Origin of the sequence: Flagellimonas eckloniae, assembly GCF_001413955.1 — a bacterium.
In the GTDB taxonomy this organism is placed as follows: domain Bacteria; phylum Bacteroidota; class Bacteroidia; order Flavobacteriales; family Flavobacteriaceae; genus Flagellimonas; species Flagellimonas eckloniae.
This window is the reverse complement of the sequence record NZ_LCTZ01000002.1, coordinates 1,325,052-1,382,722: the sequence shown is the minus strand read 5'-3', so window position 1 is coordinate 1,382,722 and position 57,671 is coordinate 1,325,052. Positions and strand designations below refer to the sequence as shown.

57 protein-coding genes (2 of these 57 cut by a window edge) are annotated in these 57,671 nt (G+C 36.9%); 28 read left to right on the top strand and 29 right to left on the bottom strand.

What is annotated here, in order from left to right; genetic code table 11:
- The 3 genes from AAY42_RS05980 to pgmB all read right to left on the bottom strand — a co-directional run.
- Positions 1-647 carry the 5' end (the start) of a hypothetical protein gene (locus AAY42_RS05980; protein WP_139063663.1) on the bottom strand. Its footprint begins 1,036 nt before the window's first position, so the window shows 647 of its 1,683 coding nt (coding positions 1-647); its start codon is at positions 645-647; its stop codon lies beyond the left edge, outside the window.
- A gap of 229 nt (positions 648-876) precedes the next feature.
- Entirely contained in the window at positions 877-2,721 is a 1,845-nt protein-coding gene (locus AAY42_RS05975; protein WP_055393319.1) for a tetratricopeptide repeat protein, read from the bottom strand.
- 62 nt (positions 2,722-2,783) lie between these two features.
- Positions 2,784-3,446, bottom strand: coding sequence for a beta-phosphoglucomutase (gene pgmB / locus AAY42_RS05970; protein WP_055393317.1), 663 nt, complete (start codon positions 3,444-3,446; stop codon positions 2,784-2,786).
- A gap of 250 nt (positions 3,447-3,696) precedes the next feature.
- Here pgmB and guaA point away from each other — a divergent pair, with 250 nt between their 5' ends.
- From guaA to AAY42_RS05950, 4 genes are read left to right on the top strand one after another with little or no spacing between them, the layout of a single operon-like run.
- Positions 3,697-5,229, top strand: coding sequence for a glutamine-hydrolyzing GMP synthase (guaA, locus tag AAY42_RS05965; protein WP_055393315.1), 1,533 nt, complete (start codon positions 3,697-3,699; stop codon positions 5,227-5,229).
- Positions 5,226-7,361 (top strand): LysM peptidoglycan-binding domain-containing protein, encoded by a 2,136-nt coding sequence (locus AAY42_RS05960; protein ID WP_082433558.1) that lies wholly within the window; start codon positions 5,226-5,228, stop codon positions 7,359-7,361. Before guaA ends, AAY42_RS05960 begins: the two co-directional genes overlap by 4 nt.
- Complete coding sequence (locus tag AAY42_RS05955; RefSeq protein WP_055393311.1) at positions 7,351-7,755, top strand: OsmC family protein; 405 nt, start codon at positions 7,351-7,353, stop codon at positions 7,753-7,755. Before AAY42_RS05960 ends, AAY42_RS05955 begins: the two co-directional genes overlap by 11 nt.
- Positions 7,743-8,270, top strand: coding sequence for a DUF922 domain-containing protein (locus AAY42_RS05950; RefSeq protein WP_082433337.1), 528 nt, complete (start codon positions 7,743-7,745; stop codon positions 8,268-8,270). The genes AAY42_RS05955 and AAY42_RS05950 overlap by 13 nt, the downstream gene beginning before the upstream one ends.
- Positions 8,271-8,321: 51 nt before the next feature.
- On the opposite strand, the gene AAY42_RS05945 is transcribed toward AAY42_RS05950, so the two are convergent.
- From AAY42_RS05945 to AAY42_RS05935, 3 genes are all read right to left on the bottom strand, one after another.
- Positions 8,322-9,827 (bottom strand): serine hydrolase domain-containing protein, encoded by a 1,506-nt coding sequence (locus AAY42_RS05945; protein ID WP_055393309.1) that lies wholly within the window; start codon positions 9,825-9,827, stop codon positions 8,322-8,324.
- Between the two features lie 97 nt (positions 9,828-9,924).
- Complete coding sequence (locus tag AAY42_RS05940; protein ID WP_055393307.1) at positions 9,925-10,761, bottom strand: helix-turn-helix domain-containing protein; 837 nt, start codon at positions 10,759-10,761, stop codon at positions 9,925-9,927.
- Positions 10,762-10,827: 66 nt separating this feature from the next.
- Positions 10,828-11,691 carry a hydroxypyruvate isomerase family protein gene (locus tag AAY42_RS05935; protein ID WP_055393305.1) on the bottom strand — a complete coding sequence of 288 codons (864 nt, stop codon included), beginning with the start codon at positions 11,689-11,691 and terminating at the stop codon, positions 10,828-10,830.
- A 43-nt stretch (positions 11,692-11,734) separates the two neighbouring features.
- Between AAY42_RS05935 and AAY42_RS05930 the strand changes: the two genes are divergently transcribed.
- From AAY42_RS05930 to yidC, 3 genes are all read left to right on the top strand, one after another.
- Complete coding sequence (locus AAY42_RS05930) at positions 11,735-11,968, top strand: DUF3820 family protein (RefSeq protein WP_055393303.1); 234 nt, start codon at positions 11,735-11,737, stop codon at positions 11,966-11,968.
- 57 nt (positions 11,969-12,025) lie between these two features.
- Positions 12,026-13,660: a CTP synthase gene (locus AAY42_RS05925; protein ID WP_055393301.1), complete on the top strand. Its 1,635-nt coding sequence runs from the start codon at positions 12,026-12,028 to the stop codon at positions 13,658-13,660.
- A 67-nt stretch (positions 13,661-13,727) separates the two neighbouring features.
- On the top strand, positions 13,728-15,593 hold the full coding sequence (yidC, locus tag AAY42_RS05920) for a membrane protein insertase YidC (protein WP_055393298.1): 1,866 nt from the start codon (positions 13,728-13,730) through the stop codon (positions 15,591-15,593).
- Between the two features lie 277 nt (positions 15,594-15,870).
- Here the strand turns inward: yidC and AAY42_RS05915 are convergent, their stop codons facing one another.
- Positions 15,871-17,757, bottom strand: coding sequence for a fasciclin domain-containing protein (locus AAY42_RS05915; RefSeq protein ID WP_055393296.1), 1,887 nt, complete (start codon positions 17,755-17,757; stop codon positions 15,871-15,873).
- A gap of 507 nt (positions 17,758-18,264) precedes the next feature.
- Between AAY42_RS05915 and mnmA the strand changes: the two genes are divergently transcribed.
- Genes mnmA through AAY42_RS05900 form a run of 3 tightly spaced genes read left to right on the top strand, consistent with a single transcriptional unit; the run spans position 18,265 to position 20,914 of the window.
- Positions 18,265-19,455, top strand: coding sequence for a tRNA 2-thiouridine(34) synthase MnmA (gene mnmA, locus AAY42_RS05910; protein WP_055393294.1), 1,191 nt, complete (start codon positions 18,265-18,267; stop codon positions 19,453-19,455).
- Positions 19,456-19,457: 2 nt separating this feature from the next.
- Entirely contained in the window at positions 19,458-20,402 is a 945-nt protein-coding gene (locus tag AAY42_RS05905) for an NAD(P)H-dependent flavin oxidoreductase (RefSeq protein ID WP_055393292.1), read from the top strand.
- Positions 20,403-20,434: 32 nt separating this feature from the next.
- Positions 20,435-20,914: a YfiM family lipoprotein gene (locus tag AAY42_RS05900; RefSeq protein WP_175288734.1), complete on the top strand. Its 480-nt coding sequence runs from the start codon at positions 20,435-20,437 to the stop codon at positions 20,912-20,914.
- A 6-nt stretch (positions 20,915-20,920) separates the two neighbouring features.
- On the opposite strand, the gene AAY42_RS05895 is transcribed toward AAY42_RS05900, so the two are convergent.
- The 6 genes from AAY42_RS05895 to AAY42_RS05870 are packed head-to-tail and all read right to left on the bottom strand — an operon-like array spanning position 20,921 to position 27,095.
- Positions 20,921-22,228, bottom strand: coding sequence for a DUF58 domain-containing protein (locus AAY42_RS05895; protein WP_245625596.1), 1,308 nt, complete (start codon positions 22,226-22,228; stop codon positions 20,921-20,923).
- Between the two features lie 40 nt (positions 22,229-22,268).
- Positions 22,269-23,267: an AAA family ATPase gene (locus AAY42_RS05890; RefSeq protein ID WP_055393288.1), complete on the bottom strand. Its 999-nt coding sequence runs from the start codon at positions 23,265-23,267 to the stop codon at positions 22,269-22,271.
- A 4-nt stretch (positions 23,268-23,271) separates the two neighbouring features.
- On the bottom strand, positions 23,272-24,483 hold the full coding sequence (locus AAY42_RS05885) for a DUF4350 domain-containing protein (RefSeq protein ID WP_055393286.1): 1,212 nt from the start codon (positions 24,481-24,483) through the stop codon (positions 23,272-23,274).
- 5 nt (positions 24,484-24,488) lie between these two features.
- Positions 24,489-25,208, bottom strand: coding sequence for a hypothetical protein (locus AAY42_RS05880; RefSeq protein ID WP_139063662.1), 720 nt, complete (start codon positions 25,206-25,208; stop codon positions 24,489-24,491).
- Positions 25,205-26,146: a hypothetical protein gene (locus AAY42_RS05875; RefSeq protein WP_055393282.1), complete on the bottom strand. Its 942-nt coding sequence runs from the start codon at positions 26,144-26,146 to the stop codon at positions 25,205-25,207. The genes AAY42_RS05880 and AAY42_RS05875 overlap by 4 nt, the downstream gene beginning before the upstream one ends.
- On the bottom strand, positions 26,121-27,095 hold the full coding sequence (locus AAY42_RS05870; protein ID WP_055393280.1) for a stage II sporulation protein M: 975 nt from the start codon (positions 27,093-27,095) through the stop codon (positions 26,121-26,123). The genes AAY42_RS05875 and AAY42_RS05870 overlap by 26 nt, the downstream gene beginning before the upstream one ends.
- Before the next feature lie 36 nt (positions 27,096-27,131).
- Between AAY42_RS05870 and AAY42_RS05865 the strand changes: the two genes are divergently transcribed.
- Both AAY42_RS05865 and AAY42_RS05860 read left to right on the top strand, forming a co-directional pair.
- On the top strand, positions 27,132-27,857 hold the full coding sequence (locus AAY42_RS05865; RefSeq protein WP_055393277.1) for an RDD family protein: 726 nt from the start codon (positions 27,132-27,134) through the stop codon (positions 27,855-27,857).
- A 2-nt stretch (positions 27,858-27,859) separates the two neighbouring features.
- Complete coding sequence (locus tag AAY42_RS05860; RefSeq protein ID WP_055393276.1) at positions 27,860-28,471, top strand: trimeric intracellular cation channel family protein; 612 nt, start codon at positions 27,860-27,862, stop codon at positions 28,469-28,471.
- Here the strand turns inward: AAY42_RS05860 and AAY42_RS05855 are convergent, their stop codons facing one another.
- Positions 28,472-29,194, bottom strand: a complete 723-nt coding sequence (locus AAY42_RS05855; protein WP_055393274.1) for a peptidylprolyl isomerase — start codon at positions 29,192-29,194, stop codon at positions 28,472-28,474.
- On the opposite strand from AAY42_RS05855, the gene AAY42_RS05850 reads away from it, so the two are divergent.
- On the top strand, positions 29,193-29,834 hold the full coding sequence (locus AAY42_RS05850; RefSeq protein ID WP_055393272.1) for an NUDIX hydrolase: 642 nt from the start codon (positions 29,193-29,195) through the stop codon (positions 29,832-29,834). The genes AAY42_RS05855 and AAY42_RS05850 overlap by 2 nt on opposite strands.
- A gap of 36 nt (positions 29,835-29,870) precedes the next feature.
- Positions 29,871-30,683, top strand: coding sequence for a lysophospholipid acyltransferase family protein (locus AAY42_RS05845; RefSeq protein WP_055393270.1), 813 nt, complete (start codon positions 29,871-29,873; stop codon positions 30,681-30,683).
- On the opposite strand, the gene AAY42_RS05840 is transcribed toward AAY42_RS05845, so the two are convergent.
- Positions 30,680-31,324 (bottom strand): hypothetical protein, encoded by a 645-nt coding sequence (locus tag AAY42_RS05840; RefSeq protein WP_055393268.1) that lies wholly within the window; start codon positions 31,322-31,324, stop codon positions 30,680-30,682. The two genes, AAY42_RS05845 and AAY42_RS05840, sit on opposite strands and share 4 nt — an antisense overlap.
- Positions 31,325-31,327: 3 nt before the next feature.
- The gene (locus AAY42_RS05835; protein ID WP_055393266.1) at positions 31,328-31,822 is read right to left on the bottom strand and encodes an RNA polymerase sigma factor; all 495 of its coding nucleotides are present in this window, start codon (positions 31,820-31,822) and stop codon (positions 31,328-31,330) included.
- A 144-nt stretch (positions 31,823-31,966) separates the two neighbouring features.
- Between AAY42_RS05835 and AAY42_RS05830 the strand changes: the two genes are divergently transcribed.
- The 4 genes from AAY42_RS05830 (at position 31,967) to AAY42_RS05815 (ending at position 36,368) form a co-directional block, all read left to right on the top strand.
- Positions 31,967-33,250 carry an NAD(P)/FAD-dependent oxidoreductase gene (locus tag AAY42_RS05830; protein ID WP_055393264.1) on the top strand — a complete coding sequence of 428 codons (1,284 nt, stop codon included), beginning with the start codon at positions 31,967-31,969 and terminating at the stop codon, positions 33,248-33,250.
- Positions 33,251-33,380: 130 nt separating this feature from the next.
- Entirely contained in the window at positions 33,381-34,223 is an 843-nt protein-coding gene (locus tag AAY42_RS05825) for a helix-turn-helix domain-containing protein (RefSeq protein ID WP_055393261.1), read from the top strand.
- 90 nt (positions 34,224-34,313) lie between these two features.
- Entirely contained in the window at positions 34,314-34,805 is a 492-nt protein-coding gene (locus AAY42_RS05820) for a nuclear transport factor 2 family protein (RefSeq protein WP_055393260.1), read from the top strand.
- Positions 34,806-35,156: 351 nt separating this feature from the next.
- Positions 35,157-36,368 (top strand): M23 family metallopeptidase, encoded by a 1,212-nt coding sequence (locus AAY42_RS05815; protein WP_055393258.1) that lies wholly within the window; start codon positions 35,157-35,159, stop codon positions 36,366-36,368.
- A 176-nt stretch (positions 36,369-36,544) separates the two neighbouring features.
- Here the strand turns inward: AAY42_RS05815 and AAY42_RS05810 are convergent, their stop codons facing one another.
- Positions 36,545-36,955 (bottom strand): Lrp/AsnC family transcriptional regulator, encoded by a 411-nt coding sequence (locus AAY42_RS05810; RefSeq protein ID WP_055393255.1) that lies wholly within the window; start codon positions 36,953-36,955, stop codon positions 36,545-36,547.
- A gap of 167 nt (positions 36,956-37,122) precedes the next feature.
- On the opposite strand from AAY42_RS05810, the gene AAY42_RS05805 reads away from it, so the two are divergent.
- Positions 37,123-37,359, top strand: a complete 237-nt coding sequence (locus AAY42_RS05805) for a hypothetical protein (protein ID WP_055393253.1) — start codon at positions 37,123-37,125, stop codon at positions 37,357-37,359.
- A complete protein-coding gene (locus AAY42_RS05800) occupies positions 37,352-37,867 on the top strand; it encodes a GNAT family N-acetyltransferase (RefSeq protein WP_055393251.1) in 516 nt (171 codons plus the stop codon). Before AAY42_RS05805 ends, AAY42_RS05800 begins: the two co-directional genes overlap by 8 nt.
- Positions 37,868-38,084: 217 nt before the next feature.
- Here AAY42_RS05800 and AAY42_RS05795 read toward each other — a convergent pair whose 3' ends face one another.
- Both AAY42_RS05795 and xerD read right to left on the bottom strand, forming a co-directional pair.
- A complete protein-coding gene (locus AAY42_RS05795; protein ID WP_055393249.1) occupies positions 38,085-39,773 on the bottom strand; it encodes a glycoside hydrolase family 13 protein in 1,689 nt (562 codons plus the stop codon).
- 25 nt (positions 39,774-39,798) lie between these two features.
- A complete protein-coding gene (gene xerD, locus AAY42_RS05790; protein ID WP_055393247.1) occupies positions 39,799-40,695 on the bottom strand; it encodes a site-specific tyrosine recombinase XerD in 897 nt (298 codons plus the stop codon).
- 242 nt (positions 40,696-40,937) lie between these two features.
- On the opposite strand from xerD, the gene AAY42_RS05785 reads away from it, so the two are divergent.
- The 3 genes from AAY42_RS05785 (at position 40,938) to aroQ (ending at position 42,440) form a co-directional block, all read left to right on the top strand.
- A complete protein-coding gene (locus AAY42_RS05785) occupies positions 40,938-41,441 on the top strand; it encodes a hypothetical protein (protein WP_055393245.1) in 504 nt (167 codons plus the stop codon).
- A gap of 51 nt (positions 41,442-41,492) precedes the next feature.
- A complete protein-coding gene (locus AAY42_RS05780; RefSeq protein WP_055393243.1) occupies positions 41,493-41,954 on the top strand; it encodes a hypothetical protein in 462 nt (153 codons plus the stop codon).
- 72 nt (positions 41,955-42,026) lie between these two features.
- The gene (gene aroQ, locus AAY42_RS05775; RefSeq protein ID WP_055393241.1) at positions 42,027-42,440 is read left to right on the top strand and encodes a type II 3-dehydroquinate dehydratase; all 414 of its coding nucleotides are present in this window, start codon (positions 42,027-42,029) and stop codon (positions 42,438-42,440) included.
- On the opposite strand, the gene AAY42_RS05770 is transcribed toward aroQ, so the two are convergent.
- The 6 genes from AAY42_RS05770 to AAY42_RS05745 form a co-directional block, all read right to left on the bottom strand.
- A complete protein-coding gene (locus tag AAY42_RS05770) occupies positions 42,435-42,713 on the bottom strand; it encodes a DUF3817 domain-containing protein (protein ID WP_055393239.1) in 279 nt (92 codons plus the stop codon). The two genes, aroQ and AAY42_RS05770, sit on opposite strands and share 6 nt — an antisense overlap.
- Complete coding sequence (lpdA, locus tag AAY42_RS05765; protein WP_055393237.1) at positions 42,714-44,105, bottom strand: dihydrolipoyl dehydrogenase; 1,392 nt, start codon at positions 44,103-44,105, stop codon at positions 42,714-42,716.
- 112 nt (positions 44,106-44,217) lie between these two features.
- Positions 44,218-44,742 carry a DUF1572 family protein gene (locus AAY42_RS05760; RefSeq protein ID WP_055393235.1) on the bottom strand — a complete coding sequence of 175 codons (525 nt, stop codon included), beginning with the start codon at positions 44,740-44,742 and terminating at the stop codon, positions 44,218-44,220.
- On the bottom strand, positions 44,739-45,149 hold the full coding sequence (gene msrB / locus AAY42_RS05755; protein ID WP_055393233.1) for a peptide-methionine (R)-S-oxide reductase MsrB: 411 nt from the start codon (positions 45,147-45,149) through the stop codon (positions 44,739-44,741). The genes AAY42_RS05760 and msrB (AAY42_RS05755) overlap by 4 nt, the downstream gene beginning before the upstream one ends.
- Before the next feature lie 27 nt (positions 45,150-45,176).
- Positions 45,177-45,668, bottom strand: a complete 492-nt coding sequence (msrB, locus tag AAY42_RS05750) for a peptide-methionine (R)-S-oxide reductase MsrB (protein ID WP_055393231.1) — start codon at positions 45,666-45,668, stop codon at positions 45,177-45,179.
- Positions 45,669-45,792: 124 nt separating this feature from the next.
- On the bottom strand, positions 45,793-46,365 hold the full coding sequence (locus AAY42_RS05745; RefSeq protein ID WP_055397740.1) for a hypothetical protein: 573 nt from the start codon (positions 46,363-46,365) through the stop codon (positions 45,793-45,795).
- Positions 46,366-46,525: 160 nt separating this feature from the next.
- Between AAY42_RS05745 and glgB the strand changes: the two genes are divergently transcribed.
- The 4 genes from glgB to AAY42_RS05725 all read left to right on the top strand — a co-directional run bounded on the left by glgB (position 46,526) and on the right by AAY42_RS05725 (position 53,192).
- Positions 46,526-48,421 carry a 1,4-alpha-glucan branching protein GlgB gene (glgB, locus tag AAY42_RS05740; RefSeq protein WP_055393229.1) on the top strand — a complete coding sequence of 632 codons (1,896 nt, stop codon included), beginning with the start codon at positions 46,526-46,528 and terminating at the stop codon, positions 48,419-48,421.
- Between the two features lie 95 nt (positions 48,422-48,516).
- Positions 48,517-50,916 carry a glycoside hydrolase family 31 protein gene (locus tag AAY42_RS05735; protein WP_055393227.1) on the top strand — a complete coding sequence of 800 codons (2,400 nt, stop codon included), beginning with the start codon at positions 48,517-48,519 and terminating at the stop codon, positions 50,914-50,916.
- 42 nt (positions 50,917-50,958) lie between these two features.
- Complete coding sequence (locus AAY42_RS05730) at positions 50,959-51,768, top strand: M48 family metallopeptidase (protein ID WP_055393225.1); 810 nt, start codon at positions 50,959-50,961, stop codon at positions 51,766-51,768.
- Positions 51,769-51,866: 98 nt separating this feature from the next.
- A complete protein-coding gene (locus tag AAY42_RS05725) occupies positions 51,867-53,192 on the top strand; it encodes an MFS transporter (protein ID WP_055393224.1) in 1,326 nt (441 codons plus the stop codon).
- 82 nt (positions 53,193-53,274) lie between these two features.
- Here AAY42_RS05725 and AAY42_RS05720 read toward each other — a convergent pair whose 3' ends face one another.
- From AAY42_RS05720 to AAY42_RS05705, 4 genes are read right to left on the bottom strand one after another with little or no spacing between them, the layout of a single operon-like run.
- Positions 53,275-54,000, bottom strand: coding sequence for a head GIN domain-containing protein (locus tag AAY42_RS05720; protein WP_055393222.1), 726 nt, complete (start codon positions 53,998-54,000; stop codon positions 53,275-53,277).
- A gap of 36 nt (positions 54,001-54,036) precedes the next feature.
- Positions 54,037-55,128, bottom strand: coding sequence for a DUF4097 family beta strand repeat-containing protein (locus AAY42_RS05715; protein WP_055393219.1), 1,092 nt, complete (start codon positions 55,126-55,128; stop codon positions 54,037-54,039).
- Entirely contained in the window at positions 55,109-55,669 is a 561-nt protein-coding gene (locus tag AAY42_RS05710; RefSeq protein WP_055393217.1) for a hypothetical protein, read from the bottom strand. The genes AAY42_RS05715 and AAY42_RS05710 overlap by 20 nt, the downstream gene beginning before the upstream one ends.
- A gap of 2 nt (positions 55,670-55,671) precedes the next feature.
- Positions 55,672-56,229, bottom strand: coding sequence for an RNA polymerase sigma factor (locus tag AAY42_RS05705; RefSeq protein ID WP_055393215.1), 558 nt, complete (start codon positions 56,227-56,229; stop codon positions 55,672-55,674).
- A gap of 217 nt (positions 56,230-56,446) precedes the next feature.
- Here AAY42_RS05705 and lon point away from each other — a divergent pair, with 217 nt between their 5' ends.
- A protein-coding gene (gene lon, locus AAY42_RS05700) for an endopeptidase La (protein ID WP_055393213.1) crosses the window boundary here: on the top strand, positions 56,447-57,671 show its start. It continues 1,226 nt past the right edge of the window; only the first 1,225 of its 2,451 coding nucleotides appear in the window; it begins with the start codon at positions 56,447-56,449; the stop codon falls past the right edge of the window.

The window sequence follows — 57,671 nt, the reverse complement described above, 5'->3', positions numbered from 1 at the left end:
TAGTCCAAATCAGTTAATTTATCAATAAAGATGGGTGACCTAACGTTATTGCCACCAGTTGGAAATTGTTTTGAATTTGGTGCCCCAAAAATTTGAGTGTTATTCTCTTCCACCAATTGCACAAAATAGATAATATCCTCCTTAAGATTAACTGTTTTATATAAATCTTCTAAATGATTGGAATTGATTTCTATTTGAGAAGGGTTAGATGTAAAAGATTGTTTCGAAATTTCTTCAGTAGCCAAAACATTACCGTTTTCATCCAAAATATCGATGATTAAAGGGACTCCCTCCCTAAGTTCTGCTTCTGCCTCCTCAGTTAAATCTTCATTTTTGAATGATAAGCTAGCTATGTTGCTAAAAGTTTCAAATTGGACTTCCTGATCATAATCTCCAATGGAAGAGGTCACACTTATTGCAGCGGTAATTGCGGTATGACCCTTTCTGGCCATATCTCTTGAACTGATATTGATCCCTATTTCACCTTCGTCAATAGCAAACTCATCGAGATTTACACCATCCCCAAACTCTAATTCTCGATTATCATTGAAATTGTTATTTCCGTTATCATCTTTGCTACACCCGATATACGTAAAAATCAAGACAAGGATTAAAAGAGCACTTACTAATTTACTAGTTGTTTTCATCACGTTTTGTTTTGTGGTTGAACTTTACAATCTGTTTTGTGCGACCTGCCCAGTAACGGTCTGCAGTACCTAACCGAACAAGACCACAAAACGGTTGTCAGGATCCATATAGAATTTTCTTGACACCACAAACCTAGCGTGTGGATTATGGGAGTAAAAAAAAAGAGGGGAGACAAATGGTATACTTTTTCAAATTTGTCTGGGAACATCAATAATTACGGGGTGTTTGCTAAATACTCAAAACGGCATTTTCCAAGGAATCCGTGGTGGAAAGATTCATTTTTTTGCGCAAACGCTGCCTTGCCTTCTTGACTCCGGGGATGGAAATATTCAGAATATTGGCTATTTCCTTGGAAGAAAGGTTCATTTTAATCAAGGCGATTAAACGAAGTTCATTCGGCGTAATCTCAGGGTGTTTTTTGGCCACCTTGCTATTGAAATCTTTGTGAACTTCCTCAAAATAACGGGCAAAGTTTTCCCAGTTGTTATCATCTTGCAAATCAAAATTAATTGTGTTGATGAGTTGTGAAATGTCCTGCCCATTTTCATCAGACTTAAGTTCTTCAGCTTTTTGTCGTAAACTTTCTAGGGTTTCGTTCTTTTTGGCCAAGTGAAGCGCATGGGTGGTCAGTTCTTTCCTTTTAAAAGCCAGCTCGGTATCTACCTGTGCTTTTTCCAGTTTATTGCGCTTCATTTTTTGGTACAGGGCGTAAAAGCCAATACTGAAAATTAATAACGATAATCCCAGTCCAATACCTAAGAGGAGTTTTTCGAGTTTGTTAATTTTTGCTTGCTGTTCCAAAAAGGCAATTTCTTGTTCTTTTTTTTCCGTTTCATAGATGGTCTTTAGCTCCAATGTCGCCTTTTCGCGGTTCAGAGTGAATATTGAATCACTAATTGATTTGTTTCTCTTGAAATAGGTTAAAGCTTCTTCATGCTTTTGCAAAGCTTCCAGCGCAACTGATTTTTCCAGATATACCTTGCTCAAAACTTCGGGGTCTTTAATTGACTGTGCTAGTTCAATGCTTTCATCAAAGAACTGTATTGCTTTTGAAGCCTCCTTTTGTTTTAGGTAACTACGCCCCAAATAAAAAAGTGTATTGGCCTCATTATTTGGAGAGCCTACTGTTTTCCATATGTCCAAGCTCGACCCAAAATTGTTTATGGCCCTTGTATAGTTTCCAGAATGATACTCAAGAATCCCTTTGTTATGGTAAGTTCTGGCAATGTTGGATGTGTATTCCAATTCCTGTGAGAGTGAAAGCGCATCTTCTAAATCTTTTCTTGCAGAATCAAAGTGCTTTAGTTTGATTTTTGAATCGGCCATATAATTTAAGACCTGGGCAATACTTTGATTACTTTCCACCTTTTTATAGTGTGCAATACTTTCGTTAAAAATATCGACCGCTTTTTTATTTTCGCCAGTACTCTGATAAATTATTCCAATTTGAAGTAGGTCTTCCGCTATTCTAAAGTCATCTTGAAGCTCCCTGTGTATTTTTAGGGCATTGAAGGTCTCTTTCAACGCTATATTGAAGAAACCATCCGAAATGCCAATTTTACCTTTTAGTAAAAAAGCATTTCCCAAATGAAGTGTGTCATTATACTTTTTAAATATTGGAATATTCAAATCCATTATATGTTTAGCACTTTCAGCATTACCTTGATAGTGATCAAGGATGCCAATATTGTGTCGAATGACCGCACCTCTTAGGGTGTCTCCCATAAAAAAAGATTTGTCCACGGAATTTACTAGGTAATGCCTGGCCGAATCTATTTCGCCAAGCCTATAATAATAATTTGCCTTTTGGGCGTAAAGTTTGGCAACTCCTTTGTCATTATTGGTTTTTTTGTAAATAGAGGCAGCCTTTTCTATGTATCCAATGGTTGCCTTCTGGTTATTATACATAGTAAGGTTGGATAACTCCAAATAATTTCCTGCTTTTATGGTGTCAATTGAGGTTTCGTTTATAATCTTAAGGATACTATCAATTTTTTTTTGATTTTCCTGAGCCTGAGTTTTTAAAACGAAGCAACTACATAAAAAAAAGAAAAATAGTGGTAGAGGTTTCATTGAGGTTGAATTTACTCCCTTAAAAGTAGAGAATAAAAAACAACATATTGAAATAGAAATGTTTAACTAAAAAGATTTTTAAAATGTGCCTTAACCTCAAACAAGGTTGCTTCGGCCATACTATCAAATCGTAAATCTGCATGGCCTACCCGTTCTTTTGGGCCAATGCCCACGCTGTAAAAACCACCGGCCTTGGCGGCATCAATGCCACTTTCAGCATCTTCAAAAACGATACATTCTGCAGGTTGGAGGTTTAATTTTTCCGCACCATACAAAAAGATATCCGGTTCGGGTTTACTTTTTGAAACACTATTCCCGTCACCAATTACATCGAAAAAGGCGTTGGCATTTAATTGCTTCAATACTTTTATGGCATTTTTACTAGCACTGCCCAAAGCAACACTAAAACCTTCGGTTCTTAGATGGATTAACAGTTCTTTGGCACCTGGCAGGTAATCTTCAGAGGTCATGTTTTCCAGGCTGGCAACATACAAATCGTTCTTTTTTGCAGCTAGTTCGGCCTTGGCCTCTTCACTCAAAGAGGTAGTATTATGGTCAAGGATAACCTGGATGGAATCCATACGTGATATACCACGAAGTTTATCATTTACCTTGTGGTCAAAATCCCAGCCCATCTCATCTGACATTTTTTTCCATGCCGTATAATGTGATGCCGCTGTATCGGTAATGACCCCGTCTAAATCAAAGATGAATCCTTTTATCATAGCTTAATGGTGTTTAGCAACACAAAGAAATGATGAAAAAAGTTAAGAAAAAAACTATGAAAGGGAATATTACCCATGTTGAGGCTAAGTGTACTTTTTTGGATTAAAAGTATTGGGATCAGAGTGCAAATCCCTTATTTAAATGTGATATGCCATTGAAAATAAAGGGTATACTACGACTGTTAAATAAGTTGTTATAAATATCCTTAAAAGATACTTTTCCAAGTGCGGCAAATTGCTATTTTTGCCCATGCAGAACAACGTACTTATCCTAGATTTTGGTTCCCAGTATACACAGTTGATTGCGCGTCGCGTTCGGGAGCTTAACATTTACTCAGAAATAAAGCCATATAACAATCCACCTAAGGATTTATCCACCTATAAAGCTGTAATTCTTTCTGGTTCACCTTTTTCGGTACGGAGTGAAGATGTTCCGCATCCAGATTTATCGGAAATCAAAGGAAAAAAACCTTTGTTGGGGATTTGTTATGGTGCACAATACCTTTCACATTTTAATGGAGGTAGCGTAGCTCCATCGGCCACTAGGGAGTATGGAAGGGCAAATCTTTCGTACGTAAAGGAAAGCGATAATTTTTTAAAAGGAATTGATGAGGGCAGCCAGGTATGGATGAGCCATAGTGATACCATAAAGGAACTTCCAGATGGTGCAGTTAGATTGGCAAGCACCCATGATGTGGAAAATGCAGCCTTTAGAATAGAAGGGGAAAAAACATTTGGAATACAGTTTCATCCGGAAGTGTATCATACCAAGGATGGGAAAAAGTTATTGGAGAATTTTTTGGTCAATATTGCTGGATTGGAGCAAGATTGGACCCCGGATGCATTTGTAGAAACTACGATTAAAGAACTTCAGGAAAAGATTGGTGATGATAAGGTAATTTTAGGGCTTTCAGGTGGGGTGGACTCCAGTGTGGCCGCCATGCTGTTGCACAAAGCCATCGGAAGTCATTTACATTGCATTTTTGTGAACAATGGACTTTTGCGCAAAAATGAATTTGAAAGTGTCCTGGATCAATACAAGCATATGGGCCTTAATGTGAAAGGTGTTGATGCTTCGGCACGTTTTTTGGACGCTCTGAAAGGAGAATCGGATCCTGAAACAAAAAGAAAGATAATAGGAAGGGTTTTTATTGAAGTGTTTGATAACGAAGCACATCAGGTAGAAAATGCAAAGTGGTTGGCCCAAGGCACCATTTATCCAGACCGAATAGAATCGGTATCAGCTAGTGGCGGACCCTCTGCCGTTATTAAAAGTCATCATAATGTTGGTGGTCTGCCAGATTATATGAAACTGAAAGTTGTTGAGCCCTTACATCTGCTTTTTAAAGATGAGGTGCGCCGAGTTGGAAGAAACTTGGATATGGATTCAACGATTCTTGGTCGTCATCCTTTTCCCGGTCCTGGATTGGGAATTCGTATTTTAGGTGACATTACCGCAGAAAAGGTGTCTATTTTACAAGAGGTTGATGCCATTTTTATTGATGGATTGAAAAAATGGGGTTTATATGATAAGGTTTGGCAGGCCGGAGCCATGCTTTTGCCCGTAAATAGTGTAGGGGTCATGGGAGATGAACGCACGTATGAAAAATGTGTGGCTTTAAGAGCAGTTGAAAGTACGGATGGTATGACGGCTGATTGGGTTAATTTACCCTATGAGTTCTTACAAAAGACCTCTAATGATATAATAAACAAGGTTAAAGGCGTTAATAGAGTAGTGTATGACATTAGTTCTAAGCCACCGGCAACTATAGAATGGGAATGAAAAAGTATATTTTACAAATAAGCATTGTTTTCTTTTTACTGACTTCAATTCAAGTTTCTGCTCAAAATTATACCACACATGCGGTTAAAGAAGGAGAGACTTTGCAGAGCATATCTTCCAAGTATAGGGTAACACCGTACACGATACTTCAATCCAATAAGGAGATTAAGACCGCTTCAGGTATAAAACCGAACACCATTTTAATTATTCCGTTGAATGGTGCTGTGGTAACCCAACAGGAAAAACCACAAGAAAAAGAAATTCAGGAGCAGAAGAAACCTTTAAGCTTTTCTAGACATAGGGTAAGAAAAAGAGAGACCTTATTTGGACTTACACAGCGTTACAAAATCACAGAAGAGCAACTGAAGCGATACAATAGACAGCTGTATGCAGAACCTCTAAAAAAGGGTATGGTGCTCCAAATACCCAAATTCCCAGAGCCAACTGAAGAAGATGAACGTGCCCTCGATTTTGAGACCTATACCGTTCTTCCCAAGGAAACAAGATGGAGTATTGCCCATAAATATGGCATTACGGTGGATAGCTTGGTCACATTAAACCCTGATTTAAGCAAAAGCTCAGACTATTTGGCAGTGGGACAAGAGCTGCAATTACCAAGACCCAAAGGCGATAGCCTTGAAGACCAACAGGTAGATTTGTATACTTCATTTACTGTTCCTGCCAAGCAAACCTTGTATAGCCTGGGAAAAGAATACGGAATACCTTCAGATTCCATCGTAAAACTGAATCCAGAAATTATGCAACTTGGGGGTTTGAAAGAAGGTATGGTTTTGCGCCTTCCCAAGAAAAAAGATACATCTGGAGAAGTGAATACGGAAAACTTTATTTTTTATGAAGTAAAACCAAAACAAAACATTTTTAGGCTTACCCAAAATTTAAAAATCACTAGAGATGAATTGTTTCAGTTGAATCCAGATTTGGAAAATGGTCTCAAAGCTGGAATGGTCTTAAAACTTCCCAAGGAGAAAGCTGAGGGACTTGAAGTTAAAAATGCCTTGGTTCTTGACAAAATCAATCTTATAGATAGTATTAATATTGAAAATAGACCCAAGCTTGTGTTTATGCTTCCTTTTAGGTTGGATCGGGTTGATTTCAACGATAGAAAGAAAACTTTAAGTCAAATAAAGACCCGTAGGGATATAAGCTTAAGTACTGGATTTTATTCTGGCGCGATGGTAGCATTGGATTCCATTAAAAAAATGGGGGTTTCAGTTGATGTAAAAACGTATGATACTGAGCGAAACCAAGATAAAGTAAAGGAAATACTTTTTAGAGAGAATCTGTATGGCGTTAGTGCCATTATTGGACCCATGACCTCCAGTACTCTGAATGAGGTGGCCGTGCAAGCAGCATCCAAAAATATTCCTGTGATTGCTCCCATTGCATCCGATAGCGAATTGAGCCATGGCAACGTATATTTTTCGGTACCAACAGATGAGGTTCTTCGACAAAAAATGCTTTCCTATTTAAAGAAAATCCATACGGATCAGAATGTGGTTATTATTGCCGATTCTACCCATCAGGTTGCCCATGATTCTATTTTAAACAAGTTTCCTGCAGCACAAATTGCAAAAATAATTGACAATAAATCATTGCACCTGGATCAGTTTTTAATCATGCTTTCCGAGGACAAGGAAAATTGGGTTTTTGTAGAAACTGCCCAACCCAATATGGTTTCAAGTGTTAGTTCAATATTAAATTCAGCTATTTCAGAAGAGACAAGGGTACAGATGTTTACTACGAATTTTAATAACGCTTTTGAAAATGATGCCATTTCCAGCACTCATTTATCAAACTTAAAATTTACGTATCCCTCTTTTTATAGGGCGACAGCAAATGATTCTTTTACCAAGGCATACCGTAAGCGATATAAGGGTCTTAATCCTGATCGCTATGCAGTTAGAGGTTTTGATGTGACGTTGGATGTTTTATTGAAACTTGCCCATAAAAACAATCTTTTTGAAACTTCTAAAATTATTGGGCTAACAGAGTATACGGGGAACAGCTTTAATTATTTTAATAATTGGTCTTCCGGATATTACAATACCGCCTGCTATTTAATGGAGTACGATAGTTTACGAATTAAAGAAATAAAGTTAAATGACCTCTAAAGTTACCTATACAGGAGAATTAAGGACCACATGTTTACATTTAAGGTCCAATGACGAATTTATTACGGATGCACCGGTTGATAATAATGGTTTGGGACAAGCGTTTTCGCCAACCGATACTGTTGCCACCGGTCTGGCGAGTTGTATGCTTACCATGATGGGAATCAAGGCAAGGGATTTAGAAGTGGATTTGACCGGTTCCATGGCAGAAGTGACCAAGCATATGGCAGCAAATCCTAGGCGCATTTCCAAAATTGAGGTGAAACTCGAACTGCCGGAAAATACTTCCGAAAAACATAGGAAGATTTTGGAAAATACCGCAAATACATGTCCGGTGCAGCATAGTTTACATCCAGACATTGAAAGAGTAATTGAGTTTTATTGGATAAAATAGTTTTTATAGGGTGCCTTTTAGTTTTTGGTTTCTTCGGATATGCCCAAGAAATTGAAGAAGGTGTTTTATGGGATTCCAACAAAAGACTTACTTGGTCAGATTTTAAGGGGAAGATTCCACCAGCTGCAGTACCTGCGGCAACCACTGCAAGTGGGTTAAGCTATAAATATTCCGCCAATTTAATCCATCACGAAGTGGAACTGGATTTTGAGGTAAATGCATATTTCTACCCGAACGAATCATGGTACAAACCTAAAATCTGTGATGATATAATCCTAAGTCATGAACAGCTTCATTTTGATATTGCTGAGCTTTTTGCACGCAAAATGCGCGCAAAATTGAAGCGAACCTCTTTTTCCGATAATGTTAAAGCAGAGATTCGAAAAATCTACAGGGAGACATTAAAGGAATTAAAGGATTTTCAGGAACTCTACGACTGGGAAACCAATTTTTCCAGAAATACTGAAAAGCAATTAGAGTGGAATAAGAAAATAGCGGAGGCTTTGGCAAAATAATAATTACCACAGTTTGAATTTATACATTGGAGTTTCGTTAACTATACTCTATTAGTCAGATATGGTCATTAGTTGTTTTAAAGCTGGATTATAATTTGCATTTATATGTAAAGCCCTTTCAAAACTTTTTTTCGCTTCAATTTTATTTCCATTCATAAGATAAGCATCCCCTAATAGTGTCCATGCAAACTCATCATTGTATTTTTCTGTGTATAATTTGTATAGTGATACAGCAGACTTATAATCCTTCTTTTTTATTAATTCTTGCCCTATTTCTTCAAAATCCCAATCAATAATTGGAATATAGTCTTCATCACCTTTAAACTGATTGTACTTTTCAACTGCAGATTCAATGCCATTTTTCATGTATTCATTTGCGAATAATCTAGCAAGCTTTTTTTTATCTAGTTGGTATCCTATTTTATTCATAATTCTCATGGGACTTGTGAAAGTATAGAAATCAGTTTCAGTATTATTGGTCAATATAATAATACATTGATCATTTGTGAGGTTACGAATAAAAAAGCTTCGACCTCCTCTAAACCCTCCAGCATGATAAACAACTTTTCCAGTTAAACTATCTTTGGCAATATTCCAAGACAACCCTCTTTGTGATGGATAGTTGGATTTTTCAGATAAAATATACTTTTCATTATTATATGGTTTATATGATTTGTACATTTTTTCTAAGGAAATGAGAGAAATAAGTTTTCCATTTTGTAAAGCTTCATGAAATTTTAGAAGATCTCCTGTGGTTGTGTGAATATCACTTTCACCATAATTATTCTTAAAAGTATTCAGCTCAACAATGTTTTCTTCCAAACCAATAGTATTTTGAAAACCATTCGAAAGCCAATGCGGTTTACGGTAATAAGAAACTAAGTGTTTTTCAAATTCATTGGGCACATTATCTTTTTCAAGAAAAGTACTGTTCATTTTTAATATTTCGAAAAAATTAGTTTTTAAAAAATCTTCAAATGATAGCCCTGAAACTTGTTCAACAATTAGAGCAAGAAATATATAATTGGTATTACTGTATTTATAATTTGTGCCTGGTTTAAAATAGAGGTCAGGTTTTAGTTTAATGAATACATCTAGAATTTGCTGATTGTTATAACCTTTTCCTTCTATTTCTTTCCGAAAAGGTTGACTTTGTATTCTTTGAAGTCCAGAGGAGTGGGTCAAAAGATTTTTGATAGTTATTTTTTTATAAGGGAAATTTGGAAAATAGTTTTCAATTTTATCCCCAAGACCTAACATCCCTTTCTCTTCTAACATCAAGATTGAAACGGCGGTGAAAGTTTTAGACACTGAAGCAATATTAAAAATACTACTTTGGTCAAGACGGACTTCATTCTCATAATGAGCATATCCAAAAGATTTTTTATAAATTACTTTTCCTTTCTCAGATATTAAAATATTACCGTTGAATCTTTCCTCTGTGTGTAATGAAGTAAAGATTTCATCTATTATTTCAATACGGGAGTCCTTTACAGTAGAACAGGAAAGAAGAGAAGAAAGTATAAAAAAATGTAAAATGAATATTCGTGCCCTCATGCTTAATATGTTTAATATCTAAGCATTTAAGTTGCTGCTTAGAATAGTGTAAAGTTGAGGCTAAATACTCTTTAGAAATTGGTTTTTTGGGACATTGTCAATCCAAGTAATTCCAGTATACGTTATGCCCCATCCTTTTCAAACTTTTAAATAGTTGTTTAGGAGTAAGATTGGTCAAAGCTTTAAATTGATTATTAAAATCTGCTTGATCATAGTAGTCATTTTCGTAAGCAAGCTCAATAAGTTTTATATCCTTTTTGGTTAGATATAGATTGAGAGCATTGCGAAATTTTACAATATTGGTATAATCTCTGTATGAAAATCCCAAATGTTTTTTGAATAATCTTAAAATGGTTTTTCTGTGAATATTGAAAGTGTTGGATAACTCCTTAATTTGTATGGCTCCATTCTTATCATGGATTATGTCAATAATCTTAGGCAAGCGTTGTTCTTTAAATACATTGAGGTGATTTAAAAAGAAATTATCCAAAACATCTCTTTTTTTAGTATTATCCTTTGTTTTGTAGACTTTATCAGCAACAGAAATTAAAGAGCTTCCGAAATAGTCCAATTCAACCGCACGGTCTGTAATTAAACTGTTAAATGGACAATTTATAAAGTGGTTAAAGCCAAGGCTATTAAAAACTATCCCTATTTTATTAAACTTTCCAGATAACCTTATGTGTTTGGATTTACCATCACCTTTGGTATAAATTACGCTTAACTCATCATTTTTTTTTGGGACATAAACCCGGCCTTTTTCATTAAATATGATATCAACATTTTTATAAACATTTAGTGTGGAGTGGAAAGAGGGGTAATAGATGAATTCTTTTTTGAAATCTTTTTCATTTGAAAAATGAAAATAGTAATACGCAATATGTTTTTTTAGACTTTCCTGTTTAGGGTTTATACTGAAAAAATAGTCTTGCAACTTCTGATTTTTAAGAATTAAATAGCCAAATCACAAAGAATGAATATAATGAAGGATAATACTGCACTATACATCACACTGTAAAAAAGCATCTTTAAGTGCTGCGATTTTATCATCCCAAGTGGAAATAAACTCTTGGGCAACATACCCTGTATAACCGGTATCCAAAATAGCCTTCATAATGGCGGGATAGTATAATTCTTGGGTTTCATCTATTTCATGGCGGCCAGGTACACCAGCAGTATGATAATGACCAAAATAGGGATGATAATTTTGAATACTACGGATTATATCCCCCTCCTGTATTTGCATATGGTAGATGTCATAAAGCAATTTAAAATTGTCACTGCCCAGATGTTTACAAAGCTCAACTCCCCAGATAGAACTATCACACATATAGTCTGGGTGATTGACCTGGTTGAACAGTTCCATTTGGATTACAACCCCATGTTTTTCGGCCAAAGGCATGATTTTGGAAAGCCCCTCCACACAATTTTGTAGACCAACATAATCGTTCATACCATTACGATTACCACTAAAACAAATGAGGTTGGTATACCCCGCTTCAGCTACTTGTGGGATAATTTCAGAGTAGTTTTTTATAAGCTCTTCATGATACTGAGGGTCGTTCCACCCTTTGGTCAGGCTAATTTCCGCACCATTGCACATGGAACAGTGGATGTCATATTTTTTTAATAGCGGCCAATCTTTTGGACCAATCAAATCAATTGCCTTGATTCCCAAACCATTTAATACTTGAAGAAATTCTTCTAAAGGCAAATGATTAAAGCACCAGTAACACACACTGTGGTTGATGTTGTTTTGCAATTTAAAATCTTTGTGTGTTTCCTGTTCTTTTGCAAAGGCAGAAGTAGTCACAATTCCCGCAGAACCAGCGGCAGCGGCAGCAATGAAATTTCTTCTCTTCATGGTTGGTTTTTATATCTAGAAAGATAGTACTTTAGAAGTATAAATGGAAATTAGACCTGATAAAGAAAAGCTGCTGGAACTTGCCCATTATAAAATGCCATTTGGTAAGTATAAAGGTCGTTATTTGGTGGATCTACCGCTTCCTTATTTAGTTTGGTTCAGACAAAAAGGACTTCCAGACGGAAAATTGGGAGCGCATTTGAATACCATGATAGATGTAAAAGATAATGGTTTGGAACCCATGATAAGAAAAATCCAAAAAGAATTTCCTAGGTGATACCCCTCTTTCCATTGGCAATTTGTAACTTTACACCCCGTAATAGAAATCCCAAATATGTCACAGACCAAGTACATTTTCGTTACGGGGGGCGTTACTTCTTCTTTAGGAAAGGGAATTATCGCTGCATCCTTGGCCAAATTACTACAAGCCAGAGGGTACCGAACTACCATACAAAAGTTAGATCCCTATATTAACGTAGATCCAGGTACGCTAAACCCCTATGAACATGGAGAGTGTTATGTTACGGAAGATGGTGCAGAAACCGATTTGGATTTAGGGCATTATGAGCGTTTTTTAAACGTTCGCACTTCACAAGCAAACAATGTAACCACAGGTAGAATATACCAGAGCGTTATTGAGAAAGAACGTAGAGGAGAGTTTTTGGGTAAAACGGTGCAAGTTGTTCCGCATATTACCAATGAAATAAAACAACGCATTCAGATATTAGGGAACAGTGGGGATTATGATATCGTAATTACCGAGATCGGTGGTACTGTTGGTGATATTGAATCTTTACCATATATAGAATCTGTTAGACAACTTTTATGGGAATTAGGTGATAATAATGGAATGGTAATCCATCTCACCTTGGTTCCGTTTTTGTCCGCGGCAGGTGAATTAAAGACCAAGCCAACACAGCATTCTGTCAAAACTTTGATGGAAAGCGGTATTAAAGCCGATATTCTAGTCTGTAGGACTGAACACGAAATATCTGATGATATCAAGAAAAAATTGGCCCTTTTCTGTAATGTAAAACAAGAAGCGGTAATTCAGTCAATTGACGCATCAACAATATATGACGTTCCTATGCTAATGCAGGAGGAAGGGTTGGATAAGGTAGCTTTGGAAAAATTGGCTTTGTCCAAAGAAGCAAAACCTGACCTTGAATTATGGAAACAATTTTTAAAGAAACACAAGAATCCAAAACATACTGTTACTATTGGGCTTGTTGGAAAATATGTTGAACTTCAGGATTCGTACAAATCCATTTTAGAATCCTTTATACATGCCGGCGCTGCCAATGAGGTTAAGGTGAATGTGAAGTCGATTCATTCCGAACACATTTCTGCCAAAAATGTTGATTCCAAATTAAAGGGACTGGATGGTATTTTGGTTGCTCCTGGTTTTGGTGAACGTGGTATTGAAGGAAAAATTGAGGCTGTACGTTATGCAAGGGAGAACAAGATTCCATTTTTAGGGATTTGTTTGGGAATGCAAATGGCCGTCATAGAATTTGCACGCAATGTCTTGGGGTATGAAAATGCCAACTCTACCGAGATGGACCAACAGACAGCAAATCCTGTCATTAATTTAATGGAAGAGCAGAAGTTAGTAACAAATATGGGAGGAACCATGCGACTTGGAGCTTGGGATTGTGAGTTAAAAGAAGGAAGTCTTGCAAATGAGATTTATGGAAAGACTGAAATATCCGAACGCCACAGACACCGTTTTGAATATAATAATGATTATAGGTCCGAAATGGAGGAAGCTGGTCTAAATGCTTCAGGACTAAACCCAAAGACTGGGTTGGTTGAGGTTATCGAAATCCCTTCCCATCCTTGGTTTGTTGGAGTACAGTATCACCCAGAGTATCAAAGTACAGTTGCAAACCCTCATCCATTGTTTGTTGGTTTTGTAAAGGCGGTTTTAGTTCAAAAACAAGAACAAAGTAATGCCAGTTTGGCATAAACTCCAGTTTTGGACATATATTTGCCACCTGAAAAGCGGAGATAAAGATTTTCACTAAATAACTTTCATGGAAGAAAAGAAACTGGATATCAATTCCATTATTGGTTTTGTATTGATTTTTGGGATACTCATTTTTATGTTCTATACAAATCAACCTACCCCAGAAGAGCTGGAAGCTCAAAAAGTAGAACAAGAAAAAATAGAGGGTGAAACCAATCAGGTTAAGGAAGCTATTTCTTCTGAACCCATAAAGCCAGCACCTATCAACTTATCAGACTCTACCGCAGTGGCAAGCTATAAGAGTTCCGTTGGGGCTTTTGGTTTTACAAATGCCTCGCCCGGCACCACAAAATTAGAGAACGATGTACTGTATTTAGAAGTTGATAATAAAGGTGGTCAAATTGTGGAAGCCAAGATGAAGAATTTTGTAGACCATGATTCTGTTCCTATATATTTGGTCAAAGATGCCAATGCCACATTTGGAATCAATTTTTCTACTTCGGACAATAGGGTTTTAAATACGTTGGATTTATTTTTTGAACCCACATTATCAAATAGTGGTGATAATCAAGTGCTTTCAATGAAAGCCAAAATCTCCAACAATCAATTTTTAGAATATAGATATGAAATGAAGCCAAATGATTATTTGGTGGATTTCACAATTCGTTCCCAAGGGTTGAATGGGGTTATTAATTCAAGTAGGCCTGTAGATTTGAAATGGGATTTAAAAGGAATCAGACATGACAAGAGCGTCCTGTATGAAAATCGCTATACCCGTTTGACCTATAATCATGAGGAAGGTAAAATCAGTAAACTCTCTGAGAGTAGTGATTTTGATGAAGAAACGGAAACGGATATAAAATGGCTATCCTATCGCCAGCATTTTTTTAGTTCAATTTTGGCAACGGACACTCATTTTAAGAGTGCTGATCTAAGTTCTACAAATTTAGTGGAAGAAGAAAGCAAGGAAACATTGTTTACAAAAGCATATTCTACCAAAACTGCCCTTGAATTACAAGGAGGAGAGTTTTCTCAAAACATGCATTGGTATTATGGCCCAACGGATGTAAAAGTTCTTGAAAATTATACAGATTTGGGCTTGGTTGAATCCATACCTTTTGGCTGGGGGATTTTTGGATGGATAAACCGATATGTTTTCACTCCATTTTATACTTTCTTAAGTTCGTTCCTACCTTTTGGTTTAGCCATTGTTGTAATGACCATCATTGTACGTTTGGCACTTTCGCCAGTCACCTATAAGTCGTATTTATCTCAGGCTAAGATGAAAGTATTGAAGCCAGAGATTACGGAAATCAATGAGCGTTTAAAGGACAATGCCATGAAAAAGCAGCAGGAAACCATGAAGCTTTATAACAAAGCGGGGGTTAGTCCAATGAGCGGCTGTATACCTGCATTGTTGCAACTGCCGATTTTTTACTCCTTGTTCATGTTTTTCCCGACTTCTTTTGCTTTGCGCCAAAAGTCATTTTTATGGGCAGAGGATTTATCTTCTTACGATACCATTTTTAATTTACCATTTGCCATTCCTTTTTATGGTGATCACGTGAGTCTTTTTCCAATTTTGGCATCTGTGGCCATCTTTTTCTATATGACTATGACTACGGGACAGAGTATGCAGATGCAGCAACAACCTGGCATGCCCAACATGAAGTTTATCATGTACCTATCACCCTTAATGATGTTGTTCTTCTTTAACAACTATGCGAGTGGCTTGAGTTTGTATTATTTCGTTTCCAATTTGATTACCATCTTTATTATGTTGGCAATCAAAAATTATATTTTGGACGAGGATAAGATACATGCCCAAATTCAAGAAAATAAAAAGAAGCCGAAAAAGGAAAACAAGTTCCAGAAAAAAATGCGCGAGATGATGGAACAAGCGGAAAATCAAAAGAAAACTGGAAAACGCTAAAGCAAACTTCTAAAAAGAAAAAACTCCCCCTTAAACTGGGGGAGCTTTTACCAATGATTAGGTATAGTTTGGAAAGATTTGGGACTTCAAAGATGTGGCTAAATACCTCCTTAAAAAATTATTAGTTGTCAAAGAGGTTGTTTTTGTATGGTAAAGAGACCTCTTTTGATGTGTCATCGATGAACGGTAAAAGTCTCTAAAAAAATAAATCCGATGAACTACAATTCATCGGATTTATTAATAATATTTATCCTACAAAATAAAGATTTTTTAAACCTTAGTTTGTTGTGTCCGGAATTAAAACACCATCCAATACATGGATAACTCCATTTATAGCTTGTACATCTACAGCATCAATTCCAATACCCATATTTCCTGAACCATCGGTAACATCTGCGATATTTTCACCGGTTCCAGGAAGTGTTATTGTGATGTTATCACCTTCTAGGGTAGGAGCTACGGTATTTCCATCAGGAGTTAGGTCTCCAGATCGCGTGTTTCCATTTGCAACATGATGTTGTAATACAGATGTCAATAAACCTTCTTCAATATCGTCCACTGTTGTCCAATCCATATTACTGTCTAACAAGGCTTGGAATGCTGTACTAGTAGGTGCGAAGACTGTGAATGGACCAGCTGCACTTAGAATGTCTACAAAATCAGTACCTGGTGTTGCAGTGGTAAGTGCTTCCACAAGAGGAGCAAATGTAGGGTCTGCCACGGCGAATGTTACAACGGTTGGTAAATCGATAACTGCATCAACCGCATGTATTACGCCGTTGGATGCCACAATATCAGCAATAGCAACCTCACTAACTCCGTTCAATGTAACTTTATCATCATCAGTGTTAATATATAGACTTAAGTTTTCATCAGTATCAAATTCAGCAACTGTTTTTTCGTATGAATTGCTCAACCCACCAGAGAATGCCGCAGCACCAGCAATCACATGATTTGCAAGTATAGCGTTTATGTCATTTGAGTTTGGATTGGTAAATGCATCAAACGCTGTGTTGACTGGAGCAAAAACGGTAAAGTCTTGTTGATCATCTGAAAGAAGATCGGTGAATGTTGTATTGCCACCATCAGTCAAAGCAGCTACCAAAGAAGTAAGGTTTGGATTTGCCACTGCATGGTCTACTATGTTTGGTACGTCGATAACAGCATCGACCACGTGAACCACTCCATTTAAGGCTTTAACATCTGCGGCATCTACTGTTGAAACTCCATTGAGTGTAACGCCATCCATAGCATCAAAATAAATACTTATATTCTGGTCACCAGCTCCAACTGCAAGAGTATTAGCATAACCGGAACCCATCATATTCAAGTCACCTTCATATAACTCTGCACTGATTACATGGTTCAACAGTACGTTTGTAAGTGTTTCAACTGGAATGTCTCCAAGTTCTGCACCATCTAAAAAGGTGGTGAAGGCAGCATCTGTTGGTGCAAATACAGTAAAAGGACCGTCTCCTCTTAATACAGTTGGTAAGTCTCCATTTGCGGCTGTCAACGCAGCTACCAAGCTTTGAAGATTTTCATTACCCAATGCCAAATCTGTGATAGGTAATAAGATTATGTCTGCCAACTCGTCCAAAATTGCTTGAGGAAGCAATACTTTGTTTATAATGTGTACCACACCATTTTCAGTTTCAACATTGGCAGCTGTAACTTCCGCATCCGAACTGGTCGCATCTGAAATAAAGACACCACCGTCTGTAGAAACTTCTACTGTAGATCCTTGCAATGTAGTTAGGGTCTGACCATTTGTAAGGTCAGTTGAAAGAGCTGCTGTTCCAGAAATAACATGGTACTTTAAGATAGTGGCCAGAACATCTTGTAGTGCTTCTGTACTAAAATCGTTCAAGGAACTAAACCCGTCCAACTGGGCGAACAAATCTGCAAAGGCAGCATTGGTAGGTGCGAATACCGTGAAAGGGCCATCTCCGCTTAAAGCACTAACTAAATCATTGTTGGCGCTTTCATCAGCCTTTTGTAATGCACTTACCAAGCTGCTTAGGTCTGCAGTGTCAATAGCGGTTTCTACAATGTTGTCACCTTCTACTGGAGGAATAGGGTCGTTGTCATCATCCGAACAGGATGTAAAAATAAATGCGAAAATCAATAAAGTAATTTTAGATAAGTTAATTAGTGCTTTCATAAGATTGAATTTTTAAGATTTTAATTGTTTAACACAACAAAGATGAAGTTAAACAAAAAAAGTTGCGTTTTGTTTATTATTTTTTATAAAAACTTTAACAAAACGAAAAAATAGCCTAGGTTTTACAAGGATTCCTATCTATTGAAATAGTGGAATAAATGAAGAAAAAACATAAAATCACATTGTTATTTATGTAAAAAATGATTTTTTCAGAAATATATATACTTTTTTGAATTAGTATACTGGTTTTACGTTGGATGTAATTTCAGCTTTGAGGGTATGATTTAGTTTCTGACTAACAATTTATTTTTAATAATATTGTTTAATTTTTTTTTAAAAAACCTAATCAAATAATTTTATTACACTATTTGGAGTTTAGTTATAAATAGTAGGTATGGATTTTTATCAGCACATTTCTTGATACGGTTTTCATATATCTTCCATCGAGGATGACCTTTAGTTTAAATGAGGGTCATTTTGTATTTTTGCAGTGTCAAATTTTGAGTGATGAAAAAAGTTGTCGTTGGACTTTCAGGGGGAGTGGATTCAAGCGTCACAGCCTATCTTTTAAAAGAGCAAGGTTATGAGGTAATTGGTCTTTTCATGAAGAATTGGCACGATGATTCTGTAATTATTTCCGAAGAATGTCCCTGGGTAGAGGATAGTAATGATGCGTTGATTGTGGCTGAAAAACTTGGAATCCCATTTCAAACAGTGGATTTGAGTATTGAATACAAGGAGCGTATCGTGGATTATATGTTTCATGAGTATGAAAGAGGACGCACACCAAACCCTGATGTACTTTGCAACCGGGAAATAAAGTTTGATGTGTTCCTGAAAATTTCATTGCAGTTAGGGGCAGATTATGTTGCCACAGGGCACTATTGTAGAAAGGGCATTATACACAATGATGATGGGACCAAAACGTATCAACTCTTGGCTGGAGTTGATACTAATAAGGACCAATCGTACTTCCTGTGCCAGTTATCACAAGAACAACTTTCAAGGACTTTGTTTCCCATTGGTGAGTTAACTAAGCCAGAGGTAAGAAAAATAGCATCAGATAATGATTTGATTACAGCTGATAAAAAGGATTCGCAAGGATTGTGTTTTATCGGAAAAGTGCATCTTCCAGAATTTTTACAGCAAAAGCTAAAACCTAAAAAGGGTGTTATTGTGGAGGTTCCGCATACAGCATCTCTTTTTACCACTATTGTGCCCAAATTTGAAAACAAGGATGCAGAGTTAGCATTTTATGCCGAAAAACCAACCTATTCTAAAACAGACGGAAAAGTGGTGGGGGAGCATCAAGGAGCGCATTATTTTACCATTGGTCAACGAAAAGGATTGAATGTTGGGGGAACCAAAGAGCCCTTATTTGTAATTGATACTGATGTTGAAAAAAATATTATCTACACGGGTCAAGGGAAATCTCATCCTGGTTTGTTACGCCATACCTTGTTTGTGAATGATAATGAATTACACTGGGTTAGAAAGGACTTAGCCTTAAGGGTCGATGAGACAATGGAAGTTATGGCCAGAATCAGATATAGGCAACCCCTGCAACAGGCTACTTTGTATAAAACAGATAGTGGTCTTTATGTGGACTTTAAAGAAAAACAATCGGCCATTACCGAAGGTCAGTTTGTGGCCTGGTACATCGCCGACGAACTTATTGGCTCAGGAGTCATTTCATAAGCATGGAACAAAACAGAATTACGCAACTTTTTGGAATTAAGTATCCCATTGTTCAAGGTGGTATGATTTGGACCAGTGGTTGGCGCTTGACATCTGCGGTTTCCAATGCTGGTGGCCTTGGACTGCTTGGTGCTGGAAGTATGTATCCCGACGTGCTGAAAGAACATATAGCTAAATGCAAAAAAGCTACTAACAAACCTTTTGGGGTCAATGTTCCAATGTTGTATCCTAATATTGAGGAGTTGATGGACATCATTGTCAGTAGTGGCTTAAAAATTGTTTTTACTTCTGCCGGAAACCCAAAAACATGGACAGCGTTTCTAAAGAAATATGGAGTTACAGTGGTGCATGTGGTCAGTAGCGTAAAATTTGCCTTAAAAGCACAGGATGCTGGAGTTGATGCTGTTGTCGCGGAAGGATTTGAAGCTGGTGGACATAACGGAAGGGATGAAACCACAACCATGGTGTTGATTCCTTCGGTAAAAGAAAAGATTAATATTCCTTTGATTGCTGCAGGAGGAATTGCTACTGGCCAGGCAATGATGGCCGCGATGGTTTTAGGAGCAGATGGCGTTCAGTTGGGTAGTCGTTTTGCCGCAAGTGTTGAAGGCTCATCACATGATTTGTTCAAAGAAGAAATAGTAGCGGCTAAAGAGGGGGACACCCACCTAACTTTAAAAGAATTGGCGCCAGTGCGTTTGCTCAAAAACAAATTTTACGACGATGTTCAACGTGCCTATGCTGCCGGGGCTTCAACAGAAGATTTAAAGATTTTACTGGGTAGGGCAAGAGCCAAGCGCGGTATGTTTGAGGGAGACCTTGTTGAAGGAGAACTAGAGATTGGACAGGTATCCGGGTTAATCAATGAGATTAAACCTGCATCCGAAATCGTAAAAGATTTGATGCAAGAGTTTGGCAAAGCCAAAGAAGCCGTGAAAAGTTTTTAAAACAATCTACTTTCTTTACATTTACCGCGCACATGAAAAAGCTAATCCCCACATTAGTGTTATTTGTAATTGCATCGCAACTCTATGGCCAAATAGAACGTGATAAGGCACTTCATTTTTTGGGTGGAAATCTTTTTGGCCTGGCAGGAGCAGGAATAGCCAAGCAGGCCACTGATGGAAATAGAGTTTGGACGTTTGTTGGAGCCGTAGCAGGAAGTACACTAATTGGCTTGGCTAAAGAAACCGTGGATGCTAGTCAGCGAGAAAATGGCTGGGACAATGATGATTTGGCAGCAACGATTTTGGGAGGTATTACTGTGGGGGTTGTTATTGAGGTCTTTTCAAAAAAACGTAATAAACGACTAAGAGGAAGTTTTACTACAGAGCACATAGAAGATGATTTTCTGGTGAATGTAAAAGATGAGATTCTTTTGATTGAAGGGGATGGACTTCCAAGCTTAACCTCATTCGGATTTTCATCAACCTATTTAAAGAATACCCTCTCTCATTAGGAAAGTTTAGATCAACCCCCTTGCCTTTATTTCCAAGTATTTGTTAATGGTATTTATAGTAAGATTTTCTGGTTTAGTCAAGATGGTTTGTATACCATACTTTCTAAGTTCATTTACAATTAACTTTTTCTCGTAAATAAATTTTTCAGCAATGGTCTGTTCGAAAATTTGATGAACGGTCTCCGCTTTTTTACCGGCGAATGTGGTGAGTTCCGTATTTTCAAAAAAGATGACTACCAGAAGGTGTTGTTTGGCAATAGCCTGTAGATATGGCAATTGTCTGTGAAGAGCATCCAATGTCTCAAAATTTGTGTAGAGCAGTAAAAGACTTCTTTGGTTCAGGTTTCTTTTGACATCAACATACAGTCTACTAAAATCACTTTCTATGAAGTCAGTTTCCAAGTTATAAAGTGTTTCCAGAATCAGGTTCATTTGTGAACTTCTATGTTCTGCAACAACGCGGTTTTCAATTTTGTCACTAAATGAAAACATACCCGCTTTATCCTGTTTTTTTAATGCGATGTTACTAATGACCAATGTCGCATTTATGGCATAATCCAGAAGACTTAGCTCATTGAAGGGCATTTTCATAACTCTTCCTTTATCAATGACGGAGTATATGGGTTGCGATTTTTCATCTTGATATTGGTTCACCATTAATTGGTTCCTTTTGGCCGTTGCTTTCCAATTAATGTTTCTAATATCATCCCCCTGCACATATTCCTTAATTTGCTCAAATTCCATGGTATGGCCAATACGTCTAATTTTTTTTAGGCCGAATTCGTGCAAACGGTTCGTAAAAGCAATCAGGTCATATTTTTGAAGTTGAAGAAAGGAGGGATATACAGGTACTTCTTGGTTTATGTTGAATGCATATTTTCGTGCAAGAAAACCAATAGGGGAGCTAGCAAATAGATTCAAGCTGCCAAAAGAATAGACACCGCGTTCTGTTGGCCTGAGTATATAATCATAGCTCTTGCTTCCACCACTTTGTATTTTGCTGGTCAGGCCAAAATCCCTTTTTTGAAATTGGAATGGGATTTCGTCAATTATCTTAACACTGACCGGAAAAAGGTAACTGTTGGTTAATTCCAGCTGAATTAAGTTCTCATCTCCATTGGAAAGTTTGTCTGGCAAGACGCGTTGCCCCTTTAATTTACCTTTTGAAGCAAATAGCAATACCACATCAACTATAAATAAAAGTGAAAAAACATAAAATAATATCTTAACGGCACCAAACATATCTTCTGCCATATAGGAGAGCAAAAAGGCAAAAACAATGATGGAAATCACTATAAAAAAGCGTTTTTGCAAGTAGATATGTTTAAAGAGTCTTTTCAAGGATGGTATTGTTTTATCTGGGAACCTCTATACTTTCTATTATCTGTTTAACTACCTGTTCCGCTGTCAATCCTTCCATCTCTCTTTCTGGCGTTAATATAATTCTGTGTGCTAGGATTGGTGTTGCAACTTTTTTAATATCATCGGGTGTAATAAAATCGCGTCCATTTATGGCAGCCAACGCTTTAGAAGCATCCATAATTGCAATGGAAGCCCTTGGCGATGCTCCAAGGAAAAGATTGGCATTGGCTCTGGTATTGTCCACGATTGCAGCAATGTATTTTATAAGGTTTTTTTCTGCAATGATCTCTTTTATGGTATTTTGATATTCAGCTATTTGCTTGGCCGATAATACGGAAGTAATCAATTTTTCTATTTGGGCATTCTTCTGTTCATGTTTTCTTTCAAGAATTTCCACCTCTTCTTCAAGGGTGGGGTAGTGCACATTGATTTTGAAAAGAAAACGGTCCAATTGGGCTTCGGGCAATCTGTAAGTACCCTCTTGTTCCACAGGGTTTTGGGTGGCGAAGACCAAAAATGGGGGCTCCATATCATATTGCGTTCCATCAATGGTAATTTGCCTTTCCTCCATGGCTTCAAAAAGTGCGGCCTGGGTTTTGGCAGGAGCACGGTTGATTTCATCAATTAGGATGATATTGGAAAACAGTGGGCCTTTCTTAAATTCAAACTCAGAAGTTTTTACATTAAAAATTGAAGTTCCCAAAATATCACTGGGCATTAAATCTGGTGTAAACTGAATACGACTAAAATCTACATTCATGGTTTTTGCCAACAGTTTTGCAGTAACCGTTTTTGCCACGCCAGGAACACCTTCTATTAGGGAATGACCATTGGAAAGAATTGAAACAATAAGCAGTTCAATCATATTTTGTTGGCCAATGATTACTTTTCCCAATTCCGATTTTATTTGGGCTACGGCCTCTTGCAGTTTGGTTAAATCTACTCTTGAATCAAACTGTAGCGAATCCCCTTGTTGTTCTTTTTCTTCCATACTATTATTGCTTAAAGGCGGTTATTTTTTTATTTAGTTCTATGCTATCCTGTTCGGTATGCGTTGTTTTGTTTTTTAATGTAATGATATAGTTTATCAAACTTTTGGTTTCGTCCATTCCCTTTCCTGATTTGGAGGCTAAAACTTGAATTGTTTTTTCATTCAGTGTTGACGTATCAATATGAAAATTACTTCTTAGGTGCTCTAGAAAATAATTGAGTTTTTTATGGATTAAATCTGTGAAATCTTTATTTTGATTATACAATGAACCCACAGCTTGGGCAAATTCAACAGATGAGTTTTTTAATGGTTCATTCACCGGAATAATTCGTTGCTCTCTTTTACTTTTAAAGAAAACAAAGAGCAGAACTCCCATAACCATTAAATAATAGGCCCATTTAAGTGCTGGTTGGTTTAAAACAAAGCGCATTGGTGAATTGATGACCGCGCGTCCCGCTTTTTTATAATTGTCCCAATAAAAAATGTCCCTGTCCTTTACATATGAAAAGGTGTGGGAAACATAATCTTGATTTCCATTTAGTATATAAAAATTGGAATACGCCTGCGGAGTTGTGTTTAGAATGAAGTGGCCATTTCCAAATTTTGTTTTTATGAAATTAGCTCTTTTATGGCTTTGGGTCGGTTGGTCATCAAGAAAGTCCTCTTTTAGATATGTAATATGCCCAAGAATCGTGGTGTTTGTTGAATCTACACTGGTGAAATGGGTATTGTAAATTCCACGAGAGAGTTCAAATTCTTCAGATTGAAATTCTTTGTGCGTAAGACTTAGTTTAGTTGAACCTTCTTTTAAGTTATAATCGGAGTTTATATTGATGTTTAGCGTATCGGATAAATAGCTGCCAAAACCAGCTGCAGCAATAAAAATCGTATTTCCTTCGCTTACGTAATCCAACATCTGGTTAGTTTCCTGCTTATCAAGGTTAATATATTGGTTGATAAATAGATAGTTGGACTTTATAGATTTATCTCTTTCCACAAGGATGTCATAAACGCTTTCTTCAACTGTAGTGATATCGCTATTATCAAAAATAGTAGCCAATTCAGTATACAGCACATAGCAGCCAAACGGTATTTTGGAAGTTGCTGTATAGGAAGGTCTCCAATTTATTGGTTTGGGTCTAACAATTTCTGCCACAATAATGCCAACAACCACGAGGGAAAAGACAAGCAATACTATTTTAGACTTTCTATCCATAGTAATTATTGCAATATTGTTTTGTTTAATTGGATAAACCTAGAGCTTGCATTTGAGTAAACTGTCTCATCAATGCGTTGCTCACCGTACCAGATATATTCATACAGATAAGAAACCTTTTTAAACTCGTTTCTTAGTTGAGGTTCTCCAATCTCAAGTTCATAATCCATATTGGTCTTATCAAAATGCCATTCAATAATTTCTTTTTTGGATAGTAGTTTTAGGATTTTTAAATATTGATAGCGAATGGCAAGCCGATAGTCTTTGTTTTTTAGGGCGGAACTCATTAAGGCGTCCAAATCTATAGCTTCTATATGATGTTCCGATAGGTCAATATCTACAATGGATGTCACTTTTTTTGAGAATATGGAATTAAATTTTTCATTGATGAGCACCCTTACCAAAAGGTAAATAACCAATAAACCCATTAGGCCATAAATGATATATTCAAGTATTTGAAGAATATTTGGGGGGATATTTATTCCTATGGCATCACCAATGCCTTGAAAAAGCCATTTTAAAAAACGAGCCAGTAGATTTTGGGACTCCCCAGTATTTGTTTCATAATTAAACTCATCTCCAGTATACTTCTCTTTTAAGTCCTCATACATTTTGCGCTCTTGTAGCATTGAGTTTTCATCTATAGGGATAACTATAGAATCATTTTGGGAGAATGCTGTGGATATCCACAACAAAGAAAATAAATAGAAGATGGTTCTTATCACTGGTTAGATTGTCCTATTTGCTCTATTTTACTTCTTGTGTTCAAGTTATAGGTTTTCTCGTGAAGCGTATAAAAAAGAATACCATTCACAATTTGGGAGAGACATTGTCCATAGATGGATAAAATTAGCAATAGGCAAAGTCCAAGTGTATATATAATAGTAGATACTATAGAACTTCCAACATCAACATTATTCTCAACAACATGAAAAGTGTAAACACCCAATATAATAACTGGAATAATTAGTACGATGAAAAGAAGAAGCCCATTTAACAGGCCAAGAATAAAGTTTACCCCAACAGATTTCCAAAAATTTTTGTTCACCAGCTTCCAGCCTTCACCAAAAGCATCCATAACACCTTTATCTTGTTCCAACATACTGAAAAAAGAAACTCCGATCCAAGCAGCAAGGGAAAATTGAAGAATATATTGTGCAAACAAACCTACCAAGGGAATAAAAGCAGTAATCAGTACGATAACAAAAAACACCCCGTAGATGGGAAAGAGGAGTAAGATGAAAACCAAGGTACTGCCTAGTTTACTTTTGGTAAGGTTCCACACCTCTTTTTTATCAAAGTTTAGTCCTTTTGATTTTTCATACTGCACTAAATAGGATGAGCTTAAACTAAAGTTTAGCCCCGCGACTAATATTAAAATCACAAAGAACAAAATGCCACCGGAAACAATATAAATCCAATAAGTGTCTTCATTGCTCTGACCTATACTACTTCCAGAAAATCCACCTTCAGCAGCAATAAGTCCTATAAATCCAGAGACCAATAGGTAGCTTGTAATCAACAAACCAATTAGAAAAATTCCATTATAACTGATAAAGACATTGGTGAACTTCTTTATGTTCTGTTTTAAAAAATCAAAATAGGTGGTGAGGATATCACCAAAATCATGGTTTACCCTAAGTTCTATGTAGTTGTCCTTCATATGATTTGTTTACTAAAATTGGATATAGGATGTAGTAAAAAACTATTAATAAAAAAGAGAGGCCAATTATTGCAAAGGCCAACCAATTTGGCATGCTGGAATAACGTGTAATAAACCCTTCTATAAAACCTGCGATTATAAAAAATGGAATTGTGCTCACCACAACCTTTAATCCATCTTTTGCACCTTTCATAAAGGAAACACGCCTAGAAAATGTTTTAGGAAACAAAATACTGTTCCCCATGATAAGACCGGCACAGCCTGCAATTATGATTACTGATATTTCAATGGTACCGTGCAACCAAATCTGCTTGTTTGCCTCAAAAAAAACACCTTTTGTATAAAAAAATGTAATAAACGCTCCTAACATGACCCCATTGCTAAAAAGAATATAGACAGTTCCGATGCTAGTAATTACGCCAAAAGCAAATGCCAAAAACGCAACTCTAATATTGTTAATGGTTATCCCCAAAAAAGTTCCTATCTCACTTCCACTTTTATAAATTGCCGTTGGCTCACCATTAGCAATGTTGTTTAGGGTTTCATTTACATAACCATCTCCCAGAATCAAGCGTACAAAGGTGGAATCATTCAAAGCGGAAATACATCCAATGGCGGAAGCCAAGGAGAAAATCAAAAAAGCTACACCCAATGTACTATGATATTGTTTAAAGAATAAAGGAAATTCATGTTTCCAGAAGCTTATTATTCTGTTGCCCGATTCCTTTTTGTTCTTGTAAATTTTTTGGTGCGCCTGAGATGTCAAAGAATTTAAATACAATAAAGTCTTGCTTTCCGCGTAATATGTTTGCGCATACGATAGGTCATTGGTTAGCTGAATGTAGCCATCTACTAGAACATCTGGATTGGTTTTGGAACTAAATGAAATAGCTTTTTCAAATGCTATCCATTTTTCCTTATTTTGTTTTACAAAGGCCGCTTCGCGCATAAAATAAGATATTCGTAAGGCTAAAATTACTGTTATATGGGTAACCTCCAAATCAATACAACGCAAAATGTTAACCTAGATTATAAAATTGTAAGCATTGGCGAAAGAATAGTGGCGTTTTTGATTGATGGACTCATTCTCTATATGTATGCGTTTCTTGTCAACATAATAAGTGATGCCCTTGGCTATATTTATGAAGATACATGGACACAAAGAGGGTTGGCAGCGTTCATTTTTTTACCTGCTATGTTCTATTCTTTATTAATGCATAGCATTTTTAATGGAAGAACCGTGGGAAAAATGCTTCTTAAAATGCGAGTTGTCCGATTGGATGGCACGCCAGTGCATTGGAGTAATTATTTGGTTCGGTGGATGCTTCGACTGGTTGATATTTGGATATTTTTAGGCTCCATAGGTATTCTGTCCATACTTTTTTCCGAAAGAAGACAACGCGTTGGAGATGCAGCGGCGGGAACGGTTGTTATCAGTACTAAAAACAAGACCAAGGTGTCCCACACTATTCTAGAGGAAGTAAATGAAGCCTATGTCCCTCAATTCACCAACGTAACCCTACTTACGGATAAAGATGTGAGACTTATAAAAGACACCTTTCGAATTGCAAGAAAAAGCAATGATTTTAAAACACTTACAGCACTTAGGGTTAAGGTTGAAAGTATTTTAAACACGAACTCCACATTATATGACGTTCAGTTTTTGGATACAGTTCTGAAGGATTACAACTACTACACCCAAAAAATGTAAGCATGTTTTACCAAACCATAGATATTTTAGGTACTGTTGCCTTTGCTATTTCCGGAGTACTGGTGGCCATGGAGAAACGATTGGATTTGTTCGGAGTGCTTATCATCGCATTTGTTACTGCAATAGGAGGGGGAACCTTACGTGATTTGCTCATCGGTAACACCCCAGTTGTTTGGATGCGGGATTTAACCTATGTTTCAACTATTTTCATTACTGTTGTTTTGGGGATTGTTTTTGTCAATCAATTAAGATATGTAAGAAAATCATTGTTTCTTTTCGATACTATTGGGATTGGCCTCTACACGATGGTGGGAATAGAAAAGGGTTTGCTTGCCGAGCTTTCACCCATTATGTGTGTGACCCTGGGAACTATAACTGCTAGTTTTGGTGGAGTTATAAGAGACATTCTGTGCAATGAGATACCTGTGATCTTTAGAAAAGAGATTTATGCTACAGCCTGTATCTTGGGAGGGGCCAGTTACTTTTTATTTACCCAGCTTCCAATTGAGGAAAGTTATGCATACCTGGCAGCAATTTTTATTGTAATAACCATAAGGCTTTTGGCTGTCCGGTTTGGAATACGATTGCCAAATATTTACAAAAAGGAAGGTTGATTATAGCACTTCTGTCTTAAGAATATATATGTTTTGCCAAGGCCAATCCCCGTCACCAACCGGAACATTATTAATGGCATCCACTACATCCATTCCCTCAATGACTTTACCAAAAGGAGTATAGGAACCATCCAAATGATAGGAGCCCGGTTTGGTCACCACAATGAAAAATTCGTAAGGCGATGCCAGTTTATGGGGATTGTCGCGTTCACTGCTTGGCATTGAAATGACCCCTCTGTGATGTTTGTGTCCCTTTTTTCCATCTGGAGGAAGAAGGTAACGTCCAATCAATCGTCTTTTCTTGGAAGTTTCCTTATCATCAGAATTACCACCTTGAATAATAAAATTCTTCACCACACGATGGAACTGTGTATTATCAAAATACCCCTTTCGGGATAAATAGATAAAGTTTGCCTTATGGTAAGGCACATTATCAAAAAGTTGGACAGTAAAACTGCCCATGCTGGTAGTCAATCGTACCTTGTCTTCTTTTAGGTCTTTTGCATAATTGAAAAAGAAATCAATTGCATTTTCTTCGTTGAGCACAAATGCCACCTCTTTTTCTTCAGGCTCAGCATCTGGAGTTTTGGTTTCTTCGGGAACCGAATCCAACTTTATGGTGGGTTTTTGAGCTACCGCATTATTTTTTTTGGGTGATTCCCCACAAGAGACTAGAAAAAATAATAGTATACTTGTGGTGAAAGCCGATTGTTTGAAAAACATGGATTTTAAGGAATTTTATCAACAAGCTCTAAAAATAAAAAATCTACCACTTCCCGGGGCAGATTCGCATCATAAAATGTCTCCAGCTATGCGGGAGCAGTGGTTAAAATCTAATGATATAAAAAAAAGAAACCCCAGAAGGGCAGGGGTAATGGCTCTTTTTTATCCAGATATGCATCAACACACCAAATTGCTTCTTATTCTGCGCAAGACGTATGAGGGTGTGCACTCCAATCAAATTGGGTTTCCCGGAGGTAAAGTGGAAGAACAGGATAAAGATCTTTTGGAAACGGCTCTGCGCGAAACACACGAAGAAGTTGGGGTAAGGCCAGAGTCTATTGAAGTTGTAAAAGAGCTCAGTGAAGTATATATACCCCCAAGTAATTTTATGGTACAACCCTTTATTGGAATGTATTCAAATCCGCAACGATTTGTACTACAAGAGAGTGAAGTGGAGGCTTTGGTTGAGGTGTATTTACGCGATTTTTTGGATAATTCGAATTTTATTGAAGAAAATTTGAGCACATCGTATGCTAAAAACATTAATGTACCCGCCTACAAATTAAACGGTTATACAGTTTGGGGAGCTACCGCAATGATGATGAGCGAAATCAAAGAGCTTTTAGAACAAGTGCTTTAATCCCTATTTTGTAAATTAGCCCGCAACAGATACTATATGGGGCTATTTAAAGAAAATCCTTTTGGGCATATTTTATTCTTAAAGCGATGGTTGATTCGCATTGCTGGGATGATGACCCACCAACGGTACAAGGGATTTAATACATTGGAAATTGAGGGGTCTCAAGTCCTTAGAGACTTACCGGATACCAATGTCCTTTTTGTTAGCAATCACCAAACGTATTTTGCCGATGTTGTGGCCATGTTCCATGTTTTCAATGCCAGTTTAAAAGGAAGGGACAATTCCATACGGAATATGGGCTACCTCTGGAATCCCAAACTTAACATCTATTACGTAGCGGCGAAGGAAACAATGAAGCAAAGCTTGATTGCCAAAATATTGGCCTATGCCGGTTCCATCAGTATTGAAAGAACCTGGAGGGCAGATGGACAGGATGTGAACAGACAGGTTAAATTTAGCGATATAAGCAATATAGCAATGGCTTTGGAAGATGGATGGGTAATCACTTTCCCTCAAGGAACAACGACACCATGGAAGCCTCTACGCAAGGGAACAGCACATATTATTAAAAGATACAAACCCGTTGTTGTGCCTGTGGTCATTGATGGTTTTAGACGTTCTTTTGATAAAAAGGGACTACGGGTAAAAAAGAAGGGAATACTTCAGTCCATGCATATTAAGGCACCTCTTGAAATTGACTATGAAAATGAATCTATTGAGGCCATTTTAGAAAAACTGGAATATGCCATTGAGCAACACCCTTCTTTTTTAAAGGTTATTTCTGAACAGGAACTTGCTGCTTATGAAGAAGAGCACCAAAAGAGAAGATACAGTTACAAAGGGGATTAAACTTCCAGTTTTTTTAGCTCGTTATAGTTTTGCTTAAGTCTTTTTAAAAGAATTCCATAAAGCAGTTTGTAGAATAACCATATCAAAACCAATAAAATTGCTGTGAACAGTATTGATATTAGAATTATCATAAACCAAAACATTGTTTCGTTTCCCTCTTGAGTGGCAGATTCAATAATCTTCTTTCCTTCCGGACCATATATAAATACACCATAAATACTTATAATTAGGGTAACGGTAAAAATTATAAGATTGAACCAAACATATTGTGTCACTGTTTTTTTGACATCCAGTATGGTCTTCATCAATTTTTTGGAAGAATCCGTGAAAGAAATTTTCTTGTAATTCTTGTAGAACTTATAAATGAAATATAAAATGACCGCATAATTAATAAAATTCAGTACCATCATTACATTGTAAATATGCATTGCTTTTAGCTCCTGCATAGATTCCGGGTCACTGAATATGATATTTATTCCGGCCCAGAATACAAACTCTATAAGGCTGATATAAAATATCCATTTTACAATTGAAGATGATTTTTTCCAAATCATCTTATAGATTTCGTCATACGACAGCTTGGGAAGATGATCTTCTTTATTCTGCCAATCTTTTTTTAAGAGTTCCAGTTCATCCGTCATACATCAAGGATTTAGTATGGTTCTTAATTTATTTTTAACTCTATTCATTTTCACTCGCGCATTTACTTCGGTTATTCCCAAAGTCTCTGATATTTCTGCATAATCTTTATCTTCCAAATACAAAAAGACCAAGGCTTTATCAATATCGCCAAGTTGCCTTACTGCCTTGTACATTAACTTTAACTGCTTTTCTTCTGTATCATCATATTCGTCGGTCTTAATTTTAAAAATTACCGAGTCGTAATCTTGTGTTTGTACACGTCTTTTTGATTTTCTGTAAAGTGTTATGGCTGTATTCAAGGCTACTCGGTACATCCAAGTGCTGAATTTTGCATCTCCCCGAAATTTCGGATAGGCTTTCCATAGTTGAATCGTGATTTCTTGGAACAGGTCGTTGTGCGAATCCTTATCGTTAGTGTATAACGTACACACTTTGTGAACAATATTCTGATTGTTCTCAAGCTCCGTTACAAAACGATGTTCCAGTTCTTTATTCACTATTGGTTGGTAAGTTTACTCTATTTGTACAGGTAAAATGACTTTTGTTACAAAAAGCGAATTTATTTTTAAAATACAACGGTAAATATAAAAGTAAAATAGGACTAGTAATTGCTAATGTCTAATTTTGCAGGAATGTCAACAATGAATATTCCACAGTCCAGTTTTCCAAGAATTATCATCATTGGTGGTGGTTTTGGAGGTATAGCACTTGCTAAAAAATTAAGTAAAAAAGAGGTTCAGGTAGTTTTGTTGGACAAGCACAACTATCACACTTTTCAACCGCTCTTATATCAGGTTTCTACAGGTGGGTTGGAGCCAGATTCCATTGCATATCCAATTCGAAAAGTGCTGCAAGGTTATCCTAACTTTTATTTTCGATTGGCCGAAGTTTTACACATTGATACGGATAAGAGGAAGCTGCGCACCAATATTGGAGAAATTGGGTATGACTATTTGGTTGTAGCAACCGGTTCGCAAACAAATTACTTCGGAAATAAAAATATAGAAGAAAAGGGAATGGCCATGAAAACGGTCCCACAATCCTTGAATTTACGAAGTCTGATTCTGGAAAATTTTGAACAAGCACTTTTAACGGATGATCTGCATGAAAGAGACGCTTTAATGAATTTTGTCATCGTTGGTGGTGGTCCTACAGGAGTTGAACTGGCCGGTGCATTGGCAGAGATTAAAAAAGGGATTCTCCCCAAGGATTACCCAGATTTGGATACCCGAAGGGCACAGATAAACCTGGTACAGGGCAGCGATAGAATTTTACCGGCTATGAGCGAGATAGCTTCGCGCAAGGCCGAACATTTTTTGGAAAGCCTTGGTGTTAATGTTTGGAAGAACATTCGGGTAACGGATTATGATGGAATACATATTTCTACAAATACAGATACTTCTTTTGAATCGGCCACCTTGGTTTGGGCGGCGGGTGTTAAAGCAGCCAACATTGAGGGATTGAATGCAAATGAGCTCCTTTGCAGAGGAAACAGATTGAAAGTAAACCAATACAACCAAGTTGAAGGTTTTAAAGAAATCTTTGCCATAGGCGATGTTGCCAAAATGGAAACCGAAGCCTTTCCACACGGACATCCCATGATGGCACAGCCTGCAATGCAACAAGGAGAAAACTTGGGAGAGAATTTGATCAGAGCTGTTGAGAATAAACCGTTAAAACCGTTCATTTATAAAGATAAGGGGAGTATGGCCACCGTTGGTAGAAATAAAGCCGTGGTAGATTTACCCAAATTCAAGTTCCAGGGTGTTTTTGCATGGTTTGTTTGGATGTTCGTACACCTGTATTTTCTAATTGGTTTTAGAAATAGGGTAGTGGTCTTTATCAATTGGGTCTATAACTACATTCGCTTTGATCGCGAGGCACGTTTGATTATTAGACCGTTTAAAAAAGTAAGGGCGAAATAGATTTTATCAGATAAAAAACTGAACTTCACATACCTGTATTGAACTTCTTTCAGTATCTCTTGTTAAAACGAATGATATCTTAAACATTGTTTGCCATTAGAAATTTGGCTTCATTGACAAAAACAAAATTTTGACTCAAGATCATAAAAGTTTTAAGTATAAAGATTTCACGATTGTTGAAAAACTGACGGTTAGTACACCTTTAAAGTATGAAGCTATTTTTCAAGATAAGGGCTGTTTTATATATTTTAAGAATGGTAATACTAAATTACTATCAAGTGAACATAACACAGAAATAAAAGGAAAGGAAGCAGTTTTGTTAAAATGTGGAAGTAACTTTCTTGAAGTACTTCAAAATAATACTAATGAAGAATTAGAAACTATTGTAATTCATCTCTTTCCGGAACTACTTAAAGAAATTTATAAAAATGAAATACCAACCGCAATTGTAAAACGTACCGAAAGTGAGCAAAGTTTAAAAATTTCTTCGAATGATTTAATAACAAAATTTATAGATTCTTTAGAGTTTTATTTTGATAACCCAAGTTTGGTAAATAATGATTTACTTGAATTAAAAGTCAAGGAACTATTATTACTACTCATTCAAACTAACTATATAGATTCAGTACAAGAATTAATTACAGATTTATACAGTGTCAAAACTATAAAACTGAATGAAGTTGTTACCTTACATACATTTTCTAATCTTTCAGTTAATGAAATGGCTAAGCTCTGCAATATGAGTCTTTCATCTTTTAAAAGAGCCTTTAAAACTTTTTTCAATGACAGTCCAAATAACTATCTCAACACTAAAAAAATTGAGAAAGCTAAAGAGTTATTGCAAATAAGCGAATTGAATATCAGTGATATTGCTTACGAAACTGGCTTTAATGACCCACAATACTTTACAAGGTTATTCAAAAAACGTATAGGTCTCTCACCATCCGAATTTCGCTCACAACACACAGTCTGACCCTTTTGTCCACATCATTGGTCGTTTTCTACATTTAAGGGCTAAAACTCAAGTATACTTTTGTTCTGTATTATTTTAATAATCAAGACAATGAAAAAAGTAGTAAACTTTTTAGCAATGAGTATAATCATATGTAGTGTCAATGCTCAAAACAAAGACCCCCAAATTAGTAACGATTTAAAAACAAAAAAAATGGACAAACAGAACGTACAATTACAGAGTTTTAATGAATATAAAGATGTTGAAAGAGCATTAGGGCCTTACATTAAAAGTGCTAAGTCTGGAGATGGAAAACTAAGCAGGTCAGCATTTTATAACCATGCACATATTATAGGCTCAATAGAGGGGCAAGTTTATACTATGACTGCTGATGAATTTGGTGATGCAATTAGTGAAGGTGGACCTTCTGAAAACATCCAATCACATATTGCATGGATTGATATTTCCGGACCAGCTGCTGCTGCAAAAGTAGAATTTTATGATTGGAATGGATTTCGATTTACAGATTTCTTTGTTTTGTTTAAAAAAGATGGAGAATGGAAAATAAGTGGTAAAGTGTACGATTCCCACAATAAAAATTAGGCTTTAAAAAGTTAGACTTAGTTGTAGTTTTTTTCTTTTGAGAACTAAAATACCGGGACACAAGACAGTTACAAACAATAGCGGTTTGGGTACTAACCTAAACCGCTATTTCATTATAAAATATATTGTAAACTGAAAAATAAGTGCAAAAACCTGCTACTACTTACACACAAAACCGATAAGTATTCCCCTATTTTTAAGGTTGCCGAAGGAAAACTCGAATTTATTGGTGTCATTAAATTTTTTAGGCACAGGGCAAAATAATTGTATCAGATTAAAGCATAGCATTCCCCAAAACACATTTTTTCTAATTTTTATAGTAAATTGCCTAGTATACTAATAATCAGTTATATGAAAGCTGCAGCTTGTCCAACCCCACATTCTTCAAATAGCATAGCCAGTATATTTATATCTTCAGCATTGGTTTTTATGTTTTTACTCTTCACATGGAGTTGTAGTGAAGGAAATCCTGATACCGAAAAGGAAGAAGAAACGGGAGAAATAGAAGAGATGGAGGAGACGGGGTATAACTATCCAGAAGGTAAAATATTTTTCGAATACCCACCAATGGATTTAAACGGAGTTTCTTTTTACGAACCCATGGGTAGTATGGGTGTATTTCCCCAAGATCATGGTGGATTTATACATTTTGAATATGGGGTCGATGAACCAACAACACCAGTTTATGCTATGGCTGATGGTGTAATTGTAGAACTTGGGAAAAGTGGCGATGATTTCTTTATGACAGTTAAATACAGTACAACCATAAGTACAAAATTGGGTCATGTGGGAAGATTCGCGGATTTTATTCTAAATCAAACAAATCCAGTAATAGAAGGAAGCCCCTTAATCACTGAAATTGAAGTGAAATCTGGGCAGATTATTGGCTACATCTCATCCTTTTCAGCATTGGATATTGGAGTACACGATTTAGATCTGGAATCAAGTAAGTCATTTTGCTATCCAGAATTGGCCTTTTTTGAAAATTTATATGCTGCAGATATTTTTGATTACTATGAAGACTCAAATCCAGTTAAAGCAGAATTCCTGAATAAAAACATAAGAGTACTAGAGCCTTATGGAGGAAAAAATGATTACGATGTAAAAGGTACAATCTCTGGAAATTGGTATATCAAAGATAAATTTGAAGGCAAGGATATTTTTACAAATTATTTTGCAATCGGCTATCATCATATCTACTCACAAAGAATTGCCATAGCAGATGGACTACCTCGTCATGATCCTGATACGGAAGACACGAATTCCTATTCCAATTCGTGGATAAAATCCAATAGTCCAAAACCTGAAGAAGTGGACATTGCTTTTGGAATGGTTAAATACGAATTGGTTGCACCTGTAGATCTAAAGAGAAACGATGATGGAACTTATGAATTAAATTCACTTGATGGCGTGGATGATCAAGTACCGAGAGGAGTTTTTCTAATGCAAATGGTAGATGCAGAAACCATGCAGCTAGAATTCATAGCAGATAAAACAGTAATGGAAGTGGAAGAATTTACTGGGAACCAAAGAGTGTATGTTCGCAATCCTGATTATGAGTAATTCTTTGTGTGGTTAATCAATCTTTCAAATGGGACACTGAATTTATAGGCGCAGGGTAAAATAATTCTTGTCAGATCATAAGGACTGTTTCATCCTTTTATCTGGAAGCAATATTATATCTTCCAGATAAATAAATGACAAACTTATCTGTTTATAGAATCTTACAAATAAATGAACTACACTTCTAAAATAATACTCGTTTTAGAAGCACCATACTCTGAGATTTTTTCAAGAAAGGAAATAAGGTGTTTATTGTTTCTAAAATAACCTAAAACGCACAAACAATCATCCCCAGTAACTCTATCACAACTTTGCACTTCTTCCATTGCTTGTATTTGTTTTTGAGCATTAGATGTACCCCTAGGCCCTTGGTGCATTACCAATGTTATATATGCTTTAGTCTCAATGCCTAATTTTTCATGATTCACCTTTAAAGCATAACCTTCTATTATGCCTTCTTCTTCCATTTGCCTAACACGCTTGCCTATAGCAGGAGCAGACAACCCAATTTCTTTCCCTATTGTAGCGAAGCTTTCTCTGGCATTAACATGTAGCATTTCAAGTATTTTTTTATCTAGTGCGTCCATTTTAAATCAAAACTATATTAGTATTAATTAGATATAATCGAATGTAAATATATAAATATGGATTTGATTATAAATCAAAAATGAAAAATCGAATTCTATATTTGTTGTATTGATTTTAAACCGAATAGCTATAAACCTTAATTATTCAAATAGAAAAAAGATAAAGCATGAGTCCATTTTTAATTGATAGTATCGGATACGGAGGTTTGGCCATAAACTTATATTCAATGTCCGTTAAAGGTGAATATAGACTAAGGCTAATGTCACTAATCGCTAATATAATTTACATTTTGTATGGCGCAATAATTAGCGCAACTCCAATAATTGCAGGATGTACTATTGCTGTATTCCTGCATGGGTATCATCTAAGACGATTGAAAATTAAAAAGAACAGTAATGATTAAAATACAAATAGCCACAGAAGCAGATATCGAAGTTTTAACACTTTTAGGAAGAGTAACATGGGCTGAATCTCATGGGCATTACATAGATGATAAAAACAATCTATTAGAATACCTGGACAAGAATTTTTCAGTTTCTAAAACCAAGCAAGATGTAAATAACCCTAAGAACCATTTCTATGTTGTTTATGTCGATGATTTACCTGTAGGTTATGCGAAATTAGTGGTAAACGCGTCAAACAAGAATGTTACATCACAAAACAGTTGTCAATTAGAACGAATTTTCATCCAAAAAGAATTTATACCGTTAAAAATTGGACAGCAGCTTCTAACTTTTGTTGAAGAGCAGGTTAAAGTATTGCAATTAGATACCATATGGCTATCCGTTTATATAAAAAATAATAGAGCCATTAGATTCTATGAAAGAAATGAATTTAAAAACGTTGGAGAGTTAAATTTTCTTGTTAATGGAAAAGCATATGAAAATATAGTTTTCTCAAAAAAAATCTAGGGAGGCTATTTTATGTTATAAAAGAGACCGCTTCCAATAACATGTATAGTTAGTAGCTTGGTTTGGGAGCACTTAGAAAATCCGTGGTATTTTCCTCTGATTCATTTTTTATGTACTAAAATTAGTCTCTAAAACACCCAATTAATCATATACTTAACCGATAAATACAATGTCAATTTTAAACTGCTAAAAATGCAAACTTAAACACTATTTTGAGTTAGCTAAGTTTATACACACATGCCTGGTACGGATTTAACTCAAAATCAATACTACCTTTTAAAGCTACATGCGAATCATTGGAAATGAGTAGATCCAGTGTTGAACTTGCTAAATCATCTAATTCCAAATTTGCCTTTTCTTCAGAAAAACTTAATAGTATCAGGTAATTTTCATCATCCATACTTCGGGTATACGCATACACCTGCTCATTGTCTTTCAGTAGCAACTGATAGTCTCCATAAACGAGCCCCAAATGGTCTTTGCGTAACTGGACCATTTTCTTAAAATAGTTCAGGACAGAGTCTTTATCTTTTTCCTGTTCAGCAACATTAAGCCCATTTATATGATTGGGATGTACCTTTAACCAAGGCTTTGCCCCAGAAAATCCTGCGTTTTCAGAATTGTCCCATTGCATAGGCGTTCTGCCGTTATCCCTACTAGCTTCTTTTTCATTTTCGATAAACGTATCCAAATCAACACCTTGTTGTTTTAGAAGCTCGTATCTATTTAGAGTATTTATGTCTTGATAATCGTCAATGGTATCAAATCGGATATTGCTCATTCCAATTTCATCACCATAATAAAAATAGGGCGTCCCTTTCATGGTCAACAAAAAAGTGTGAAGCATGGTTGCCGAATTATGCCAATGCTGTGGAGAGTCATTTCCCCACCGGCTTACCGTTCGCGGGTTGTCATGATTGCTCAAAAACATACTGCCCCAACCTTTTTCTGCAAAGGTTTCATCCCAATCCGAATGGATTTTTTTGAATTCGGTGAGCTTCCATTTATCCTCACGCATCCAGAACACTTCATCCCCATCACGATCAAGAGACATCAATTCAAAATGAAAGAACATATTAAGTTCTTTTCTTTCTTCGTCTACAAAAAGCAAAGCCTGATCTCGTGCGACCCCAGGGGTTTCCCCAACGGTCATGATATCGTATTTACTCAAGACCTCTTGGTTCATTTCATGCAAATAGTCATGAAGCTTGGGGCCATTGGCATAAAACGGAACAAAGTTTCCGTTATATTCCGCTGGTAATTCTGGATAATTAATGTCCTTGGAAATAAACGGGATAACATCCATCCGAAAGCCGTCTACGCCTTTTTTAAACCAAAAATGCATCATGTCATAAATCTCTTGTCGCACTTTAGGGTTTTCCCATTTTAGATCAGGTTGTTTTACGGAAAAGTAATGTAGATAATAGCTATCCGTAAGCTCATCATATTTCCAGGCATTTCCATCAACATCAAAATAACTGAAACGTTTTGGAGGCGTTCCCTTTTCAGCGGGCCACCAGTGGTAGTAATCACGATATGGATTCTCCCTGGATTTTCTGGATTCTTGAAACCAATGGTGTTCATCACTGGTATGGTTCACAACCAAATCCATTACCAATTTTAAATCCCGGGCATGCATTTCTTCCAATAGAGAATCAAAATCGGACATGGTGCCAAACTCTTCCATAATATTGCGGTAATCGCTAATATCATAGCCATTGTCATCATTTGGAGATTTGTATACAGGACATAACCAGATGATATCAACACCCAAACTTTTTATATAATCCAACCGTTTGATGATTCCTTGGATATCGCCAATACCATTCCCCGTAGTATCCTGAAAACTTCTAGGATATATTTGATATACGATTCCTTCTTTCCACCAAGTACGTGCTAATTCCATGCAATAATTTTAAGGAACTAATATATTACTTTCTGGGGTGAAATTCATGCAAGACTTTCTTCAAATGAGTTCTGTTGACGTGCATGTAAATTTCGGTAGTAGTGATGCTTTCATGACCCAACATTTGTTGAATTGCGCGTAGGTCAGCACCGTTTTCCAAAAGGTGCGTGGCAAAGGAATGTCTGAAGGTATGTGGGCTAATATTCTTATTCAAACCAATTTTTTCCGCCAATCTTTTTATAATCGTAAAAATCATGGCTCTTGTTAACTGTTTTCCTCTACGGTTTAGAAAAAGAAAGTCTTCATGCTCTTTTTGAATCTGTATATGAAGTCTGACTTCATTTCTATATATGTTGATATACTTTTTGTTTACAGCACTTATGGGCACAAAACGTTGCTTATCTCCTTTTCCGGTTACTTTAATAAAGTCCTCTTCAAAATAGAGGTCGGAAAGTTTTAGGTTGATCAATTCCGATACTCGTAGTCCGCAGCCGTATAAAGTTTCCAGAATGGCTCTGTTCCGTTCTCCTTGAGGGTTGGAAAGGTCTATTGCAGCAATGAGGTTATTTATTTCTTCAATGGACAGGGTGTCTGGCAATTTTCTTCCAATTTTTGGAGGTTCTATCAAATCCACAGGGTTGTCCGTTCGGTAATCTTCAAAAACGAGGTAGTTAAAAAAACCTTTCAATCCAGAAATGATTCGGGCCTGCGACCTTGGATTCACTGTTTTGGCAACATCATAAATAAATTTCCGAATGGTTTCTTGGCTTATTTCAATTGGATGTTCAACAATTTCATAAGTATCAAGGTAGTTGGTCAATTTTTGTAAATCCAAAACATAACTGGAGATGGAATTATCGGAAAGACCACGTTCTATTTTTAAATAGTGTTGATAATCCTGTAGAGCTTGCTTCCAGTTCATGGTTTAAAGATAGCCACAAATTGGTTTTAAATAGTGTTCCCTATAATTGGTCAATCCATATGCTGTTTTGATCAATTTGAAACATAGAAAGGTCAGGCATTGGATAAATTAGCCAACTGTTTAAACGATATGTACCAATAAAAATGTTGATTCAAGTAGCGTTTGTTTTCGTCGATTAGTAGGAATTTTCGATACTATAATTGGTAGAGGTGCGTTTTAGCTTCTACTAAATTATAACAACCATGAAGAAAACCTTTTTATTAAGTATTTTAATGTTGGCAATTTGTTTTGTTACAATTGCCCAAGACAGAACCAATTTTAAGGCCGGTTTCAATGCTGGTATTCCCGTTGGTGATTTTTCAGAAGCATATGCATTTAGTATAGGTGTTGATGTTGCCTATCACTATGGAGTTTCTGAATTGATAGATCTTGGGGCCGCAACAGGATATATCAATGTTTTTGGTGATACGATAGATACCATTGGTGAAATAGAAGCAGAGTTTGAAGATTATTCGTTCATACCCGTGGCAGCTTCTTTAAGAATATATCCAACCTACCATTTTAAGTTGGGTGCCGATGTTGGATATGCAGTTGCAACGGCCAATGATAGTGAAGGAGGATTGTATTACCGCCCGGTGATAGGGTATAATATTACGGGCAATACCGAATTAAATGTTTCGTATATGGCTATAGACAATGATGGAACGTTGGCGGTGGCCACCTTGGGGCTTCTGTTTTTATTTTAAAACAGCTGGAGGACATTGGTTAGAAGAAATCAATAACCATAAATACACAATATGAAAAAATTACCATTTGTTTTTATTCTTACATTATTATTTACAGCTAACGGCAAAGCACAAACAAACTATTCTGCGGCTTTGGGAATAGGAATTGATCTTTACGATGAGTTCACTTTTTTTGGACCCAGCGGTAAATATTTTTTCTCGGAAAAGCATGTTGGCCAAGCCCATTTTGGTATTGAGGACAATGCCACAATTATTACTGCTTTATACTCTTTTCACAAACAATTTATTGGTGCAAAAGGTTTACGATGGTATGTGGGAGCTGGGCCTAGTATTATCCTTTTAAAGGATTCAGATAATATTTTTTCTTTGCGTCCACATGCTGGTTTGGATTTTAAGATTGATGGCGTACCCATAGTACTTAATTTTGATTGGAGACCGGCAATTGCGCTTAGTGAAGTAGGAGAAAATGAGGTAGGAGCCTTTGGTTTTGGATTTCAGTTTGCATTTAATTAGCTACAAATAATTACAATAAAAAAGGGCGAGAGATATTCTCGCCCTTTTTTATTAAATCGTATTTTTAACGGCATGAAACTGATTATCATCAACGGCCCCAATCTAAACTTGCTTGGAAAAAGAGAGCCAGAAGTATATGGAAGCACTACTTTTGAAGACTATTTTTCGGAACTACAGCAAAAATTTTCTGGAATTGAGTTGGAATACTTTCAATCCAATATTGAAGGGGAATTGATAGATAAAATTCAGGAAGTTGGCTTCAGTTATGATGGTATTGTCTTGAATGCGGCTTCCTACACCCACACTTCAGTAGGCATTGGAGATGCAGTAAAAGCTGTAAATACCCCTGTGGTTGAGGTACATATTTCCAATACGCACAAACGCGAGGACTTTAGACATGTTTCCTATATTTCTTCCGGTGCAAAAGGTGTTATCCTAGGTTTTGGACTTCAGAGTTACGACCTTGCCATCCAGAGTTTTCTATAGATCGCTCAAATACTTTTTATCCGCATAAAAAGTTCCAAAGGGAAGTAATGATGCGATAAAAAGAATTATAAAACGTTTGATACTCCATTTGCGTTGCCAGCAAAATACCAACGCAATGATACCATAGGTAATAAAAAGGACACCATGCGCATATCCAACAACCTTATTGGGTTCCAAAATATCTGCCCAATATTTTAAGGGCATGGTCAGACCAAATAAAAGTAGATAGGAAATTCCTTCTAATATTGCGGTAGCCCTAAATAGTTTAAGCATTTATAAATGGATTACTTCATCATACGCATCAGCAACGGCTTCCATAACCGCCTCACTCATGGTTGGGTGGGGGTGAACTGCCTTAAGAACTTCATGTCCTGTGGTTTCCAGTTTACGTGCAACCACGGCTTCGGCTATCATGTCGGTTACACCAACGCCGATCATATGGCAACCTAACCATTCGCCATATTTGGCATCAAAAATAACTTTTACAAAACCATCGGGATTTCCAGAAGCCTTGGCCTTTCCACTCGCTGAAAAAGGAAATTTGCCAACCTTGATATCATATCCTTGCTCTTTGGCCTGTTTTTCGGTAAGTCCTACAGAAGCAATTTCAGGCATACAATAGGTACACCCGGGAATATTTCCATAATCCAAGGCTTCCACATGCATTCCTGCTATTTTTTCAACACAAAGAATACCTTCAGCAGAGGCTACATGTGCCAAAGCTTGTCCTTGGGTAACATCGCCAATGGCATAGTACCCTGGAATATTGGTTTGGTAATAATCGTTCACCAAAATCTTATCGCGATCAACCGCAATTCCAACATCTTCCAGACCTATATTCTCAATATTTGTTTTGATTCCGACTGCCGAAAGAACAATATCGGCCTCTAAAACCTCTTCTCCTTTTGCAGTTTTAACCGTAGCTTTTACTCCTTCACCAGAAGTATCAACATGGGTAACCTCCGCAGAAGTTTTTATTTTTACACCAGCTTTTTTAAAGCTGCGTTCCAATTGCTTGGAAACATCTTCGTCCTCTACAGGAACTATATTGGGAAGGTATTCAACCACGGTTACCTCAGTGCCCATTGAATTGTAGAAATAGGCAAATTCGATACCGATGGCACCACTACCCACAACAATCAGTTTTTTGGGCTGTTCCTTTAATGACATTGCCTCACGATAACCAATCACTTTCTTTCCATCTTGTGGAAGACTTGGTAGCTCCCTACTTCTTGCGCCAGTGGCAATAATTATATGATCGGCAGTATATTCAGCAGTATCTCCATGTTCACCTTTGACCAAAACCTTTTTTCCGGGTTGTACTTTTCCGAAACCATTAAGAATCTCAATCTTGTTTTTCTTCATCAAAAATTGAACGCCTTTGCTCATTCCATCTGCTACACCACGACTTCTTTTTACTACTGCATCAAAATCATGTTCCACTTTTTTGGCACTCAGCCCATAATCCTCGGCATGCTTAAGGTATTCAAAAACTTGAGCGGACTTCAATAGGGCTTTGGTAGGAATACAGCCCCAGTTAAGGCAAACACCGCCCAAACTTTCTTTTTCCACAATGGCTGTTTTGAGTCCAAGTTGAGAGGCCCTTATGGCCGTTACATATCCTCCAGGACCACTACCCAAAACAATTACATCGAAGTTGCTCATTAGAATTTAATTTTAGTTATTAAAAATGAAGTGCAAAAATACGGAATTCAGATACCAAATACCAAGATTTGGACGTGCAGAACTTTCATAAATTGGAAATTATAACAAAGAACTATCCAAACATTTTTTTGTTGAACTTTTCAGAGTCTCCCTTAGGGATTGAAAGTGAAATCCAATTGGTACCTTTTATCATTTTCCCCATGAAAACGATTTGGCCTACATGACTGCAGTAATGAGCCAATTGTCTATTTATTGCTTCAATAATTGAGTGTTCTTCATTCCGAATTTTAATTTTGGAATCGAAGTTAGAATGGTCAATATCCCCAAGAGCATCAAATAGGCATTTCCAGCCTCTTTCCCAAGCGGTTATCATTTCTGCTTTAGAAGTATAGGGTTTTTCAAATTCCACTTCTCGATTACGCCAAGGTTTTTCGCCATCTTCCGTTAAAAAATTGGTCCATCTGCTCAACATATTGCCCGCCATGTGTTTTACAATAATGGCAATGGAATTACCCGTTTCTGAATATTTCCAGAGAATATCTTCATCACTAAGTTGGGCAAAAGTCTTATCACCCATTACTTTATAACGATTAAACTCGAACTGTATATTCTCAATATAATTTTCCTGAAAACTCATGGTTCCTCAGTAGGGTCAAAGTCAATGCTTACAGAATTAATACAATAACGTTGCCCAGTTGTTTCTCTGGGACCATCATTAAAAACATGTCCCAAATGGCTTCCACAGTTGGCACAAACCGTTTCTGTACGGACCATTCCATGGGTAGTATCCCTTATGTATTCAATGGCCCCCTCTATGGCTTGGTCAAAAGAAGGCCACCCACAACCACTTTCAAATTTATGGTTGCTTTCAAATAATTTGGCATTGCATGCTTTGCAATGATAGTCTCCGTCTTCAAAGTGTGCGTTGAATTCACCGGTAAATGGTCTTTCAGTGCCTTTCTGGCGCAAAACATGATATTCCTCTGCAGAAAGCTTCTCTTTCCATTCAGTATCTGTTTTTTCTACTCCATATTTTTTATCCATACTGGGTCTTGGATGTTTTAAGTGAACTTAGTTTGAATCTGGTACAAAATCCAGCGCTACTCCGTTAATACAATGTCTTTTTCCTGTAGTGTTCCTTGGCCCATCGTTAAAGACATGGCCTAAATGACCTCCGCAGGTGGCACAATGTTCTTCCGTACGTTCATAACCAATTTTATAATCTACATCATAGGCAACATTACCCTCAATCTCACGGTCAAAGCTTGGCCAGCCTGTTCCTGAATTAAATTTATGTTCACTCTTGAAAAGTGGCGTGGCACAACCTGCACAAACATAGGTGCCCTTTTCCTTGTTATCCAATAAATCGCTGGTAAATGCATTTTCAGTGGCTGCCTTTCGCAATACGTAATATTCCATATCCGTAAGCTCGGCACGCCATTCTTTGTCCGTTTTTGAAACAGCGTAATCAGTATCTTTTTTAATTTCCTTGATTTCTTTTTGTGAAAAACCCTTACATCCAGAAATGATTGTAAGGGTGAGGATAAGCAATTTTTTTCCCATCTTTTTTATATGTAGACGTTATCTTTTAAGAATCCTTTCAAAAATAATGGATAAATATCATCCTAAAACTAAAAAAGTCCTGCTGATTGTTAGCAGGACTTTAAGTTAGCAAATTTTTGATTGATTAATTCAAATCAATTTTCCTCACTTCACCTTCCTCAATACCCAAGGAGGACATCACATTTGCAATATTCGATGTATCCATCTTAGAGGAATTGGTAAAGACACTTGGAACAAATACTATTCTAAAGGATTGATTGTCCGTGAATCCAGTATCTAATGTGGAAAGGTCAAAGTTTCCGTCAATAAAAAGTTCAACATCTACAAAAGTATGGGCAGATACGTATTGAATGGTTCCCTCCGGTAGGAAAAAACTTTGTGGTATTTGACTCCAAGCGTCTGCTGTACTATTATCATCAAGTTCAACCGTTCCATCAAACCTATAAACCAATACCGCATCGGCTTCAAATACCTCAAAATCTGTGATATCACTAAATGTTATAAGTGTATTGAATAAATTACCTTCAAAATCATAGTTAAAATTGACTCCATCGACCTCCACTACCTGTCCTTGAATTCCATCCACTCCGTCTAGACCATCCAGCCCATCAAAGCCATCTTGCCCTCTAGGCCCTTCACAAGACATGGTTATCATTACGACAAGAAATACACCTAAAATAGTATTGAATCTATTCATGATTTTTGATTTTTGATTTGTGTTCATTTTAATTTGTTTTCAATACAAAATCAAAAAGCATTCCATTTTTGATATATCTTGTTTTTATTTGAGAATCAAACTGTTCAAAATCGGATTCTTTGGTAAAGATGTGTAATATTGTATTTGTAAAATAGTTTTTATGTCCAAAGTAATTTCCCATAGTCTTTTTACGGAGTTTGATATCAATCTTTTTAAAGCTGGAAAGCATTATAGACTTTATGAAAAATTGGGCTCCCATCTTTTGGAAGTAGATGGTGTAAAAGGAACTTACTTTGCCGTTTGGGCTCCTTCCGCTAAATCAGTGGCCGTAATCGGAGATTTTAATTTCTGGGAGACAGGTGAACATCAATTAAATGTTAGATGGGATGAAAGCGGTATTTGGGAAGGCTTTGTTCCAGGTGTTGATAAAGGCACCAAGTATAAATACAAAATCCAGTCACACAATAATGATATTTGGACGGAGAAAGCAGATCCGTTTGGTAGATATTGCGAGCAACCTCCAAAGACCGCTTCCGTAGTTTGGGAGGCCAAATACAATTGGAAGGATAAAGATTGGATGGAAACACGCGAGTCCAAAAATGCTCTGGACAAGCCATATTCCGTCTACGAGGTACATTTGGGATCTTGGAAAAAGAAAAATGGATGGGAATCACTTTCTTACGTAGAACTGGCAGATGAGCTTGTTGATTATGTTGCTGAAATGGGGTTTACCCATGTAGAGTTCATGCCCATAATGGAATACCCCTATGATCCTTCTTGGGGCTATCAACTAACAGGGTATTTTGCACCAACATCACGATTTGGTAAGCCTCAAGATTTTAAGCTTCTAGTAGATAAATTTCATCAAAAAGGAATAGGTGTTATTTTGGATTGGGTACCATCCCACTTTCCAGAAGATGCTCATGGGCTTGGATTTTTCGATGGATCTCACCTTTATGAACACCCGGATAGGAGAAGAGGGTATCACCCAGATTGGAAAAGTTTGATTTTCAATTATGGAAGAAATGAAGTAAGGGCCTTTTTAATCAGTAATGCTATTTTTTGGTTGGATCAATATCATGTGGATGGGCTTCGGGTGGATGCAGTTGCTTCCATGCTGTACTTGGATTACTCTCGGGAAGATGGGGAATGGGGACCCAACATATATGGTAACAATGAAAATTTGGAAGCCATGTCCTTTCTACGTGAAATGAACACGGAAGTATATGCCAGTTTTAAAGGTGTACAGACCATTGCGGAGGAATCAACAGCTTTTACAGGAGTTTCCAAGCCCGTGCATTTAGGTGGTCTTGGTTTTGGTATGAAATGGATGATGGGTTGGATGCATGATACCTTGGAATTTTTCAAAAAAGAACCTATTCATAGATCATATGATTTAAATGACATAACATTTAGTATGACTTATGCATTTACCGAAAATTTTATGCTACCATTTTCACACGATGAAGTGGTGTATGGAAAGCAATCATTGTTATATCGAATGCCTGGAGATGAATGGCAGCGTTTTGCTAATTTAAGATTGCTGTTTGGTTATATGTTTACACATCCTGGAGGGAATCTGCTCTTTATGGGTGCCGAGTTTGGACAATCTTCTGAATGGAACTTTCAAGAAAGTTTGGAATGGCATTTAACCCAGTATGATTTTCATTCAGGAATTCAAGAAGTAATAAAAGATTTGAACAAGGTGTATAAAAATAATCCTGCATTGTACCAAAAGCAATTTAGCGAAGAAGGGTTTCAATGGATTGAATATAATGACCAGGAAAACACGGTCATGACCTATATTAGGAAAGGTCTAGATCCAAAAGACGATTTAATTATTGCTTGCAACTTTACCCCAGTGCCGCGTGAGAATTATCGAGTGGGAGTCCCTAAAACAAAACAGTTAAAGTTGATTTTTAATAGTGATGATGCCAAATATGCTGGAAGTGGAATAGGCAAGAAAACATTGAAATCAACTACAACAGCATGGAATGGACATAAACAATCCGTGGTAATGACTCTTCCTCCGTTGGGTGTCGTAATTTATAGGTGAAACAATCACTATAAGGTTATAGTATCAGATGTTTTGAACATCTTTTTAATTTCTCACTCTAAAGTCTTTCTTTTGTTAGTCTTAATACGCCAATAATGATTACCAATACTGAAATAGAAAAAAGAGGTAACCAGTACCCCAATCATATCGTTGAGTTTAAACAGGAAAACGACAAGCTTTTCTTCACGACCCAAAATGGTGTTATTTTAGAAATTACCATTTTGCGTGATAGTGCAATTCGTTTTAGGTATGCAACGGAACATGTTTTTGAACCTGATTTTTCATATGCTATAAGTGATGATGTAAGTTTAGGTTATAATGACTTGGATGTAAAGGATGAGATTCCGGAATATGTTATAACTACCTCAAAAATCAAAATTCGTGTCAACAAATCAAATTTGAAGGTCCAAATTGTGGATTTAGAAGATAAGGTGATTATTGATGATGAATTGGGATTTCACTGGGAGGAGAATTATAACTATGGAGGCAACATTGTCAAGATGGGTAAAGTTTGTCATTCCGGAGAGAGTTATTACGGAATGGGAGACAAGGCCTCGCATACCAATTTAAAGGGAAAACGGGTAAATAATTGGGCCACGGATTCCTACGCTTATGGAAAAGATCAAGAACCGTTATATAAGTCAATACCGTTTTATGTAGGATTAAAGGAAGAGATAGCCTATGGCGTTTTCTTTGATAATTCCTTTAGTACCTATTTTGACTTCGCTAATGAAAAAAGAAATGTGACCAGTTTTTGGGCTGATGGAGGGGAAATGAACTATTATTTCTTTTACGGACCCAAAATGAATCAAGTTGTGGAAGCCTACACCGATTTGACCGGTCTTCCTGAGTTACCACCTTTATGGGCATTGGGGTTCCATCAATCGAAATGGAGCTATTACCCGGAAAAAAAAGTAAAAGATATTGCATCGACCTTTAGAAAGTTAAAAATACCTTGTGATGCCATTTACTTGGATATTGACTATATGGAGGGGTTTCGTTGTTTTACATGGGATAATAAACACTTCCCCAATCCAAAGAAAATGATTGAAGAATTGGAGGAAGATGGTTTTAAGACCATCACCATGATAGACCCGGGAATAAAAATAGATAGAGATTACTGGGTGTATCAACAAGCAATGGATAATGGATTCTTTTGCCGTAGGGCAGATGGCCCTCATTTTAAGGGTAAGGTATGGCCTGGAGAATGTAAGTTTCCAGATTTTACAGACCCAGAAGTACGCGAATGGTGGGCTGGTTTATACAAGGAGATGATTGCGGATATGGGAGTAAAAGGCGTTTGGAACGATATGAACGAACCAGCCATAATGGAAGTCCCATCAAAAACTGCTAACCTTGATGTAAGGCATGATTATGATGGGCACCCGTGCAGTCATAGAAAAGCACACAATGTATACGGCATGCAAATGGTTCGCGCTACTTACGAAGGCGTCAAAAAATTCATGTTCCCACGAAGACCTTTTGTGTTGACACGGGCCGCATATTCAGGAACACAAAGGTATTGCGCAACCTGGACCGGTGATAACGTTGCAACTTGGGAGCACTTATGGATTGCAAATGTGCAAATGCAACGGATGTGTATGAGCGGTTATTCTTTTGTGGGTTCAGATATTGGTGGATTTGCAGAACAACCTAACGGCGAATTATTTGCAAGATGGATGCAATTGGCAATTTTCCACCCATTTTGCAGGGTGCATTCCAGTGGAGATCATGGAGATCAAGAACCTTGGTCTTTTGGAGATGAAATAACGGATATTGTTAGAAAATATATAGAACTCCGTTACCAGTTACTGCCCTATTTATACACTATGTTTTACAAGTATATAAATGGCGGTCTTCCAATGCTTCAATCTCTAGTGTTTTATGATCAAGCAGATACACAAACCCATTTTAGAACAGATGAGTTTCTTTTTGGCGAACAAATTTTGGTATGCCCTGTGCAGGAGCCCAATGCCCAAGGAAGACGTATGTATTTTCCTAAAGGAAAATGGTACAACTACTGGACAGATGAGGTGATTTCTGGAGGGGTGGAAAAATGGGTGTCCGCAGAAATAGAAATAATTCCACTATTTGTAAAAGAAGGGGCTATGGTTCCCAAATATCCAGTACAACAATATGTTGGGGAAAAGGAAATCAAGGAACTTCAGATAGATGTATATTTCAAGGAAGGAATTGAAAACTCAGAAGTCTATGAGGATCAGCAAGATGGTTATGATTATAAAAAGGGACGTTACAGCCTAAGAAAGTTTAGACTACGAGGTAAGGAGAACGAATTGATTATTCAACAGTTCAAAGATGGAAATTTCATTACTTCCTACGAAAAATTCATCCTAACATTCCATGGTTTACCCTTTGAAATTGGTACAATAGAATTGGATAATGAGATAGTTGACCCGAAAGATATTAAGCTTAACGGAAACAATACTATTGAGGTAAGCAAGGATTTTACTGAACTTCATTTAGTTGGAAAATAATTTTTTGTAATTTACCTACACTAAACACCATTAATTAATAAAATGAAGAAATTGATTCTAACTGCTACAGTTTTTTTGATTGTAGCAGCATGCAAGACAAATCCTTTTACGGGAAAAAGTACCCTCAACTTCTATCCCAATAGCCAAATTTTTCCAATGGCTTTTGCGCAGTATGATAGTTTTTTGACGGAAAATAAGGTAGTTACCGGAACTTCCGAAGCCCAAATGATAACAAAAGTTGGTCAGCGTATAGCCTCAGCTGCAGAACGTTGGTTAGATGCAAATGGATACCCCGGATACTTAAAAGAGTATAAGTGGGAGTATAATCTGGTAAATGATGAAACAGTGAATGCGTGGTGTATGCCAGGTGGTAAAATTGTATTTTACACGGGAATTTTACCTATTACCCAAACGGAGACAGGCGTTGCCGTAGTAATGGGACATGAAGTGGCTCATGCCTTGGCGGATCATGGAGCACAACGTATGAGTGCTGGAATGGTTCAACAAATTGGAGCCGTTGCAGGTAACGTGGCCATTAAGGACCCTGAAAAGCGTAACATGTTCAATCAAGCTTATGGATTAGGTTCTACGGTAGGAGTCATGCTTCCATTTAGCAGAAGTCATGAAACCGAGGCAGATAGAATAGGGTTGCAGATTATGGCCATTGCTGGGTATAATCCAGATGAAGCAGCTGAACTATGGAAAAGAATGAAGGCTAATGCTGGAGGAGAAGCGCCACCGGAATTTATGAGTACCCATCCCTCAAATGATACAAGAATAAGTAATTTAACGGCTTGGGCGCCTGCCGCAAAGCAGGAGGCTGCAAAATACGGAGTAACATCATTTAAATAAGCAATTGACCAACTAACCTTTAATGCCATTTAGAGCGAAGCAAGAATTTCAAACGATTTTTTTGCTTGGTTTTAGGTGGCATTTTTTAGTAAAATACTATGGCACGAGCATTGGCACTTAAAGGAAGTAAAAAATTATTGAATGCTTGGGCTTTTTACGATTGGGCAAACTCAGTATATAGTTTGGTCATTTCATCTGCCATTTTCCCTATTTTTTATGGTGCATTGTTCCGTGTGGCGGAGATTGAAAAAGTGACCATTTTTGGCGGTGAAATTGCTAGAGCACCATTAATCAGTTATGTTACCTCACTGGCGTTTGTTTTTATAGCCATTATAACTCCTTTGGTTTCGGGAATAGCTGATTATTTGGGGAACAAAAAGATTTTTCTCAAGTTTTTCTGTTACTTGGGTGCGGCATCGTGCATTGGGCTCTATTGGTTCTCTTTGGAAAACATCTATTTTGGGTTGGTCTGTTATTTCTTTGGACTAGTTGGTTTTTGGGTGAGTTTTGCTATAAATAATTCCTATTTACCGGACATTGCATTTCCGGAACAACAAGATAAAGTAAGTGCGAAAGGATTCTCACTGGGCTATATTGGAAGTGTAATCTTACTTGTGTTTAATCTGGCAATGGTGATGCAACCCGCGGTTTTTGGTATTACAGACAGTGGAGGGGAAGTTGCTGAAATAAAAGCCATGAAATACTCTTTTATCTCAGTTGGAATTTGGTGGATTTTGTTTAGCCAATATACTTTTTTACATCTTCCAAAAGGATATAAACGGGAAGGAGCACGGACCAATATTGTTCTTAATGGATTTCGGGAATTGCAAAGTGTCTGGAAACAGTTAGGCTCTGAAACTCGCCTTAAGCGTTACTTAGGAGCATTTTTTGTCTATAGTATGGCGGTACAGACCATCATGTTGATTGCTACTTATTTCGGGGAAGAAGAAATCAATTGGGGCACGGATAGCGAAAGAACAACTGGACTTATCATTAGCATTTTGGTCATTCAGATTGTAGCTATTTTGGGAGCAACCGTTACGGCTTTTGCCTCCAAGGCATATGGGAACATTAAAACCCTTATCGTAATTAATATTTTTTGGATTTTACTGTGCGTATATGCATACTTTTTGCAAACCCCAATGGATTTTTATATCGCTGCTGGTTTGGTAGGTATTGTTATGGGGGGAATACAGGCCCTGTCTCGTTCCACATACTCCAAGTTTTTGCCAGAAACCACAGATACTACATCTTTTTTTAGCTTTTATGATGTAGCTGAAAAAATTGGAATCGTAATAGGAACATTTTTATATGGCGCGATTGCGCAACTTACAGGAAGTATGAGGGACAGTACTATCTTTTTAGGGTTGTTCTTTTTAGTTGGAGTTCTTTTACTTCTAAGAGTCAATAAACCTAAAAAATAAAAAAGCCGCTACTTTGTGTAACGACTTTCTTATTTTGATTGATGTTGATTTAGTTGTTTTTTGATTGGTAATAAACTCCTGGTTATACTTTGGTAATATCTCCGGAACCGGATGATTTTGTCTTTATTTTATCAGGATTCCCTTTATAATGGATATCCCCAGAACCAGATACCTTGGCATCTATGGAACTATTGGCAGTAACTTTAATATCTGCAGAACCGGATACCAAAGCGGTTACATTTTCAGCTTCCAGTTCGTAAGCCTTGATATCGCCCGAACCCGCTACCTGTACCTTAAAATCTACCGCTTTTCCTGCCAAGTTAATGTCGCCTGACCCAGAGATTGATGCCTCCACATACGTTGCATCAATGGTTAGTGAAATATCGCCTGACCCTGCGATTTTTGTTTTAAAACTGTCCGACTTTAAGGTCGTTTTCCCAACAATATCACCAGAACCAGAAAGCGTGGCTGCGTTTATACTTTCAACCGGGACGGTAATATGAATTTTGGAACTCCAGTTGGAAGGTCTCAGATTGACGCCTTTTTCTGTTTTAATAACCAATTTACCATCTTTCACTTCCGTTTTAATGTATTCCAATAGATTGGATTCACCCTTCAAAGTAAGCTCTCCTTCATTACCGTCTACAAACTCTACATTAAACCAGCCTGCCAATGACACGGCATCATATTCTCCAATGGAACGTTCAATGGTAACTATATTTCCATTTCCCTTAACTCTTTTCCCCCATTGGGCATTCGTAATTGCTACTATTGATAATGCTAGTCCTAGTGTGATAAATTTTTTCATGATTGTGTTTTAAGTTCTGTTTTTTGATTTGATTTTTCAATTTTGATAAAAAGTGATTCCACCGTAATCACTGGTTATGTAAACAACGTTACCGGAGTTATCACTGCCATAGTATCCGTTGTAATATTTTTCGGTTGATTTTTCTTTACTAACTTGGATTTCGAAATTTTCCTTTCCGCTTACACCGGCATATTCCGTTGTGATATCAAAGTCAAAGTGATACTCAGGATGGTACCCAATCTTAATGCCCGTATAATCGGTTTTGATATTAAGATCACCGGCATCAGGTGCCATCTGGGCAATTTTGAAGGACCCGTAATCTGAGGTTATGGCAACATCTCCATGGACAGTTCCCAATTTTATACCGATATAGTCTCCATTTCCTTTTACACTATTAACTTCGTCCACTTGAATAGAACCATAATCGCTATTATAGTCCAGATCTTCCATTTTTTTGATTACAGCGTTGGTATAATCCGTTCTTACAATCAAATTACCTGCTTTTTCAATAGTGAAGCCAGAGTAATCGGCAATAATCTCGCCGCTATTTATGAATTCAAAACTTGAACGAGATGTGTAATCAAACCTAAGCTCATTGTTTCGCCCCCTTAACTCACCTACATCAATTTTACCATAATCGCAATTAATTTTGGCATGGCCATCAATACGGTTCAAATAAATATTGCCATAATCGTTACTAAGGTTGATGTTGTTTTTTACAGGTAATTTAATAGTGTAGTTTACCTGAACATTCACATTGTTTCGTTTTCCCCATTTCCATCCCCAGTTGTTTTCCTTCTCTCCAAATAGGGTTCTTGCGGAGACCAAATCACTGCTTGTTTCAAAATCAACATCAATTTCGTTCAATCTACTCTGAACCTTTTCCTCATTATTACCATTTGTTTTAATGTGGACTTCAATAACCACCCTATTTTCATTCCAAGAGGTGATATTAAGATTGCCGTAGCTGTTTTTCACCTTAAAAAGAGCGTTGGCATTCACACTAAATTCTTTTTTAATGGTTTTTTCCTTGGTATATTTTCCACCCATTTTGCCTGTAGTGGCACCCAAGGAAAGGGGAATTAGGGTTAATGCCATTAAGACATATTTATATAGTAATGTTTTCATCATTGTATGAGTTTAAAATTTTAATATTTTCAATATTGGTCAATACTTCTTGTAATAGATCAATTCGGGTTTGAAAGTTTGTTATCATCGCGTTTAAAATGATTTTACTGTTTCCACCATTGATAAGTTCCTGCTCCAGAGTTAAATAATTGGTTTCAAGTTTATCCAATTGGAGTAAAGTATCTTCAACCAGTTTTGCGGTTTCAGGAGATTTCTCATCCTTTAACAACTGTACCTGTTCTTCAATAAGGCTGGCAAAATAGAATTCTGTTTTGGAGACTTCTGGTGAAATTTCCACTACTTGCTCCTTGATAGATGGTCTTGTATTGAATACAGTAAGACCTAAAAGACAAACAAGTGCTATAGATGCGGCAATGGATAGTGGTTTCCACCAAGCTGTTTTTTGTTTATGTAATGTAACAACACCATTGGCATGCCCTAACTTTTCTATAAAACGTTCGTGGTGACCATTTTTTGGTTCCTCAAAGTCAAAATCTCCTTGAAGCCTTTCAAACAATCTATCTAAATTATCGTTACTCATAATTAAGCATTTACGGTCAATTTTTTTCTCAAACTTTCTTTAGCTCGCGATATTGTTGTTCTACAATTTGCGTAGCTGATATTCATTATGTCACTTATTTCCTCATAATCATACCCTTCAATTAAATGTAAGGTCAAAGAAACTCTGTAATTATCTTTTAAACTTTTCATGGTTTCCATCACTTTTTGAGCCTTCAGTTCAGTATAACCATTGTGATTTAAAGAAACTTCATCATTATCTTCGACCTTGTACATTACTTCATCTAGATCAACAGCTCTATTTTTTTGCTGCTTTTTGTAATGATATATACTGTTGTTTATCACAATGCGCTTTAACCATGCCCCAAAGGCTACATCTCCTTTAAATGTGTGCAGTTTCGTAAACGCGTTCAGAAACGATTCCTGCATTACATCTTCAGCTTCGGCAGAGTCCTTTACAATCCTAAAAGCTACATTGTACATAGCTTTATAGTACCTATTGTAAATTTCCAATTGTGCGCTTTGTTTTCCTTTTAAGCACGATTGAAGCAGTGCATCAGTATGTTCATTTTGGTGGCTCAAAAAATGAATGGTTTGTCTTATAGATGGATGAATTTACCAATTGTTACACTTTTTTTCATTTTTTTAAATTTTAATGGCACAGGAATTGCCTTTATAGAAATGAAAAAGAACCATACCACTAGTGTAATGCCTATTTTTAGTGTATTGTACAGGATTTGGCTTCTAGTATAAACCGAGGATTTACGTCATTTGTGACAAAATGACCGAAACATAGCACATGGGAGAAATAAAAATTTCAACTTTTGACAATATTTCACTGCAAGGTCTTGATGAAGATGCGGAGTTAATACCATTATTGACACCTGAAGATGAAGAGGAAATGAACAAGGAGGCTCTTCCGGAAATACTGCCTGTTTTGCCATTACGAAATACCGTCCTTTTTCCAGGCGTGGTTATTCCTATTACAGCGGGGAGGGACAAATCCATAAACTTGATTAAAGATGCCAATAACGGCACAAAGACTATTGGGGTTGTTTCACAAAAAGATGAGCAGACCGAAAACCCAGGAGTAGAGGATATTAACACTTTGGGCACGGTTGCAAGAATTTTGCGGGTGTTGCAAATGCCGGATGGGAATACAACAGTTATCATTCAAGGGAAAAAACGTTTTGAAATAGCCGAGGTGGTAACAGAACAACCCTACCTCACAGCAACGGTAAAAGAGGCAGTTGAGGAACGCCCAGATGAAAAGAGCGAGGAGTTTGAAGCCATTATAGATTCAATTAAGGAGTTGGCCTTTAAGATTATTAAAGACAATCCAAACATTCCAAGTGAGGCCACATTTGCAATCAAGAATATTCAAAGTAATTCGTTCTTGATCAATTTTGTGTCTTCCAACCTTAATTTAAGCGTAGCGGATAAGCAAAACCTTTTGGAAATTCCCAATCTTCAGGAGAGGGCGCTCACCACCCTGAAGTATATGAACATGGAGTTCCAAAAATTGGAGTTGAAGAACGATATTCAATCCAAGGTGCGCAGTGATATGGACCAACAGCAGCGAGAGTATTTCTTGCACCAACAGATGAAAACTATCCAGGAGGAACTTGGTGGCTTGTCCTATGAGGAAGAAGTAGATGAGATGCGGGCCAAATCCAAAAAGAAAAAATGGAATAAAAAGGTCAAGGAGCATTTTGAGAGAGAGCTTGCAAAAATGCAGCGCATGAATCCACAAGTTGCGGAATATTCCATTCAGCGCAATTATTTGGATTTGTTCTTGGATTTACCCTGGGATGAATTTTCAAAAGACAAGTTTGATTTAAAACGAGCGCAGCAAATTTTGGATAGAGATCATTACGGTCTGGAAGATGTAAAGCGAAGAATTATAGAATACCTGGCGGTTTTGAAGCTGCGAAACGATATGAAATCGCCCATTCTTTGCTTGTATGGCCCTCCAGGGGTTGGTAAAACATCATTGGGTAAATCTGTGGCCGAGGCATTAGGTA

Coding starts and splice junctions, on each gene's coding strand:
- AAY42_RS05785 (WP_055393245.1), top strand. CDS start 40,938: ATGAAGAAAACCTTTTTATTAAGTATTTTAATGTTGGCAATTTGTTTT.
- msrB (WP_055393231.1), bottom strand. CDS start 45,668: ATGGGAAAAAAATTGCTTATCCTCACCCTTACAATCATTTCTGGATGT.
- AAY42_RS05960 (WP_082433558.1), top strand. CDS start 5,226: ATGAAAAAGTATATTTTACAAATAAGCATTGTTTTCTTTTTACTGACT.
- AAY42_RS05820 (WP_055393260.1), top strand. CDS start 34,314: ATGAAAAAAGTAGTAAACTTTTTAGCAATGAGTATAATCATATGTAGT.
- AAY42_RS05945 (WP_055393309.1), bottom strand. CDS start 9,827: ATGAGGGCACGAATATTCATTTTACATTTTTTTATACTTTCTTCTCTT.
- AAY42_RS05800 (WP_055393251.1), top strand. CDS start 37,352: ATGATTAAAATACAAATAGCCACAGAAGCAGATATCGAAGTTTTAACA.
- AAY42_RS05935 (WP_055393305.1), bottom strand. CDS start 11,691: ATGAAGAGAAGAAATTTCATTGCTGCCGCTGCCGCTGGTTCTGCGGGA.
- AAY42_RS05795 (WP_055393249.1), bottom strand. CDS start 39,773: ATGGAATTAGCACGTACTTGGTGGAAAGAAGGAATCGTATATCAAATA.
- AAY42_RS05810 (WP_055393255.1), bottom strand. CDS start 36,955: ATGGACGCACTAGATAAAAAAATACTTGAAATGCTACATGTTAATGCC.
- guaA (WP_055393315.1), top strand. CDS start 3,697: ATGCAGAACAACGTACTTATCCTAGATTTTGGTTCCCAGTATACACAG.
- AAY42_RS05850 (WP_055393272.1), top strand. CDS start 29,193: ATGGATTTTAAGGAATTTTATCAACAAGCTCTAAAAATAAAAAATCTA.
- AAY42_RS05955 (WP_055393311.1), top strand. CDS start 7,351: ATGACCTCTAAAGTTACCTATACAGGAGAATTAAGGACCACATGTTTA.
- aroQ (WP_055393241.1), top strand. CDS start 42,027: ATGAAACTGATTATCATCAACGGCCCCAATCTAAACTTGCTTGGAAAA.
- AAY42_RS05845 (WP_055393270.1), top strand. CDS start 29,871: ATGGGGCTATTTAAAGAAAATCCTTTTGGGCATATTTTATTCTTAAAG.
- AAY42_RS05735 (WP_055393227.1), top strand. CDS start 48,517: ATGATTACCAATACTGAAATAGAAAAAAGAGGTAACCAGTACCCCAAT.
- AAY42_RS05915 (WP_055393296.1), bottom strand. CDS start 17,757: ATGAAAGCACTAATTAACTTATCTAAAATTACTTTATTGATTTTCGCA.
- glgB (WP_055393229.1), top strand. CDS start 46,526: ATGTCCAAAGTAATTTCCCATAGTCTTTTTACGGAGTTTGATATCAAT.
- AAY42_RS05710 (WP_055393217.1), bottom strand. CDS start 55,669: ATGAGTAACGATAATTTAGATAGATTGTTTGAAAGGCTTCAAGGAGAT.
- AAY42_RS05720 (WP_055393222.1), bottom strand. CDS start 54,000: ATGAAAAAATTTATCACACTAGGACTAGCATTATCAATAGTAGCAATT.
- AAY42_RS05875 (WP_055393282.1), bottom strand. CDS start 26,146: ATGAAGGACAACTACATAGAACTTAGGGTAAACCATGATTTTGGTGAT.
- AAY42_RS05715 (WP_055393219.1), bottom strand. CDS start 55,128: ATGAAAACATTACTATATAAATATGTCTTAATGGCATTAACCCTAATT.
- AAY42_RS05770 (WP_055393239.1), bottom strand. CDS start 42,713: ATGCTTAAACTATTTAGGGCTACCGCAATATTAGAAGGAATTTCCTAT.
- AAY42_RS05975 (WP_055393319.1), bottom strand. CDS start 2,721: ATGAAACCTCTACCACTATTTTTCTTTTTTTTATGTAGTTGCTTCGTT.
- AAY42_RS05860 (WP_055393276.1), top strand. CDS start 27,860: ATGTTTTACCAAACCATAGATATTTTAGGTACTGTTGCCTTTGCTATT.
- AAY42_RS05745 (WP_055397740.1), bottom strand. CDS start 46,365: ATGAATAGATTCAATACTATTTTAGGTGTATTTCTTGTCGTAATGATA.
- AAY42_RS05730 (WP_055393225.1), top strand. CDS start 50,959: ATGAAGAAATTGATTCTAACTGCTACAGTTTTTTTGATTGTAGCAGCA.
- AAY42_RS05885 (WP_055393286.1), bottom strand. CDS start 24,483: ATGGATAGAAAGTCTAAAATAGTATTGCTTGTCTTTTCCCTCGTGGTT.
- yidC (WP_055393298.1), top strand. CDS start 13,728: ATGGAAGAAAAGAAACTGGATATCAATTCCATTATTGGTTTTGTATTG.
- AAY42_RS05905 (WP_055393292.1), top strand. CDS start 19,458: ATGGAACAAAACAGAATTACGCAACTTTTTGGAATTAAGTATCCCATT.
- AAY42_RS05925 (WP_055393301.1), top strand. CDS start 12,026: ATGTCACAGACCAAGTACATTTTCGTTACGGGGGGCGTTACTTCTTCT.
- pgmB (WP_055393317.1), bottom strand. CDS start 3,446: ATGATAAAAGGATTCATCTTTGATTTAGACGGGGTCATTACCGATACA.
- AAY42_RS05855 (WP_055393274.1), bottom strand. CDS start 29,194: ATGTTTTTCAAACAATCGGCTTTCACCACAAGTATACTATTATTTTTT.
- msrB (WP_055393233.1), bottom strand. CDS start 45,149: ATGGATAAAAAATATGGAGTAGAAAAAACAGATACTGAATGGAAAGAG.
- AAY42_RS05760 (WP_055393235.1), bottom strand. CDS start 44,742: ATGAGTTTTCAGGAAAATTATATTGAGAATATACAGTTCGAGTTTAAT.
- AAY42_RS05890 (WP_055393288.1), bottom strand. CDS start 23,267: ATGGAAGAAAAAGAACAACAAGGGGATTCGCTACAGTTTGATTCAAGA.
- AAY42_RS05900 (WP_175288734.1), top strand. CDS start 20,435: ATGAAAAAGCTAATCCCCACATTAGTGTTATTTGTAATTGCATCGCAA.
- AAY42_RS05840 (WP_055393268.1), bottom strand. CDS start 31,324: ATGACGGATGAACTGGAACTCTTAAAAAAAGATTGGCAGAATAAAGAA.
- mnmA (WP_055393294.1), top strand. CDS start 18,265: ATGAAAAAAGTTGTCGTTGGACTTTCAGGGGGAGTGGATTCAAGCGTC.
- lpdA (WP_055393237.1), bottom strand. CDS start 44,105: ATGAGCAACTTCGATGTAATTGTTTTGGGTAGTGGTCCTGGAGGATAT.
- AAY42_RS05815 (WP_055393258.1), top strand. CDS start 35,157: ATGAAAGCTGCAGCTTGTCCAACCCCACATTCTTCAAATAGCATAGCC.
- xerD (WP_055393247.1), bottom strand. CDS start 40,695: ATGAACTGGAAGCAAGCTCTACAGGATTATCAACACTATTTAAAAATA.
- AAY42_RS05870 (WP_055393280.1), bottom strand. CDS start 27,095: ATGCGCGAAGCGGCCTTTGTAAAACAAAATAAGGAAAAATGGATAGCA.
- AAY42_RS05805 (WP_055393253.1), top strand. CDS start 37,123: ATGAGTCCATTTTTAATTGATAGTATCGGATACGGAGGTTTGGCCATA.
- AAY42_RS05830 (WP_055393264.1), top strand. CDS start 31,967: ATGAATATTCCACAGTCCAGTTTTCCAAGAATTATCATCATTGGTGGT.
- AAY42_RS05930 (WP_055393303.1), top strand. CDS start 11,735: ATGGAAATTAGACCTGATAAAGAAAAGCTGCTGGAACTTGCCCATTAT.
- AAY42_RS05725 (WP_055393224.1), top strand. CDS start 51,867: ATGGCACGAGCATTGGCACTTAAAGGAAGTAAAAAATTATTGAATGCT.
- AAY42_RS05780 (WP_055393243.1), top strand. CDS start 41,493: ATGAAAAAATTACCATTTGTTTTTATTCTTACATTATTATTTACAGCT.
- AAY42_RS05865 (WP_055393277.1), top strand. CDS start 27,132: ATGGGTAACCTCCAAATCAATACAACGCAAAATGTTAACCTAGATTAT.